The sequence below is a fragment of the Magnetovibrio sp. genome, from assembly GCF_036568125.1.
GTDB lineage: Bacteria > Pseudomonadota > Alphaproteobacteria > Rhodospirillales > Magnetovibrionaceae > Magnetovibrio.
The window spans coordinates 1-55,311 of record NZ_DATCTF010000004.1 but is presented as its reverse complement, the minus strand read 5'-3'; the positions used below and the strand labels follow the sequence as shown (position 1 = coordinate 55,311).

At 56.3% G+C, this 55,311-nt stretch carries 60 protein-coding genes and 3 tRNA genes (1 of these 63 only partly in view); 30 read left to right on the top strand and 33 right to left on the bottom strand.

What is annotated here, in order from left to right; all coding sequences use genetic code 11:
* The 5 genes from VIN96_RS00715 to tsaD form a co-directional block, all read right to left on the bottom strand.
* Positions 1-45, bottom strand: partial view of a Rieske (2Fe-2S) protein gene (locus VIN96_RS00715; protein ID WP_331893494.1) — the start only. 288 nt of this gene lie to the left of the window's left edge; only the first 45 of its 333 coding nucleotides appear in the window; it begins with the start codon at positions 43-45; the stop codon falls past the left edge of the window.
* Entirely contained in the window at positions 42-458 is a 417-nt protein-coding gene (locus tag VIN96_RS00710) for an EVE domain-containing protein (protein ID WP_331893493.1), read from the bottom strand. Before VIN96_RS00710 ends, VIN96_RS00715 begins: the two co-directional genes overlap by 4 nt.
* 128 nt (positions 459-586) lie before the next feature.
* Positions 587-865, bottom strand: coding sequence for a YciI family protein (locus VIN96_RS00705; RefSeq protein WP_331893492.1), 279 nt, complete (start codon positions 863-865; stop codon positions 587-589).
* A 10-nt stretch (positions 866-875) separates the two neighbouring features.
* Positions 876-1,874: an NAD(P)H-dependent glycerol-3-phosphate dehydrogenase gene (locus VIN96_RS00700; protein ID WP_331893491.1), complete on the bottom strand. Its 999-nt coding sequence runs from the start codon at positions 1,872-1,874 to the stop codon at positions 876-878.
* A gap of 62 nt (positions 1,875-1,936) precedes the next feature.
* Positions 1,937-3,007, bottom strand: coding sequence for a tRNA (adenosine(37)-N6)-threonylcarbamoyltransferase complex transferase subunit TsaD (gene tsaD, locus VIN96_RS00695; protein WP_331893490.1), 1,071 nt, complete (start codon positions 3,005-3,007; stop codon positions 1,937-1,939).
* 90 nt (positions 3,008-3,097) lie between these two features.
* On the opposite strand from tsaD, the gene hemC reads away from it, so the two are divergent.
* From hemC to VIN96_RS00670, 5 genes are all read left to right on the top strand, one after another.
* Positions 3,098-4,039, top strand: a complete 942-nt coding sequence (hemC, locus tag VIN96_RS00690) for a hydroxymethylbilane synthase (RefSeq protein WP_331893489.1) — start codon at positions 3,098-3,100, stop codon at positions 4,037-4,039.
* A 9-nt stretch (positions 4,040-4,048) separates the two neighbouring features.
* Positions 4,049-4,753 (top strand): uroporphyrinogen-III synthase, encoded by a 705-nt coding sequence (locus tag VIN96_RS00685; RefSeq protein WP_331893488.1) that lies wholly within the window; start codon positions 4,049-4,051, stop codon positions 4,751-4,753.
* A gap of 63 nt (positions 4,754-4,816) precedes the next feature.
* Complete coding sequence (locus tag VIN96_RS00680) at positions 4,817-6,112, top strand: COG4223 family protein (RefSeq protein ID WP_331893487.1); 1,296 nt, start codon at positions 4,817-4,819, stop codon at positions 6,110-6,112.
* A 10-nt stretch (positions 6,113-6,122) separates the two neighbouring features.
* Complete coding sequence (locus tag VIN96_RS00675; protein ID WP_331893486.1) at positions 6,123-7,481, top strand: heme biosynthesis protein HemY; 1,359 nt, start codon at positions 6,123-6,125, stop codon at positions 7,479-7,481.
* 89 nt (positions 7,482-7,570) lie between these two features.
* A tRNA-Thr gene (locus tag VIN96_RS00670) sits at positions 7,571-7,646 on the top strand.
* 125 nt (positions 7,647-7,771) lie between these two features.
* On the opposite strand, the gene VIN96_RS00665 is transcribed toward VIN96_RS00670, so the two are convergent.
* A complete protein-coding gene (locus VIN96_RS00665; RefSeq protein ID WP_331893485.1) occupies positions 7,772-7,960 on the bottom strand; it encodes a Flp family type IVb pilin in 189 nt (62 codons plus the stop codon).
* Between the two features lie 114 nt (positions 7,961-8,074).
* Here VIN96_RS00665 and rarD point away from each other — a divergent pair, with 114 nt between their 5' ends.
* Together rarD and VIN96_RS00655 are read left to right on the top strand one after the other, a co-directional pair.
* Complete coding sequence (rarD, locus tag VIN96_RS00660) at positions 8,075-9,013, top strand: EamA family transporter RarD (protein ID WP_331893484.1); 939 nt, start codon at positions 8,075-8,077, stop codon at positions 9,011-9,013.
* Positions 9,014-10,096: 1,083 nt separating this feature from the next.
* Positions 10,097-10,771: a J domain-containing protein gene (locus tag VIN96_RS00655; RefSeq protein WP_331893483.1), complete on the top strand. Its 675-nt coding sequence runs from the start codon at positions 10,097-10,099 to the stop codon at positions 10,769-10,771.
* Between the two features lie 62 nt (positions 10,772-10,833).
* Here the strand turns inward: VIN96_RS00655 and VIN96_RS00650 are convergent, their stop codons facing one another.
* The 3 genes from VIN96_RS00650 to VIN96_RS00640 form a co-directional block, all read right to left on the bottom strand.
* Positions 10,834-11,556, bottom strand: coding sequence for a Bax inhibitor-1/YccA family protein (locus VIN96_RS00650; RefSeq protein ID WP_331893718.1), 723 nt, complete (start codon positions 11,554-11,556; stop codon positions 10,834-10,836).
* Positions 11,557-11,682: 126 nt separating this feature from the next.
* A complete protein-coding gene (locus tag VIN96_RS00645) occupies positions 11,683-14,217 on the bottom strand; it encodes an ABC transporter permease (RefSeq protein WP_331893482.1) in 2,535 nt (844 codons plus the stop codon).
* Between the two features lie 4 nt (positions 14,218-14,221).
* Positions 14,222-14,926, bottom strand: coding sequence for an ABC transporter ATP-binding protein (locus VIN96_RS00640; RefSeq protein WP_331893481.1), 705 nt, complete (start codon positions 14,924-14,926; stop codon positions 14,222-14,224).
* Between the two features lie 92 nt (positions 14,927-15,018).
* On the opposite strand from VIN96_RS00640, the gene VIN96_RS00635 reads away from it, so the two are divergent.
* Genes VIN96_RS00635 through thpR form a run of 3 tightly spaced genes read left to right on the top strand, consistent with a single transcriptional unit; the run spans position 15,019 to position 17,264 of the window.
* Positions 15,019-15,648, top strand: coding sequence for an arylesterase (locus tag VIN96_RS00635; protein ID WP_331893480.1), 630 nt, complete (start codon positions 15,019-15,021; stop codon positions 15,646-15,648).
* A gap of 8 nt (positions 15,649-15,656) precedes the next feature.
* Positions 15,657-16,712, top strand: a complete 1,056-nt coding sequence (locus VIN96_RS00630) for an NADP(H)-dependent aldo-keto reductase (RefSeq protein ID WP_331893479.1) — start codon at positions 15,657-15,659, stop codon at positions 16,710-16,712.
* A gap of 15 nt (positions 16,713-16,727) precedes the next feature.
* Positions 16,728-17,264 (top strand): RNA 2',3'-cyclic phosphodiesterase, encoded by a 537-nt coding sequence (gene thpR, locus VIN96_RS00625; protein WP_331893478.1) that lies wholly within the window; start codon positions 16,728-16,730, stop codon positions 17,262-17,264.
* 3 nt (positions 17,265-17,267) lie between these two features.
* Here thpR and VIN96_RS00620 read toward each other — a convergent pair whose 3' ends face one another.
* The 4 genes from VIN96_RS00620 to VIN96_RS00605 form a co-directional block, all read right to left on the bottom strand.
* Positions 17,268-17,933, bottom strand: a complete 666-nt coding sequence (locus VIN96_RS00620; protein ID WP_331893477.1) for an HAD family hydrolase — start codon at positions 17,931-17,933, stop codon at positions 17,268-17,270.
* Positions 17,934-17,935: 2 nt separating this feature from the next.
* Positions 17,936-18,796, bottom strand: a complete 861-nt coding sequence (locus tag VIN96_RS00615) for a fructosamine kinase family protein (RefSeq protein ID WP_331893476.1) — start codon at positions 18,794-18,796, stop codon at positions 17,936-17,938.
* 14 nt (positions 18,797-18,810) lie between these two features.
* Positions 18,811-19,278 (bottom strand): low molecular weight protein-tyrosine-phosphatase, encoded by a 468-nt coding sequence (locus tag VIN96_RS00610; RefSeq protein ID WP_331893475.1) that lies wholly within the window; start codon positions 19,276-19,278, stop codon positions 18,811-18,813.
* 70 nt (positions 19,279-19,348) lie between these two features.
* Positions 19,349-20,185, bottom strand: a complete 837-nt coding sequence (locus VIN96_RS00605) for a glucosaminidase domain-containing protein (RefSeq protein WP_331893474.1) — start codon at positions 20,183-20,185, stop codon at positions 19,349-19,351.
* Positions 20,186-20,244: 59 nt separating this feature from the next.
* Here VIN96_RS00605 and VIN96_RS00600 point away from each other — a divergent pair, with 59 nt between their 5' ends.
* Both VIN96_RS00600 and VIN96_RS00595 read left to right on the top strand, forming a co-directional pair.
* Complete coding sequence (locus VIN96_RS00600) at positions 20,245-20,829, top strand: uracil-DNA glycosylase family protein (RefSeq protein ID WP_331893473.1); 585 nt, start codon at positions 20,245-20,247, stop codon at positions 20,827-20,829.
* 213 nt (positions 20,830-21,042) lie between these two features.
* Complete coding sequence (locus VIN96_RS00595; RefSeq protein WP_331893472.1) at positions 21,043-22,404, top strand: ATP-binding protein; 1,362 nt, start codon at positions 21,043-21,045, stop codon at positions 22,402-22,404.
* Between the two features lie 214 nt (positions 22,405-22,618).
* Here the strand turns inward: VIN96_RS00595 and VIN96_RS00590 are convergent, their stop codons facing one another.
* The 6 genes from VIN96_RS00590 to VIN96_RS00565 all read right to left on the bottom strand — a co-directional run bounded on the left by VIN96_RS00590 (position 22,619) and on the right by VIN96_RS00565 (position 27,779).
* Positions 22,619-23,830, bottom strand: coding sequence for an argininosuccinate synthase (locus VIN96_RS00590; RefSeq protein WP_414675578.1), 1,212 nt, complete (start codon positions 23,828-23,830; stop codon positions 22,619-22,621).
* 108 nt (positions 23,831-23,938) lie between these two features.
* Positions 23,939-24,628: a DsbA family protein gene (locus VIN96_RS00585; protein ID WP_331893471.1), complete on the bottom strand. Its 690-nt coding sequence runs from the start codon at positions 24,626-24,628 to the stop codon at positions 23,939-23,941.
* 111 nt (positions 24,629-24,739) lie between these two features.
* A complete protein-coding gene (locus VIN96_RS00580) occupies positions 24,740-25,303 on the bottom strand; it encodes a carboxymuconolactone decarboxylase family protein (protein WP_331893470.1) in 564 nt (187 codons plus the stop codon).
* 119 nt (positions 25,304-25,422) lie between these two features.
* Positions 25,423-26,004, bottom strand: coding sequence for a TetR/AcrR family transcriptional regulator (locus VIN96_RS00575; protein WP_331893469.1), 582 nt, complete (start codon positions 26,002-26,004; stop codon positions 25,423-25,425).
* Between the two features lie 74 nt (positions 26,005-26,078).
* Entirely contained in the window at positions 26,079-27,209 is a 1,131-nt protein-coding gene (rlmN, locus tag VIN96_RS00570) for a 23S rRNA (adenine(2503)-C(2))-methyltransferase RlmN (RefSeq protein WP_414675577.1), read from the bottom strand.
* A 63-nt stretch (positions 27,210-27,272) separates the two neighbouring features.
* Entirely contained in the window at positions 27,273-27,779 is a 507-nt protein-coding gene (locus tag VIN96_RS00565; protein WP_331893467.1) for an invasion associated locus B family protein, read from the bottom strand.
* Positions 27,780-27,852: 73 nt separating this feature from the next.
* Here VIN96_RS00565 and VIN96_RS00560 point away from each other — a divergent pair, with 73 nt between their 5' ends.
* On the top strand, positions 27,853-28,863 hold the full coding sequence (locus tag VIN96_RS00560) for an asparaginase (protein ID WP_331893466.1): 1,011 nt from the start codon (positions 27,853-27,855) through the stop codon (positions 28,861-28,863).
* 9 nt (positions 28,864-28,872) lie between these two features.
* Here the strand turns inward: VIN96_RS00560 and VIN96_RS00555 are convergent, their stop codons facing one another.
* A complete protein-coding gene (locus VIN96_RS00555) occupies positions 28,873-29,460 on the bottom strand; it encodes an RNA methyltransferase (protein WP_331893465.1) in 588 nt (195 codons plus the stop codon).
* Between the two features lie 87 nt (positions 29,461-29,547).
* Positions 29,548-30,450, bottom strand: coding sequence for a DMT family transporter (locus VIN96_RS00550; protein WP_331893464.1), 903 nt, complete (start codon positions 30,448-30,450; stop codon positions 29,548-29,550).
* 165 nt (positions 30,451-30,615) lie between these two features.
* Between VIN96_RS00550 and VIN96_RS00545 the strand changes: the two genes are divergently transcribed.
* Positions 30,616-30,894: a hypothetical protein gene (locus VIN96_RS00545; protein WP_331893463.1), complete on the top strand. Its 279-nt coding sequence runs from the start codon at positions 30,616-30,618 to the stop codon at positions 30,892-30,894.
* A gap of 116 nt (positions 30,895-31,010) precedes the next feature.
* On the top strand, positions 31,011-31,955 hold the full coding sequence (locus VIN96_RS00540) for a DMT family transporter (RefSeq protein ID WP_331893462.1): 945 nt from the start codon (positions 31,011-31,013) through the stop codon (positions 31,953-31,955).
* 8 nt (positions 31,956-31,963) lie between these two features.
* On the opposite strand, the gene VIN96_RS00535 is transcribed toward VIN96_RS00540, so the two are convergent.
* The 3 genes from VIN96_RS00535 to VIN96_RS00525 form a co-directional block, all read right to left on the bottom strand.
* Positions 31,964-32,890 carry a flagellar motor protein MotB gene (locus VIN96_RS00535; protein WP_331893461.1) on the bottom strand — a complete coding sequence of 309 codons (927 nt, stop codon included), beginning with the start codon at positions 32,888-32,890 and terminating at the stop codon, positions 31,964-31,966.
* The gene (locus VIN96_RS00530; protein ID WP_331893460.1) at positions 32,890-33,678 is read right to left on the bottom strand and encodes a MotA/TolQ/ExbB proton channel family protein; all 789 of its coding nucleotides are present in this window, start codon (positions 33,676-33,678) and stop codon (positions 32,890-32,892) included. Before VIN96_RS00530 ends, VIN96_RS00535 begins: the two co-directional genes overlap by 1 nt.
* Before the next feature lie 169 nt (positions 33,679-33,847).
* Positions 33,848-34,135, bottom strand: a complete 288-nt coding sequence (locus tag VIN96_RS00525) for a 4a-hydroxytetrahydrobiopterin dehydratase (protein ID WP_331893459.1) — start codon at positions 34,133-34,135, stop codon at positions 33,848-33,850.
* A 79-nt stretch (positions 34,136-34,214) separates the two neighbouring features.
* Between VIN96_RS00525 and VIN96_RS00520 the strand changes: the two genes are divergently transcribed.
* Both VIN96_RS00520 and VIN96_RS00515 read left to right on the top strand, forming a co-directional pair.
* Entirely contained in the window at positions 34,215-34,628 is a 414-nt protein-coding gene (locus tag VIN96_RS00520) for a metallopeptidase family protein (protein ID WP_331893458.1), read from the top strand.
* Positions 34,629-34,663: 35 nt separating this feature from the next.
* On the top strand, positions 34,664-37,141 hold the full coding sequence (locus VIN96_RS00515; protein WP_331893457.1) for a Lon protease family protein: 2,478 nt from the start codon (positions 34,664-34,666) through the stop codon (positions 37,139-37,141).
* On the opposite strand, the gene VIN96_RS00510 is transcribed toward VIN96_RS00515, so the two are convergent.
* Positions 37,142-37,561, bottom strand: coding sequence for a hypothetical protein (locus tag VIN96_RS00510; RefSeq protein WP_331893456.1), 420 nt, complete (start codon positions 37,559-37,561; stop codon positions 37,142-37,144). It abuts the gene before it with no gap.
* 251 nt (positions 37,562-37,812) lie between these two features.
* On the opposite strand from VIN96_RS00510, the gene VIN96_RS00505 reads away from it, so the two are divergent.
* Positions 37,813-39,060, top strand: coding sequence for a methyl-accepting chemotaxis protein (locus tag VIN96_RS00505; protein ID WP_331893455.1), 1,248 nt, complete (start codon positions 37,813-37,815; stop codon positions 39,058-39,060).
* Positions 39,061-39,204: 144 nt separating this feature from the next.
* Here the strand turns inward: VIN96_RS00505 and VIN96_RS00500 are convergent, their stop codons facing one another.
* A complete protein-coding gene (locus VIN96_RS00500) occupies positions 39,205-39,375 on the bottom strand; it encodes a hypothetical protein (RefSeq protein ID WP_331893725.1) in 171 nt (56 codons plus the stop codon).
* On the opposite strand from VIN96_RS00500, the gene VIN96_RS00495 reads away from it, so the two are divergent.
* On the top strand, positions 39,319-40,608 hold the full coding sequence (locus tag VIN96_RS00495) for a diguanylate cyclase (RefSeq protein WP_331893716.1): 1,290 nt from the start codon (positions 39,319-39,321) through the stop codon (positions 40,606-40,608). The two genes, VIN96_RS00500 and VIN96_RS00495, sit on opposite strands and share 57 nt — an antisense overlap.
* Positions 40,609-40,685: 77 nt before the next feature.
* On the opposite strand, the gene VIN96_RS00490 is transcribed toward VIN96_RS00495, so the two are convergent.
* Complete coding sequence (locus VIN96_RS00490; RefSeq protein ID WP_331893454.1) at positions 40,686-41,777, bottom strand: class I SAM-dependent methyltransferase; 1,092 nt, start codon at positions 41,775-41,777, stop codon at positions 40,686-40,688.
* Between the two features lie 215 nt (positions 41,778-41,992).
* Between VIN96_RS00490 and VIN96_RS00485 the strand changes: the two genes are divergently transcribed.
* A complete protein-coding gene (locus tag VIN96_RS00485; protein WP_331893452.1) occupies positions 41,993-42,610 on the top strand; it encodes a TetR/AcrR family transcriptional regulator in 618 nt (205 codons plus the stop codon).
* A 53-nt stretch (positions 42,611-42,663) separates the two neighbouring features.
* Here VIN96_RS00485 and VIN96_RS00480 read toward each other — a convergent pair whose 3' ends face one another.
* From VIN96_RS00480 to VIN96_RS00465, 4 genes are all read right to left on the bottom strand, one after another.
* Positions 42,664-43,884, bottom strand: a complete 1,221-nt coding sequence (locus VIN96_RS00480; RefSeq protein WP_331893451.1) for a glycine betaine/L-proline ABC transporter ATP-binding protein — start codon at positions 43,882-43,884, stop codon at positions 42,664-42,666.
* The gene (locus tag VIN96_RS00475) at positions 43,877-44,776 is read right to left on the bottom strand and encodes a proline/glycine betaine ABC transporter permease (RefSeq protein ID WP_331893450.1); all 900 of its coding nucleotides are present in this window, start codon (positions 44,774-44,776) and stop codon (positions 43,877-43,879) included. Before VIN96_RS00475 ends, VIN96_RS00480 begins: the two co-directional genes overlap by 8 nt.
* Before the next feature lie 68 nt (positions 44,777-44,844).
* Positions 44,845-45,846, bottom strand: coding sequence for an ABC transporter substrate-binding protein (locus VIN96_RS00470; RefSeq protein WP_331893449.1), 1,002 nt, complete (start codon positions 45,844-45,846; stop codon positions 44,845-44,847).
* Positions 45,847-46,243: 397 nt separating this feature from the next.
* Positions 46,244-46,319: transfer RNA gene (locus VIN96_RS00465), tRNA-Ala, on the bottom strand.
* Positions 46,320-46,499: 180 nt separating this feature from the next.
* Here VIN96_RS00465 and VIN96_RS00460 point away from each other — a divergent pair.
* The 9 genes from VIN96_RS00460 to lepA all read left to right on the top strand — a co-directional run bounded on the left by VIN96_RS00460 (position 46,500) and on the right by lepA (position 53,775).
* Positions 46,500-46,799 carry a YggT family protein gene (locus tag VIN96_RS00460; protein ID WP_331893448.1) on the top strand — a complete coding sequence of 100 codons (300 nt, stop codon included), beginning with the start codon at positions 46,500-46,502 and terminating at the stop codon, positions 46,797-46,799.
* Entirely contained in the window at positions 46,792-47,133 is a 342-nt protein-coding gene (locus tag VIN96_RS00455) for a DUF167 family protein (RefSeq protein WP_331893447.1), read from the top strand. Before VIN96_RS00460 ends, VIN96_RS00455 begins: the two co-directional genes overlap by 8 nt.
* A gap of 14 nt (positions 47,134-47,147) precedes the next feature.
* Entirely contained in the window at positions 47,148-48,047 is a 900-nt protein-coding gene (gene folD / locus VIN96_RS00450; RefSeq protein WP_331893446.1) for a bifunctional methylenetetrahydrofolate dehydrogenase/methenyltetrahydrofolate cyclohydrolase FolD, read from the top strand.
* A 14-nt stretch (positions 48,048-48,061) separates the two neighbouring features.
* Positions 48,062-48,544 carry a GNAT family N-acetyltransferase gene (locus VIN96_RS00445; protein WP_331893445.1) on the top strand — a complete coding sequence of 161 codons (483 nt, stop codon included), beginning with the start codon at positions 48,062-48,064 and terminating at the stop codon, positions 48,542-48,544.
* The gene (locus VIN96_RS00440) at positions 48,545-49,231 is read left to right on the top strand and encodes an NnrU family protein (protein WP_331893444.1); all 687 of its coding nucleotides are present in this window, start codon (positions 48,545-48,547) and stop codon (positions 49,229-49,231) included.
* A gap of 227 nt (positions 49,232-49,458) precedes the next feature.
* Positions 49,459-50,457: an FkbM family methyltransferase gene (locus VIN96_RS00435; RefSeq protein ID WP_331893443.1), complete on the top strand. Its 999-nt coding sequence runs from the start codon at positions 49,459-49,461 to the stop codon at positions 50,455-50,457.
* A 114-nt stretch (positions 50,458-50,571) separates the two neighbouring features.
* Complete coding sequence (locus VIN96_RS00430) at positions 50,572-50,868, top strand: metalloregulator ArsR/SmtB family transcription factor (protein ID WP_331893441.1); 297 nt, start codon at positions 50,572-50,574, stop codon at positions 50,866-50,868.
* On the top strand, positions 50,861-51,928 hold the full coding sequence (locus VIN96_RS00425) for an SO_0444 family Cu/Zn efflux transporter (protein ID WP_331893439.1): 1,068 nt from the start codon (positions 50,861-50,863) through the stop codon (positions 51,926-51,928). The genes VIN96_RS00430 and VIN96_RS00425 overlap by 8 nt, the downstream gene beginning before the upstream one ends.
* 44 nt (positions 51,929-51,972) lie before the next feature.
* Entirely contained in the window at positions 51,973-53,775 is a 1,803-nt protein-coding gene (lepA, locus tag VIN96_RS00420) for a translation elongation factor 4 (protein WP_331893437.1), read from the top strand.
* 29 nt (positions 53,776-53,804) lie between these two features.
* On the opposite strand, the gene VIN96_RS00415 is transcribed toward lepA, so the two are convergent.
* Together VIN96_RS00415 and VIN96_RS00410 are read right to left on the bottom strand one after the other, a co-directional pair.
* On the bottom strand, positions 53,805-54,263 hold the full coding sequence (locus tag VIN96_RS00415) for a hypothetical protein (protein ID WP_331893435.1): 459 nt from the start codon (positions 54,261-54,263) through the stop codon (positions 53,805-53,807).
* A 220-nt stretch (positions 54,264-54,483) separates the two neighbouring features.
* Positions 54,484-55,002, bottom strand: a complete 519-nt coding sequence (locus VIN96_RS00410) for a hypothetical protein (RefSeq protein WP_331893433.1) — start codon at positions 55,000-55,002, stop codon at positions 54,484-54,486.
* Positions 55,003-55,145: 143 nt separating this feature from the next.
* Here VIN96_RS00410 and VIN96_RS00405 point away from each other — a divergent pair.
* Positions 55,146-55,235 (top strand) — tRNA-Ser (locus VIN96_RS00405).
* The last annotated feature ends 76 nt before the right edge of the window (positions 55,236-55,311 follow it).

Below are 55,311 nucleotides of genomic sequence, written 5' to 3'. Positions count from 1 at the left end.
GCCATCGTCAATGTCATCCAACTGGCAAAGTGGTTCAGTGGTCATGGTTTGAGTCCTTTTGCCATAAAGAGGATTTCATCCCACTCGTCTTCTGTCACAGGCATCACCGAAAGACGAGATTGTTTCAGCAAAGCCATTTGTTGCAGTTTCGGATTGGATTTTATATCCGCTAGCGATACGGCTTGGGTGACGGGGGCAACGGCCTTGAGGTCGACACACACGAATTTACCGGATGCATCGGTGGGGTCGGGGTAGGATTCCGCGACAACTTCCAAAGTGCCGACAATTTCCTTTCCGACAACGGAATGATAGAAAAAAACCTTATCACCCAGAGCCATAGATTTCATGTAGCGGGCGGCTTGATGGTTGCGCACACCGTTCCAGGGTTCAATACCCGCAGCGACATGGTCAGACCAAGACCAGCTGCCGGGTTCGGACTTTACGAGCCAATACGCCACGATTAAAACTCCTTAAAATGTCGATACGAATGTGGGCTCATCACAAAAGCGCTAGTATAAAGGAGCTGGATTGCGCGAAGATTTAAATGCAAATACGCAACAATCGACAAAAAGAACGAACATCGTGCCTAGGGCAACACCTTCTTCCAAGGACGAATGATCACGCTCTCAAATAGTTTGGCCTGAGCATAAGGGTCATTAGATGCAAAATCTTGAGCCTGTTCAAGATGGTCAAAATCAACCACAATCAGGCTTCCGTTCATGGTTTCCCCAACACTATCCAGTGTCGGTCCGGCGAAGACCAATTTGTCCCCCAAGGATTTCAAGTGCTCGACGTGTGCCGGACGGTTATCCATACGGACATCCAAATAATCTTCTTTGTCGGTGCAAAAAATGGCGAACAACATGGCATGGTCCTTATTCGATATTTAAGGGGCGGCTCAAAAGGCCTGTGATGATGGCGTCAAGGTCGACCCCATGGTTGAGAACGCCGTCAACGGCGAGGCAAATGGGCATATCGACCTGTTTGCGCCGCGCCAATTCGGTGACAGCAGCGGCGGTGAAGACACCTTCGGTGACGGCTTTGCGTTCGGAAAGAATATCCGCCAGGGCGCGGCCTTGGCCCAATTGAACGCCGAGGGAGAAATTGCGCGATTGCATGGCGTTACAGGTCAAAGTCAGATCACCCAAGCCAGACAGGCCCATCAACGTATGTTCTTGGGCGCCATAGACCTTGCCCAGACGGGCGATTTCCGCCAAGCCACGGGTGACCAACGCGGCACGGGCATTGTCGCCGAGGCCGCGCCCCTCGACAATGCCGCACGCGATGGCCATGACATTTTTGACGGCCCCACCCAATTGCGCGCCGATCACGTCGTTAGAATAATATGTGCGAAAACAACGGCTCGACAGGCTGGCGCACAAGTGTTGACCCAGAGTTTCGTCTGCGCACGCCAAAGTTAGGGCCGTGGGCATATCACGGGCCACTTCGATGGCGAAGGTCGGGCCGGACAACACTGCGATCGGTGCGGCGTCACCCAAAACGTCACCGACAATTTCACTCATTAACTTAAATGTGTTTTGTTCTATGCCTTTGGCGCAGATGATGGCGGGCGTGCCCGGGCGCCAATGTGGCTTAGCAGATTCGCACACGTGGCGGAGGAATTGTGCCGGCGCGACCAGCAAAACGGCGTCCGCGGCCACAGCATCGGCAATGTCGGTGGTGGCGCGAATGCCCTCATCCAGGGAAACTCCCGGTAGAAAGGCGGCGTTTTCGTGTGACGCGTTAATAGAGTCGGCGACCTCAGTCTCGTGGGCCTGCAAAATCACGTTGGGTCCCGGAGGGCCAGCGCGGCGCACGGCGGTTGCCAGGGCTGTCCCCCAAGCGCCCGCACCAATAATGCCGATGGTTTCCAAAATAAAGTTACTCCATTGAACAAATTTGATTTGACGTCTGAAAAAGGGTTTAAAAAAGAGTTTCAGGCTTTGATACCCGCACCGGCAGCCTTAGGCGCATGGGGATCGAGTGGCCAGCGGGGCCGTGGAGCAAATTCTAGATTATCTTGTTGATCTAATCTGAGTCTCTCGATGCCCACCCAAGCGATCATGGCACCGTTGTCGGTGCAAAGATTCAGCGGAGGAGCGGCAAGTGTCATGGATTGATCCGCCGCGATTTTTTCCAATGTGTGGCGCAGCGAACTGTTCGCTGCAACGCCTCCGGCAACAACCAAAGTGTTGGCGTTGGGGCACTGATCGCGAAACAAACGAATGGCACGCGTGGTGCGTTCACCGATGACATCGGCGACCGCATTTTGAAAACTGGCGGCCATATCGTTGACGTCTTGAACCTGTAGTGGACCCGGCGGTAATGCATCGATAGACCGTTTGACCGCAGCTTTGAGGCCGGAAAACGAAAAATGACATCCGGGCTTGCCGCGCATCGGTCGGGGCAGATCGAAACGGCTGGCATCGCCGAGACGCGCGGCAGCTTCGATGGGGGGGCCGCCCGGATAGCCGAGGCCAAGCATTTTGGCGGTTTTGTCAAACGCTTCGCCCACGGCGTCGTCAATGGTGGTGCCCAGACGGGTATAGTCGCCGACGCCACGCACGATCAAAAGCTGACTGTGGCCACCAGAAACCAACAGCAGCAGATAAGGAAAGGCGACGTTGTTAGTCAGCCGCGCGGTGAGCGCGTGACCCTCGAGATGATTCACGGCTACAAACGGAATGTCTTGCGCGGCGGCGATGGCCTTGGCGGTCATCACACCAACGATCACTCCGCCGATCAGGCCCGGACCACCTGTTGCAGCAACGGCATCAAGCTGATCGAAGCGCAGACCAGCTTGATCCATGGCCTGTTTTACCACGTGGTCGGCGAATTCCAGGTGTGCGCGCGCCGCGACTTCGGGCACAATGCCGCCGAACGGACGATGAGCCTCGATTTGTGACAAAACCACATCGGATAGGATTTCACCCCCGCCATCAGCATTGCTGCGAATGACCGCCGCAGCGGTTTCGTCACAACTGGTTTCGATACCCAAAACGATCATGTATAAAGCCCTTGTTTCGCACACGGCGGACTTTACTCTAAGGCGGGTATAAGAAACCACACTTAACACACCTAGGTACGGATAGAGTTTATGAACGACACCCCTTTGCGCATTGGCACCCGCGGCAGCCCCTTGGCCTTGGCGCAAGCTTACGAGACACGCGACAAGTTGATGGCGGCTTTTCCAGAACTGAGCGGAGAAGGCCAGATCGAAATCGTCGTCATCAAAACCACCGGCGATGCAGTGCTCGATCGTGCTCTGCAAGATATCGGCGGAAAGGGTCTGTTCACCAAGGAAATCGACGAGGCAATGTTGGCGCGCGACATCGACATCGCCGTGCATTCAATGAAGGATGTGCCGACCTATTTGCCGGATGGTATCCACCTGCCGTGCATGCTGGAACGTGAAGATGTGCGCGATGTGTTCATTTCCAACAAGGCCAAATCGGTATGGGATCTGCCCCAAGGCGCGGTGGTCGGCTCAGCCTCGTTGCGCCGCCAGTCGCAAATCCTCGCACGGCGACCCGATCTTAAAGTCGTGACCTTTCGCGGCAACGTGCAGACGCGCATGAAAAAACTCGACGCTGGCGAGGTTGATGGGACGCTTCTGGCCGCTGCGGGGCTGCGGCGCTTGGGCATGGAAGAGGTCATCACCGATCTGATGGACGCCGAAGATTTCATTCCCGCCGTGGGCCAAGGCGCCATCGGCATCACATGCATGGAAGACGACGAACGCGCCAACCGGGTTTTGGCCGCGCTCAATCATGATGAAACCGTGGTGCGGGTGACGGCTGAACGTGCGTTTCTCGCCGTTCTCGACGGTTCGTGCCGCACGCCCATCGCCGCATATTCGCGCCTTGAAGGGGAAACGCTGCACTTTCACGGTCTGGTGGCAAAGCCCGACGGATCGGAAGTTCATCACATCACGCGCACCAGCGCAGCCGATTTGGCCGCAGCCGAAACCATGGGTCGGGATGCGGGCCAAGAACTCAAAGACAAGATCGGTCCCGATTTTCTCGCCACCGCAGGTTAAGGCTTAATAATGCGTATCCTCGTCACCCGCCCTGCTGAGGATAGCAAACCGCTGATCGACGCCTTGACGCAGTTGGGACACGAGGGTGTTTCCATGCCGTTGCTCGACATCGCGCTGATCGATGGGCCTGAATTGGACCTGCATGGAACGCAGGCGTTGCTGTTCACGTCGGCTAACGGCGCGCGGGCGTTTGCCGCGCGATCGGGTGATCGCGACCTGCCGGCCCTATGTGTCGGCGACGCCACCGCGCGCGAAGCCTTGGCGCTTGGATTCGAAACAGTCAAAAGCGCCGCTGGCGACGTCGAAGCCTTGGCCGTGCTGGTGGTCAAAGAATTGAACCCGGCAGCGGGTACATTGCTGCATCCGGCAGGCTCGAAGGTCGCGGGGGACTTGGCGGTCATGGTTCAAGCGGCGGGTTTTACGTATCGTCGTGAAGTGCTGTATGAAGCGATCAAGGCCGAACACCTGCCAGACGATGTGTTGAATGAGTTAAAAACCGGCACCGTCGATGCAGTGGTGCTGTATTCGCCGCGCACCGGATCCGCGTTCGCTCAGCTGATTGACAAGGCAGGCGCGCGGGCGCATCTCAAAACTGTGGACGCTTATTGCTTGAGCGCTGCGGTGGCGGAACAAATCAAGGATCTTGCGTGGCGCGATATACTCATCGCTGCGCATCCCGATCAGGCTTCTCTTTTGGCTTTGCTCGACACGTGATAGGAATGTCGAGACACACGCGCGCATTATCTTCATGCACTGAACTGGGGACGTGACCAGACGATGACGGACAACGTAGACAAAAACCAAGAGGCCTCATTGCAAGAGGCCTCATTGATAGAGGCCGAAGCCAAGCAGACTGATACGCAGTCCCAGCCCGCGTCTTCGTTTGAGCCCAAGTCCGATCATCGTTCGTCCGGTGGCGGTTTCGTATGGCTGCTTGCCGCTTTGTTGGTGATTGGCGGCGGCGGGTACGCGGTGTGGCCGTATGCTGCACCCACGGTCGAGCCGGTATTGAAAAACGTCCGCGCCATGTTCGGCCTGCAGCCGCGCCCGACGCAACCGTCCTTGCCCGGCGTGACGCCGACGGAAACGACTGCACCGGTCATCGCTTCGCAACCACAACCCGAATCCGTGCAAGCAGAGACGTCCACGACACTCCCTATCGAAGCGCCAGCCATCGCGGCGCCTGTCGTGGAAGCACCAGTTGATGAAACGCCCAGCGTTGAAGCCCCTGTCATTGAGGCACCGGAATCCGTGCTGCCCGTGACGGCAATGGCCCGCGACGACTCCCCCGAGCCCGCAACTCCGCAGACGGATATCGCACCGATGGTGCAAAGCCTCACGGAACGGTTGGATATTCTCGAAACCCAAGTGCTGACAGCGGCATCCGCTAACCGGTCAACAAGTCAAGACGACACGGCCATACCGGCAAACGGTCAATTGGTGCGGGTTCTGTCGGAGCTGCGCGCTGATCTGGCGACATTGAAAACACGGGTTGCGGCATTGGAAAATGCACCGCGCGGCCAAATCGATCCCAGCGCATCTGCTCAGGCGTTGGTTTTGTCGGTGACTCAACTCGCCACCCAAGCACAAAGCGACCAGCCGTTCGCGGCGGCGTTGGACGCGTTGGAACGCATCGCCGGCGCCGAACCTGTGATCGCCACCGCCGTGGAGCGGCTGCGCGCATTTGCCGCCAGCGGTGTGCCGACCCAGGCCCGCATCGCTTCTGACTTCAAAACCGTCGCGGTCGAGGTGATGAAAGTACACGGCCAAACCCAGCGTACCGGGTGGTTGGACGAGGTAGTGGGCGCGGCTTCAAGCTTGGTCACCGTGCGTCAGACCGATCCTGAACGCATCGAGGATCCTGTTGAACGTGCCCTCGCTGTGGCCGAACGGGCGCTCAACGACAACGATCTCAAAACCGCCTTGGCCGCCATGGACAGCTTGCAAGGCTCAGCTGGTGCTGTCGCCAGTCGCTGGCGCGAAACGGCGCGCGCGCGGGTTGAAATTCGTGACGCGCTCGAAGCTTTGCACAACCGTGCCCTGGCCGCCTTGGCGGTCACAGGCGGATCATGAGGAGCGGTCGATGCTGCGTTTGATTCTCTTTTTGATCGCCGTTGGCACGCTGGCTTGGGGTGTAATCTGGGTTGGCGACAATCCCGGTCAGGTCAGCCTCAATTGGCACGGCTGGCAGGTGGAAACATCCGCCGGCGTATTGGCCGGAGGAGTGGCGCTGTTTACCATCACGGTGGCCCTGACCTATCGCTTTTGGCTGTTTCTCACACGTGCACCAGGGCAAATCACGGCAAGTTATCGCGAACGCCGTTCCCGCAAAGGCTACAAAGCGCTGACCAAGGGCATGGTCGCGGTCGCGGCGGGCGATGCAGAAGAATCACGCCGCCAAGTGCAAAAAGCCGACGGTTTGTTGGGTGAGCCGCCGCTGACCCTATTGCTGAAAGCACAATCGGCGCAGTTGAACGGCGATGAGTTGGCGGCGGAACGTTTTTTCACCGCGATGCTGGATGATCCGGAGATGGAATTTCTCGGCTTGCGCGGGCTGCTCAATCAAGCGGTCAAGCGCGGCGACGACGTCACGGCTTTGGAGCTTGCACGCCGTGCTCAAGCATTGAAGCCGAAAAGCGAATGGCTGGCTGAAGCTTTGTTCGACCTGGAAGCGCGTGCGGGCACATGGCTGGCAGCGAGCGATGCGCTTAACCATATGACCAAGCTGGCGTCGGCGAGCAAAGGTGAGAACCGCCATCGTCAAGCGGTGGTCGCCTTTGGCGAAAGCCTCGATGCAGAAAAAACCGGCGATCCGGTCAAAGCGTTGAAGTATGCGGAAAAGGCCGTGTCTTTGGACAGTGCGTTTACCGCAGCAGCAGTGCGGTTGGCTGACATGTATTTGAGCCGGGGCAACACCCGCAAGGCCCAAGGCGTGGTGGAAAAAGCCTGGGGCCTGACACCTCATCCGGACTTGGTGGCGTTGTATTTCCGGGCCCGCAAGGTTGCCAACGGCCTGAGCAAAGTCTCGGCGTTGGAAAAACTGTTGTCGTTCAAACCCGGCGCGGTCGAAGGCCACATCGCCATAGCCGAAGCGGCTTTGGAAGCCAAACTGTGGGGACAGGCGCGCACTCATCTGGGCGCGGCGATGGAAGCGGGACGTTTGACCCGCAAGGTCTTCACACTGATGGCCGAACTGGAAGATCAAGATCGCAGCGACAAGGATCAGGTGCGCCACTGGCTGGCGCGTGCGGCCACCGCCGCCGCCGATCCGCTGTGGGTGTGCACGAACTGCGGCCATGTGACGCAGGAATGGTCGACGCACTGCCCGAAATGCCGAACTTTCGACCCGATGGTTTGGGACACTCCGCCGGGCCTTGCGGCGCTTCCCGCACAACAGACGCACTTGGCGCTGCTGAGCGCCGATACGCCGAGTCAAGACTAGCGCTCACGCAGAGGAAACGCGTTGACGTGCGCGTCCGGGCGGATTAAAAGAGCGCGTCTCGAGATCAATTGGTTTCGGAATCGGTTTGAGCCGATGTAGCTCAGTTGGTAGAGCAACGCATTCGTAATGCGTAGGTCCGCAGTTCAAGTCTGCGCATCGGCACCATTATTTCGCAGGACACTCTGCGCCGAATGGGCTCTCCGGTCGTGATGACCGGGGAGCCCGATTTGGTTTCGCACCAGCCATCAAATTTGAAAAGGTTTTTGGTCTTTGTGGGCGGTCCAGGTGGCTTAGGTGCCACTATCAACCGCATTGGAGATGCTGTTGAACATGTTGCCCATGTTGTCGGCGAACAGGTTCAATGCACCGATGATGGCTACGCAAATGAGGGTAGCGATTAGCGCGTATTCAATAGCCGTTGCGCCGTGCTCCGCGCGTAAAAAGTTGGCGGGCATATAATGTCGGGGGGACAACCTCATTGTGGGGCTCCGATTATTGATAGAACGACTTGGGCCTCAGTTTAATGGAAAGTTGTGCTGGTTGATAGGTACTGAGATCGGTTACGCTCGGCGCGGCATATACGAAAAGGCGAAATGATGCAGGACCTCCCCAACGCCACGCAAATTCGCGACAGTGCGCAATCCGCCAGCTTAGCTCAAGGCGTCTCCCTGGCTTTGGGCGCCACCGCTATGTGGGGCATGTTTCCATTGGTGTTTAAGACCGTCGCGCATATCCCGGCGCTGGAGGTGCTCGCCCATCGTTCCGCATGGTCGCTGGTTTTCGTGACCTTATTGATGGTGGCCGTGGGGCGGCGAGGGGAAATCTTTTCGAAATCATTTTATGCCCCGCGAACGCTACGCACGATGGCGCTTTCAGGGCTGGCGGTGGCGACCAACTGGGGCATTTTCATTTGGGCGGTGGCCCATGATTTGGTGCTTCAATCGAGCCTCGGATATTACATCAGTCCCTTGATGAGCGTCGCCCTTGGCGTGGTGTTTTTGGGCGAGCGCTTACACATCGCGGCCTGGGCGGCCATTGCCTTGGCCGTGGTCGGCGTGTCGGTGTTGGTTATCAACCTCGGCCAAGTGCCATGGGTGTCTATCGGATTGGCGGTGTCTTGGTCGATTTATGGCCTTGTGCGCAAGACTGCGCCGGTGGGGTCGTTACCGGGACTGTATCTGGAAACCTTGCTGTTGTTGCCGGTGGCGCTGAGTTACATCGCCTGGTTGCCTCTGCACGACGGCGCGACGACGTTCGGCGGCAGCGTTGCGGACAGTGCGCTGTTGGCGGGAACTGGACTGGTCACGGCGTTGCCGTTGCTGCTGTTTGCGCGTGCGACGCGAATCTTGCGTCTTTCGACCATTGGATTGCTGATGTACATCGTACCCACGGCGCAGTTTCTGTTGGCGGTGTTTGTCTTCGATGAGCCGTTCACCACCGCTCACTTGATCGCGTTTGCGTTCATCTGGCTCGGTTTGGCCGTGTATGGCTGGGGATCATCAAGATCGCGTCCCGTCGTTGCGGCGGAGTGATCCATATCGCCTACGTAGCGTTTTTCAAATCCGAGGATGGGGCTTCGATTGCATGTGCAACGATGTCCGTTTCAGGTTGAAAAAATGGGGCGATTTTAGTCGATACGGTCGGCGAATATTATGGTTACCAGAAAATTAATAAGCAAAAAGAAATGATTATAGGCGCAGCTTTGATCGCAGTCGCATACAACCCGAGTTGACGGTGGGCTTTAGCGAGCGGATATAGCGGGCTTAAGGCGCTCGTTTTTCGCCTTGCCGTATAATTGGCCCGGTTAGACCAACAAATCGGGTCAGATAAACATATAACGTATTGAATAATTGGTATTTTTTATTCATTTATAATTCGTAATGAAAATGCGTGGCTCGACTGTGGTACGAATAGACTCTCAGAGACCAATCGCGATCTAAACTAAACAGCTGGGTTCGTCGTCGTATCGGCCCAGCATCTGGTCTGATGTTAAATCCTCTGCAGCATGGTTAACAAATCATAAACGTCTGACCGATCCTCAAAAGTAAAATCAAGGGCATCTTCAGTCATATCGAGCCGCGATTTTGAGCCGCAATTGTGTGGCTGAGGACACCGTTCGGCAGCGGTGATCGATGCTCGTCGTCAGGACGGGAGTACAATTCTCAAAGACCAAGCAGGTACAAACAACATATGAAGTTAAGCACTTGGTTTAGGCCATGATTTGGCTTGATAATTGACAGGGTTTATCAAAAATCTGTCGCGTTTAGAGTCGTTTCTGCGCAGATATAACGTCGCACGCACCAGTTCGGGTAATATTGCTAACAAATATTTAAGGGAATATGTTTTGTTATATATCATGATGTTACATATTTTTTCTTGTATGTTACCTTATTTTCAAGTCTCGAGGAGCAGGTAAATAGACACTAATCATGCTCCAGTTTGGTGAAAAAACAACATTCGCAGTTGACCTGAGGCCGGAAAATCCTAAACTGATCGGATAACCGGTGCCGACAGGTGCGATATTCGAGAATGTTTTGGCCTTTGAACAACACGGCATCATAGGGGCATTGTCGTCGGTGTCATTGCTCTCACCTTCAGGTGAGCGAAAGATGAGCATGAGCGAAAAACTCTCCAACAAACACTCCTACACGGTGCCCTGTTCCAGTCGCTTTCGCGACGAGATCTTGGCGCTGGCCGCATCGAAGCACTGTAATGTCGCCGATCTGGCCCGATCTGTGGTTTTGGTGGTGCCGCGAAATGAGATCGATGCTTACAAAGATCCCGGTGAGCCCGCACGTGATGACCGCGAAACGGTGGTGCTGAAATCTGGCCGCTCTGAAGGCAAGCCGTGGCGGCGCAAACCGCGTCTGCAAGTGCGCATGGCTCCCGGTTTTGCTATCGAAACCATACGTAAGGCCCTAGCCCTAGCCTTGGCCATCGAACGCGGACATATGAGTGTCGGCGTGGAATCTGAGGCCGCTAAATCCGAAGCGGAAATGGAACAAGAAGCCCAACATATTTTGTTGCGCAACACACACGATGAGCTGGAACGGTTGCGCAACGTCGTCCAGGCGCTGCATTTCGAGCCGTTGCCGGACGGAGTGCACACCCGCGAACAAGCGCTGTATGTATTGGGGTTTCCGCCCGGCTCGGTCGCCGACCTCAACGCCGTGCGCATGCGCTTTCGTCGCTTGGCTACGGTTTATCATCCAGACGGCAAGGATGGCTGCCATCAGCGTATGAGCCAGATTAACGCGGCGATGGAACTGCTGCGCCGCGGCGTACGTTAAGCCCAAAACAAAACCGCCCAGGATGACCCGGGCGGTTTGTTTGTCGGCTTGTGAGGCTTGCGTTAGCGGCGGTCGCCGAACAGACGCAACAGCATCAAGAACAGGTTGATAAAGTCCAAATACAGCGTCAGCGCGCCCATGATGGCTTTCTTGGTTGCCACGCCGTGGCTGTCCATCTCGTCGTAGATGGATTTGATCTTTTGCGTGTCGTAGGCGGTCAAACCGACGAAGATCAACACACCCGCGGCGGAAATCACGAATTCCAACGCGCTCGACTGCAAGAAGATGTTCACCACCATGGCAATGATCAAGCCGATCAGGCCCATCATCAGGAACGAGCCGAAGCCGGACAGGTCACGTTTGGTGGTGTAGCCATAAAGGCTCATACCGGCAAAGGTGCCTGCGGTGATGAAGAACACCCGCGCGATCGAGGTGCCGGTGTACATCATAAATATCGAAGCCATGGACAAGCCCATGACAACCGCGAAAGCCCAAAACAGCATTTGCGCGGTCGTGGTGCTAAGCTTGTTGATGCCGAACGACAATACCATCACAAAAGCCAGCGGGGCCAGCATCACCACCCACGACAGCGGGGTGCCGAAAATGGTGTTGAGCATGGTTTCGGAACTGGCGGTGAGCATCGCCACGACGCCGGTCAGCGCTAAGCCGGAGGCCATGTAGTTGTAGACCTTGAGCATATGGGCGCGCAGGCCCTGGTCGATGCTGATCGAATCGGCACGCGATCCGGTGCGTAATACGGTCTGGTTTTGCGGGTCGAAGGCCATCTGGCGTTCACTCCATATGTTCAGGTTGGACATAAAAACGTTCAGTGTGGCTAATATGTCAGGTAATTGAGGCGAATCAAGGGCAACCCAAGGTTTTGTATAGAAAATATTTGTCGGGCGTCACGCTCATTCATTGCGCAGATGGCCACTGGCTTTTTCGCCCAGCGCCCGCCAGGTGCCGAAAAAGCCGGCCATCATCGTCAGGGTGATTGCCGCCACAACGGTGACGATGGCATCGAAGGGCAATAAGACCCACGACATACCCATGATAAATTGAATCACCGCCCACGATATCAATGTGCCGACAACCGCGCCGACAAGACCGGTAAACAAGCCCAACAGACCGTATTCAAGTAAAAACGCCCCCATCACCTGACGACGGGTCGCTCCCAACACCTTGAACACCACCGAATCGAACACGCGCCGCGCGCGTGCCGCAGCGATGGTGCCGCCCAAAACGATGATACCGGCCAACACCGTCACAGACGCCGTTCCGCTGATCGCCGCGCCGATGCCGGCGATGATGTTGTTGGCCGCTTCAAGAGCGTCGCGCACGCGAATGGTGGAAATGTTGGCGAACTTCTCAGCTACCACTCGCTCAATTTCTGTTTCGGCCTCGGGCGGAGCTTTGATGGCGGCGATATGGGTTTGCGGCGCGCCTTCAAGGGTGCCGGGGGCGAAAATGATGGCGAAGTCGAAACGCAGCGTGCGCCAGTCGATTTTGCGCAAAGAGGTGATTTCGGCGGTTATTTCCCGACCCAAGATATTCAGGGTTAAGCTGTCGCCGATGCCAACGCCAAAACCGCGGGCGACCGTGGCGTCGAACGAAATTTGCGGCGGTCCGGAATAATCTTCCGGCCACCATGCGCCTCCGACGAACTCGGTACCCTCAGAAGGTTTGGCCGCATAAGAAAGCGCCCGGTCACCGCGCACGGCCCAGCGTACACCGGGGTCGATCTCGGCTTCGTCAACCGGCACTCCGGCGATTTTGACGATGCGGCCGCGCAACGAAGGTCGCCGCATCAAATCGTGCGCCCCCGTAACGGAACTGACGGCGGCATCAAACGCAGCGACTTGATCGGGTTGAATGTCGATAAAGAAAAAGGCCGGGGCTTGGTCGGGAATGGTGTCTTTGACCTGCTTAGCGATATTGCCCTGGATCAACGCCACCGCCACCAACACCGATAAGCCGACGCCGAGCGCTTGCACCACACCGGGTGTCGATGCGCCTGGACGGTGTAGATTGGTCAGTGCCAAGCGGACCACGGCGCTTTTGGGGCGCGGCGCGTGTTTGGCCAGTTTCATCACCGCCAACGCGCCAAGGTGCAACAAAAACACCGTGCCGATGCTCACAGCGACGAACCAATAAGCGAAATTGCGTTCCTCGGCCCAAAAAATAACCAGGGCGGCCAACAAAAACACCCCAACCAGCACCGCAATTGCATACTGAAGTTTGGGCAAGGTCGTTACCGGCATGACGTTGGTGCGAAACAAATTGGCGGCAGGCGTTTCTTGCGCTTGGGCCAGGGGCCACAACGCGAAAGTCAGCGACACCAACACGCCGAATGCGGCAGCCTTGAACAGAGCAAAAGGATATAGCGCGACATGGGGCGTAAACGGCAATTGATCCTTGACCAGTTCAATACCAATGAACGGCAACAGCGCACCGATGCTGAGCCCGATGACAATACCGACGAGGCTCAATGCCAAGACCTGCAGCAAATAGATTTGAAACACCAACTTGGCCGGTGCGCCTAAGCATTTGAAGGTGGCGATGGTCGAGGTTTTGGTTTCGAGATAACTGCGCACCGCGCCCAACACGCCGATCCCGCCGACCAGCAATGCGGTCAGGCCGGCGAAGGTCAGAAACAGGGTCAAACGATCGATAAAGCGTTGCAGCCCAGGCGCGGCGTTGCCAGGGCCGTGGATGCGCCAACCGGCGTGGGGAAAATCGCTCTTGAGTTGGTCGATAAAAATTTCAGGCTCAACGCCGGCGTAGAGCGCCAAGCGTTCATGATAGCGGATTTGGCTGCCCAGCTGGACCAACCCAGTGTCGGGCAACGCAGCGGTGGAAACCATTAAACGCGGACCAAAATTGATGATAGAGGCGACGCGATCAGGCTCTTTGTTGATCACGGCGCGCAATTGAAAGCTCGCTTTGCCGACCCGAACCGTGTCGCCGATAGCCAGACCTAATTTTGGCAAAAGGCCGACATCCACCGCTGCGCCCCAGACGTCGCCTTGTTTGGCGAGAATAGTTTGCAACTCACCGGGCGGGTCCAAAACGACCGCACCGCTAAGTGGATAAAAGCCGTCCACGCCCTTGAGCTCGACCAGCGTTCGGTTGGCGTCGGTTTGGGCCATGGCTTTCATTTCGACCGTGGACGACAATTTTGCGGCGTTGGTTTTTAGATAATCGCGTTGTTCGGTGGTAATGGGTTGGTGTTGGGTGCGCAGATCCACGTCGCCGCCCAGCAGGTTGCGGGCATCGGCCATCAAGCCGGATTTCACGGACTCGGACAAGCTGCCCACGGCGGCGATGGCCGCAACGCCTAGGGCTAAGCACATGAGAAAGACGCGAAAGCCCTTCAGGCCGACGCGCATTTCACGCGCCGCGATGCGCCAAGCAAGCATGAAGTCGGCGGAACTCAACAGTGGCATTGCGTCAGCTCACCGTTTCATCGGCGACGATGTGCCCGTCGGCCATGGTCAAGGTGCGGCTGCAGCGCTTGGCCAGTTCCGGCGCATGGGTGATCAACAGCAGCGTGGTGCCTTTGCGGTGGTGCAGGTCGAACAGCAACTCCATCACCGTTTCACCGGTTTTACCGTCGAGGTTTCCGGTTGGCTCGTCGGCAAGCAAGATGGTCGGTTCGGTGACGAACGCGCGCGCCAACGCGACGCGCTGCTGTTCGCCGCCCGAAAGTTGGCCGGGATAATGTTCCAGACGGTGATCCAAACCGACGGCGGCAAGTTGTTCGCGCGCTGCTTCGAAGGCATGGGTTCGACCGGCGAATTCCAATGGCAAGGCGACGTTTTCCAACGCCGTCATGGTCGGCACCAGATGGAAATTCTGAAACACGATGCCGGTATGTTCACGGCGAAACAGCGCCAGTTTGTCTTCGTTGAAATGGGTGATGTCGTTGCCCGCTACGCGCACGGTGCCCTCGGTGGGCCGTTCCAGACCAGCCACCACCATCAGCATGGAGGTTTTGCCCGAACCGCTCGGGCCCACCAAACCGATGGTCTCGCCGCGCTTGATGTCGACATTAATGCCGCGCAGGATGTTGACCTCGCCGGCATCGCTGCTAAGTCTCAAGTGAATGTTGTCGAGTTGGATGGCAGAAGAAGACGTTGATTGAGCATCGAGCATAAAGGGCACCTGGAATGCAGTTTTTGAAGAACCGTTCACGGCGCCCCCAAAAGGCCGTAGGCGCGAGGGCGTTCTCCACGAAATATGGACTGATGTCGCGCATTGTCAACGCGGTGCTGGTGATTGCCGCGCTCTCGTTGGGCGTGACCAAGGCACAGGCGGACGAGACGAAAATCATCTTGGCGTTGGGCGACAGTCTCACGGCGGGTTACGGCTTGCCCCAGCCGGATGCATTTCCGGTACAGCTGCAGGCGGCTCTCGCCCAGGCGGGAGAAAACGCCACGGTGGTCAACGCCGGGGTGTCCGGCGATACGTCCGCCGGCGGGCGGTCGCGTCTGCAATGGTTGCTGTCGAACCGCGTCGATGCGGTGATTGTCGAGTTGGGCGCGAACGACGGCCTGCGCGGGTTGGATCCGGCCGAAACGCGATCCAATCTCGATTGGATCATGGCAACCTTGAAGGAGCGTCAAATTCCGACATTGATTTCGGGTATGTTGGCCCCACCCAATCTGGGTGAGGATTACGGGGCCGAATTCAACGCCATCTATCCGGAACTGGCGCAGACTTACGGCGCGCTTTATGACGCGTTTTTTCTAGAAGGCGTCGCGGCGGATCCGGCACTCAATCAGGCGGATGGCATTCACCCCAACGCCGAAGGCGTCACGCTGATCGTCAAGCGTCTCACGCCTTTGGTACAAGAGCTTCTCAAGCAAACAAAATAGGATGTCCGATGATTTACAATGAACTTGGCCGCACCGGCATGCAGGTAAGCCGCATTTGCCTCGGCACCATGACCTGGGGTCGGCAAAACAGCCAAGAGCAGGCTTTCGAGCAGATGGACTACGCCCGCGATCAGGGTGTCAATTTCTTCGACACCGCCGAACTTTACGCGACGCCACCCAGCGCTGAAACGTATGGTGCGACGGAAACCATCATCGGCAATTGGTTCAAAGCGCGCGGCGGGCGCGACAAGGTGATCTTGGCCAGCAAAGTCGCGTGCAAAAACGTCAACGGGCAAAACCCTCCGGTCGATTACATGCGTGAAGGCGACATGAAGTTGGACCGCGCCAACATCACCGCAGCGGTGGATGCCAGCCTGAAACGGTTGCAGACCGATTACATCGATCTTTATCAAGTGCATTGGCCGGAACGCCGCACGAATTTCTTTGGCCGACTGGGCTATGAACACGACGAACACGACCCCTCGACGCCCATTGAAGAAACCCTGGATGCCTTGGCCGAGATCGTTAAAGCGGGCAAGGTGCGGGCTATCGGGCTGTCCAACGAAACCCCATGGGGGGTGATGAAGTACCTGGCGCTGGCTGAACAAAAAGGCCTGCCGCGCATCGCCAGCGTGCAAAACCCCTATTCATTGCTGAACCGAACCTATGAGATCGGCACGGCGGAAGTATCCGCGCGCGAGGATTGCGGCCTTCTAGCCTACTCACCAATGGCGTTCGGGGTACTAAGCGGTAAGTATCTGGGTGGCGCGCGACCGGAAGGCGCGCGCTTGACGCTGTTTCCCTATTTCGACCGTTACGTACGTGGATTGACCGAGCAAGCGACGGCGCAATACGTCCAGCTGGCGCGCGACTATGACTTGGATCCGGGGCAGATGGCGTTGGCGTTCGTCAATCGCCAGCCGTTTTTGACCGCCAATATTATTGGCGCAACGACGATGGAACAGCTCAAAAGCAACATCGCCTCGCTCGAGTTGGCGCTCAGCGCTGAAGTGCTGGAAGGCATCGAAGCGATTCACCACGATACGCCCAACCCTTCACCGTAAACTTGGAAAGCAGACATGGTCCGCTTGTTTGTCGGCATAGCATTGCCGGAAAGTCATCGCCACAAGTTGGCGTCAATTCAAAACGGCATCAAGGATGCGCGTTGGGTGGATACGCACAACCTGCATATGACCTTGCGTTTTATTGGCGACGTCGATGAAAGCGTGGCCGAAGACATCGCCGCCGCGCTTGATGCCGTGCGCGCCGAACCGTTTGCATTAACCCTAAAAAACATCGGCACCTTCGGCCGCCCGCCGCACAGCCTGTGGATCGGCGCCGAAGACAGCCCGCTTGGCGCACTGGCGCATTTGCAAAGCGTTGTGGAAAGCATTGTGGTGCGCACCGGGCAAGATCCGGAGGGCCGAAAGTTCAGCCCGCACGTGACATTGGCGAGATTTAAAAAAACGATCGGGGTGGGGCGTTTGGGGGCTTACGTCGAAGCGCATGCCGGGCTTGCCTTACCCGCGTTTGACGTCACCGGCTTCACGTTGTTTGAAAGTCATCTCAGTCATCTCGGTGCACAGTATGCACCTTACGCCGAGTACGACCTTTAGAGATTAGAGATCGAGCAGCGACGGAAGCGCCTTCATATCGTCGAATACAACTTGCGCGCCCGCCGCTTTCAGGGCTGCCGCGCTATGGGGTTCGGCGTGACTTGCGCCAACAAAGCCTAAAACCGTCATGCCCGCCGCAACGCCGCCCCGCACGCCGGGGGCGGCGTCTTCGATGACCACGCAGTGCTCGGCCGCAACGCCCATGTCATAGGCGGCGAGTTCAAACAGGTCCGGCGCGGGCTTGCCATGGGTGACCTGGCTGGCGCTGAACAGGTGTGCGTCGAAATGGTCGATCAGTCCGGTGATGGTCAACGAGTGACGGATTTTTTCCGGCGTGCCGCTGGACGCGACGCAAAAGGCGGTTTGACTGTGGCTGAGGCGCGTGAGCACCTCGGCCACACCGCTGACCGCTTGCAGGTCGCGTTCGAACGCGATGCGATCGCGGGCGCGCAGTTGCTCGATAAAATCTTCGGGTAATGCCAAGCCCCAATCGCGGCGCACCATGTCGCCCACCGACTTGATCGACATGCCGGTAAACGCGTCGCGACATTCTTGGGCCTCGGTCGGCCGGCCGAGATCGCTGAGAAAAGCGGCCAGTTCGCGCGAGGCGATCATTTCGCTGTCCACCAAAACGCCATCGCAGTCGAAAATCACCAATTGGGGCGTCATGCTCAGTATCCAAACTTTCTCAACGTGCGGTCGACGGACGCGACGTACGAACCACCGAACAGCCGCACATGGACCAACAGGGGGTAAAGGTTATAGATGTCGCGCCGTTCTTCGAAAAATCCCGGACGGATGGGGCTAAGTTCGTGGTAGCGGCTGAAGAACGCATCGCCGAAGGTGGCAAACAAGGTTGTGAAAGCCAGCTCGATTTCCGGGTCGGCGTAATAGATGGCGGGATCGATAAAGCCGCTGATGCGCTCATGTGCGCTCAACACATTGCCGGTCCACATGTCGCCGTGGATCAGCGACGGCCGCTTAGGCTCAGAAATCCAGCGCTCCAGAACTTCGCAAAAGCTGCTTAGGCGGTTCATCACCTCGACGGGCAAGCGCCCGACGCGGGCGGCTTCGCGGCCCATATACATCAGCCGCTGATCGCGAAAAAAGTCGCACCAATGGGGCGTCCACGGATTGGGCTGGTGGAGGCCGCCGATGACGGTATCGCATGCGAATCCGTATCCGTTTTCACAGGTATTGGCGTGCAGCGCGCTCACGTGACGGGCGGCGTCGCGCTGTACCACGGTGCCCAAGCCACCGCCAACTTCGAGCATCGTCATCAGCAGCAATTGGTCGTCGGCATGGATAACTTGGGGTACCGGCAATTGGCTGTGGGTGCTCAAATACTCAAGCATAAAACCTTCGAGGGTCAAGCCGCTCGATCCGGCGGGGCCAACTTTGGCGACTAGGTCGCGGCCCGACGCCAGGGTGACGCGATAGACCTCGCCGACGCAGCCGCCGGAAAGTTCGCTCAAGCGCGTTGGCCGTTCGCCGGTTAACGTTTCAATGCGTGCGTTGAGCTGGTCTTGCATCGCCGGGCTCCGTTTTACAGGTGCTTGGCGCGAATATCGGCGAGCAATCCGTGGGCGGCTTGTTCGATCATGTCGTAGACGCTGTCGAAGCCGCCTTCGTAATAGGGGTCTGGGACCTCCGTGCAGCCCACGGCGGGGGCGAAGTTCAAAAACATGCTGAGCCGCTCACGCCGGTCCGCGGGGCAGATGTTCAGAAGGTTTTGGTGGTTGGAGCGGTCCATCGCCAAAACGTAGTCGAACTCAGCAAAATCCTGGGCGCGTGCCTGACGGCCGCGCAGGCCGCTGATGTCTATACCGCGACGTTTTGCTTCGGCCTGGGCACGGCCGTCGGGGGGCTCGCCGATGTGGTAGGCATGGGTGCCGGCACTGTCGATGCGGATGTGTCCACCGAGGCCTTCGCGCTCGACCAGATCGCGAAACACCCCTTCGGCAGTGGGGGACCGACAAATGTTACCGAGGCATACGAACAGTACGCTGACCATGAAAAACTCCGCTTGGATGGCTCACTTTAAGTGACCGGATTATCGGGATGCGGTGCGGCGCTGGCAACCCTTATTGGCGCGTGGGCGTGATGGCGAGCAGATGGTCGAACTCATCGAGACGGTTGGCGGCGATGGTGTCCATAATCATGTCAATGTAGTCGTTGCCGAGTTCCGAATAAGCTCTCAGGTGCGCCGCCAGAACCGGGCCGGAAAGCGGTTGACCTAAGGCGCGAACGGCGGCACGGCGTTCGCGCAACGCCCGGTAGGCGCGATGTGCGTTCAAGGTCCGCATATAAGAGCGAACGGACCCTTGCAAGGAAGTGAAGCTTTTGACCTTAAAGCCAGTGGCGCGTTTGGGGGTTATGCCGGGGGTGTCGGGGTCATAGGTGCGCTCACCGAATAACGCGTTGCCTTCGCGGGCGAACCGAGACGTGCCCCAGGCGGACTCGATCGCGGCCTGGGCTAAAACCAAGGACGGCGGCAAAACATCGATGCGGCGCAGCAGGTTTTCTTTGCGCACGCTGCCGGGCTGAAGTCCGTACACAAGCGCCAAGGCGTTGAGTTGCGCTGACGAGCTGGACCGCTTGACGATCTCGCGCTGGGCCAGAATGCGTTCATTTTCCGCCGCGACCAAGGGCAAGATCTTGGCGAGAAATAACACTTTTCGGTCTTCGAACGCATCGCTTTCGTATGGTGCAACTGTGATGTCGTCGGCGCTGAAATCGATGGCGCGCTGTTGTCGCGCTCGTTCCAGTGCGGCCCGGGCGGTCGCAATTTGGATATCCAGGTCTGGCGCGCGGTGGGCGGTGCGCCACCAGAACACGGAACCGACCAGCACGCCGAGCAAAACGACGACTACGGCAATACCTAGCCATGGTATCCGGCGTGGATTAGACAGCTGTATCATGGCGGGGTGTTTTTCCAGTCTGGACCTTGTTGCGCGCTGCGGGTCATGATGAACCCATCATGGTCGATCTGGAATCACTAATTGACGAAATCAAGGCTTGTCGGGTGTGCGCCGATCATTTGCCGCTGGGGCCGCGGCCGGTGGTGCACATGGCCGAGGATGCGAAAATTCTCATCATCGGGCAAGCGCCAGGCACCAAGGTGCATGAAACCGGAATCCCGTGGAATGATGCATCGGGAGACCGTTTGCGCGCATGGATGGGGGTCGATCGCGAAACGTTTTACGACCCTCACCGTTTTGCCATCATGCCGATGGGGTTTTGTTATCCAGGCCGCGCCGCCAACGGTGGAGATTGTCCGCCACGACCCGAATGCGCGCCGTTGTGGCATGCGCAGCTACGCGGCGCACTGACACAAATCAGACTGACATTGCTGATCGGCGGATATGCGCAAAAATTTTATCTCGGTCCAGCGTGCGCTCCGACAATGACCGAAACGGTGCGGCGGGGATTGTCTTTCGGTGCCGACATATTGCCATTGCCCCATCCCAGCTGGCGCAACACCGCATGGGTCCGTAAAAATCCTTGGTTTGAGGCCCAAATTATACCTGAACTGCGTCGTCGTGTGATTGGATTAATCACATAAAATCCCGGCATCAAACACAACAAAAGGTCGTTTGTGCAAAGGGAATGAGATTGCCGAATTAAATAAAATCAGATAGATTACCTTAACTTGAGTGGGGCGCGATTAATAAGATAATCATAATCTTATTCACTCTTGGGGGTATAAGTGCTTGATACTGATTTAAAAAATCGCCTAATCCTTGACAATCCCTGGTGGACGACCGGATCTGTTGAGGTGGCGGTTCAGCGCGCGGCACGTCGCGCGTTCGTTCATCCGTTCTTGGAGCGGTTGCGCAACGGTGGCGGTGTGGCGGCAGTTTTGTCCGGCCCCGGACGCGCGGGCAAATCGATTTTGATCAAGCAAGTCATCCAGCTTTTGATGGGCGCAGGCGTCGACCCCAAGTTTCTGGTTTATTTGCGCCTCGACAATCCGGCATTTGCCAACCTCAATTTAATCGAATTGGTCGACCAAGCGTTTATGACATCGGGTGTCGGCGCGGGTGGTTCGGGCGCATATGTGTTTTTGGACGACATTCACAACGTGCCGGAATGGGAAGAGCGCCTGGATGAATTGGCGCGCGCGCGACCATCGTGCCGTATCGCGGCCGTGACCGCGTTGGTGCCCGAAGCCGACACCGACGTCATGGGTGCGGCAGCGGGCGGCAAACACAAAGGCCCAGGGCCGTTTTCACACACCATTTTGCCGCCGGTGCTGTTCGCTGAGTATTTGCATATCAAACGCATACGCGAAAAATTGTTCGACCCCTACGGTCGGCTAACAGACCTGGATGCTTTGAACGCTGCATTTGTCGATTACGTTAATTTTGGCGGTTTTCCTGAGGTTTCCTTTCTAACCGGCGGGCAAGTCGGCAATCCGGTGGATGTCACGTCAAAAATCCTGCACCGCGATTTGGCAGGATTGTGTGGCATCGCCGATCAACGCGAAGTGGCCAAGCTGATGACCCGACTGGCGTTGGAAACGGGCATCGAAACGAGCATCGAAAACCTCTCCAAGGACATGAGCGTGGCCAAAAATACGCTGCGTAAGTACCTGGAGTTCCTGGAATCTTCATATTTGATCAAACGGATCTGGCGGGTTGATGGCGAAGCCAAGCGGTTTCAACGTCAAACGCGCTTTAAGGTCTATTTGACGTCCCCGGCGTTGCGCGCAGGTTTGGCCGGTCCGGTGGCGATGGACGACGAAGCGATGGCACGTCTGGCGGAAACGGCGGTGATTTCACAATTCATGCATTCCCCGACATTTCAGCGACTCTATTACGCTTTTTGGAAAAAAGGCCGTAAACACAAGCATGTTTCGTTGGTCGAAATGCCGGCCAAAGGCACCAAACCGGTCAAGTGCATCGAGCTTGATTGGTCGAACAAAGCCATTGCCCGTCCCCACGATGTGTTGGGCGATATGCTCGACTTCCTGGACGAAAACCGGCCCGCCACGCCGTCCAAGGCCTTGACCCGCAATATGTCCGGCAAGCGCTTCATCGGCGAACATGAGATCGGATTCATGCCGGTCGCAGTGTGGTGTTTCGCCGTTGGCCAAGTTCTGTTGGAAGGCCCCGGCGCGCTCAAAAAGCCGGCCTGATGTTCAGATCCATCAAAGGCATTGCGTGTAAAAATTCATTCAAAATAAGCAATTAGTGATTTCAATAAATTCGAACATCTTATTTACGCGCAATTCATAAATAGAATTATCATAAATTATCTAAATTTTTTACGTGATATTGATGTAGCACGAACCTTTCACCAGGTCGTAAAAAAAGGGCCCGAAGGCCCTTTTTTGCATTGGCATAGACACCTTACATTTTCACGCGTGCGCCAAGCCGTAAACGCAAGGCGTTGAGGCGAATGAAGCCCTCGGCATCGTGCTGGTCGTAAACGGAGTCTTCTTCGAACGTGACCACAGCTTCATCGTAAAGCGAATAAGGTGATTTACGTCCGGTGATGATGACGTTGCCTTTGTAGAGCTTCAAGCGAACGGTGCCGGTGACGCGCTCGTTGGCTTTGTCGATGGCGGCTTGCAGCATTTCGCGTTCCGGTGCGAACCAGAAGCCGTTGTAGACCAATTCCGCATAGCGCGGCATCAGTTCGTCCTTTTGGTGCGCGGCACCGCGGTCCAACGTCAGGCTCTCCATGGCGCGACGGGCGTGGAACAGCACCGTGCCGCCGGGGGTTTCGTAAACGCCGCGCGATTTCATGCCGACGAAACGATTTTCAACGATATCGATCGCACCGACGCCGTTTGCGCCGCCCAGGTCGTTGAGCTTGGCGAGCAGGGTCGCCGGGCTGAGCTTATCGCCGTTGATAGCAACGGGGTCGCCCTTTTCGAAATCGATGGTGATTTCGGTCGGATGATCGGGCGCCGCCATCGGGGTAACCATGCGTGTCAAAATCAGGTCGTAATCGGGCTCCTGCCACGGATCTTCGAGGATTTTGCCTTCCGAGGAGATGTGCAACAGGTTGGCATCCTGGGAGAACGGCGATTCGCCGCGTTTGTCCTTGGGAACCGGAATTTGGTGTTTTTCGGCATATTCGATCAACGAGGTACGCGAAGACAGGTCCCACTCGCGCCACGGTGCGATGATTTTGATATCGGGGTTGCAGGCATAATAGCCGAGCTCGAAACGCACCTGGTCGTTGCCTTTACCGGTCGCGCCATGGCTGACGGCGTCGGCGCCGACTTCACGGGCGATCTCGATCTGGCGTTTGGCGATCAGCGGACGGGCGATTGAGGTGCCAAGCAGATAGGTGCCTTCGTAAAGCGCATTGGCACGAAACATCGGGAACACATAATCGCGCACGAACTCTTCGCGCAAATCTTCGATGAAGATGTCCTTGATGCCCATCATTTCGGCTTTTTGGCGCGCCGGTTCCAGCTCTTCGCCTTGGCCGAGGTCGGCGGTGAAGGTCACCACTTCGCAGTTATACGTTTCTTGCAGCCAGCGCAGAATGATGGATGTGTCCAATCCGCCGCTGTAGGCCAGAACCACTTTCTTGATATCGCCCGCCATGATGAATGTCCCTAGACGTTTCGAGTATGGGGCCAATGCAGCCCCGCAACGCGGGCACTATAAGCAAATCCAGCGCGTGGGCAAGGGGGCCGCGATGGAGAAGTGGCTTTAGCTGGCGAGCCACGCTTCAAAGTCGCTTTGCATGGCGCTGTACGGGCGATAGCCCAATGCCAAGAAAGCATATTGACCGTCTTCGGCACACAAAACCGAGGGAAAGCCTTGCACGCCGAACGCTTGGGTGCGATGGAAGTCCCTGCCAACCTGGGAGCGCATCGCGGCGGAGTGAAAGTGGCTTTCGAATTGCGTGCGGTCCACGCCGACCTCTACAGCGAGCTCAGCGAGCACAAGCGGATCGGTGATGTCACGATTGTCCGCATAAAAAGCACGCTGCAACGCTTCGTACATCGCCAAGGTGGCGTCGGGGCTTAATTCCCGAACACTCACCACGGCACGGCAACTGGGTTCCGTGTCGTAGACAAAATTGTGGTCTGTAAAACGGGCAAAATCGAACGGCTGTCCGGTTTTGGCTTGGACCTCTTGCCAATGATGACGGATATACCCGCGCATCGCGTCATCCCACGGCTCGACCGTTCCCGGACGCAGCCCGCCCATCACGACATGAAACCGCGCTTGACCTTGGGCAAGCATCGCCAGTTGTTTGAGTTCCGGGGCAAACCCCCAACACCACGAACACATCGGATCGCCGAAAAACAGAACGTGCTTGCCGGGCCCGGGGTCCACGTGTTGCGCATCGGCAGGGTTATCGTGATCGCCGTGAATATTGCAGGTGTCAGTCATGGGCGCTCTCCGCTGGACTTGGAATATAAAGAACCTTCCCCTGCCATGCATCACTTGTGGAGGGGGGCTGGCAAGCGCGGCACGGGAAGGAAAGGAAGGCAGAGGCGGCGATCAGGCCGCCTGTGGACTGGGGGACCACTCGGCTGCGGCGAACGGCTCGTCCAGCGGCGTATGTGCGATATGGTTCATATAGTTGCTGATGGTTTTGGTCGCCACGGCGAGCAGAACTTCCAAAATTTGTGCCCGGCTATAGCCCGCGGTGAGAAAATCGTTGATGTCGTCGCGGTTCAAATGGCCGCGCTTTTCAACCACTTTGATGGCAAAGCTGGAAAGTGCCGCAAGCTTCGGGTCAAGAATAGGGCGTCCGTCGCGTACCGCATCGATGGTTGCGTTGTCGAGACCGACCATCGTTGCGGCCATGGTATGTGCAGAAACACAATAGGTACAGCCGTTGGTGCGGCTGATGGTCAGAAACAGCAACTGCTGTTCGGCGGGGCTAAAATCGGTTTCAGCCAACAAGCCATACGTGTGTGCATACCCTTGGGTTGCGGCGGGTGATTCCGCCATGATGTTGATGAGGTTGGGCACGAAGCCGAAACGCTCGGCGTAAGCATCCATAACGCCATGGGAACCTTTGGGAGCGGTGTCACGGGTGTGAAGGATGAAGGATGACATATCGACTCTCCGTATTGAGGCAGGGCAGGATATAAAACGGTCGTTCAAAAACAAGTCGAGGTTAAACCGCTCACCAAGAGAGAGTCAATTGTTTTTGAACGATAAGTTAATAATGGATCTCAGTCCAAGGTGCGCAGCGCCTGAGAAACAATGTCGCGCAGCACATCAGGCGCTGGGTTGGCGCGGGCCATGACATTGATGCCTTGGGCGATGGCGACGAAAAAACGGGCCATTTCACGGGCGGACTGTGCCGAAGTGATTTCACCACGGTGCTGGCCGCGTTCGATGACGGCGGTCAACAAGTCTTCAAAGGCTGTAAGGGTGTCGTGAATCCAGGCACTCATGGCATCGTTACAGCCATAAAGTCCGGCTGCGGTATTGGTCAGCAAGCAACCCTTGTGTTCGACATCGGATTGGGCGCGCTCAACTAGGGCGTAGAAGAAATCGACGATTTGTTGACGCGGTGATGTGTCCGCAGATGGTTGGGATAAAATTTTCGTGGGCGACGCGGCGCGATAGCGTTCCATAACAGCGGCGAACAATTGAGCCTTGTCGCCGAACGCGTTGTACAGACTGCCGCGGTTGAGGCCGGTGGCGTCGACCAAATCCTGCACGGAGGCGTCGTCGAAACCCTTTTTCCAAAACACTTGCATGGCTTTGTCGAGCACGGTGTCGGTATCGAACTGTTGCGGGCGCGCCATGAGTTATTGCCAATCTGAGTATTGGAACAGGCGTTCAAGATATGTGAAAAGCAATGCGATAGAAACCGCAAATCTTAAGCGCTGAGCGGTTCCGCTGCGTCATGCTCCGCTTTGCGCTTGGCTGCCAAGGCTTTGAGCTTTTGATTTTCGCTATCCGATTTCAACTGCCCACATGCCGCCATGATATCGCGGCCGCGCGGTTGGCGGATCGGGGCTGAGAAACCCAAATCATTGAGAATGCGTGAAAATTTGTGAACCGCGTTGTTGGACGAGGTTTCATAATTGGTGCCGGGCCAAGGGTTGAACGGAATCAGATTGAACTTGGCGGGGATCTTGTACTGGCGCATCAGTTTGGCCAGCAGGCGGGCATCTTCGGGACTGTCGTTGACGTCCTTAATCATCACGTATTCCATGGTGATACGCCGGGCGTTGCGTGCGCCGGGGTAGGCCGCACAGGCTTTGAGCAGCTGGTCGAGCGGATATTTTTTATTGATCGGCACCAAAATATCGCGCAATTCGTCGCGGGCGGCGTGCAGGCTGACGGCCAGATCGACTTCGATCTCGTCACCACATCGTGCAATCAACGGAACCACACCAGCGGTCGAAAGCGTGATGCGACGGCGCGAAATGGCGGTACCCTCGCCATCCTTAATGATGGTCAGGGCTTTTTTTACATTATCGAAGTTCATCAACGGCTCGCCCATGCCCATCATCACGATGTTGGTGAGCAAGCGCCCATCGACGCCCGAGGGCCATTCGTTCAAGCTGTCGCGTGCGGCCATCAACTGGCCGACGATTTCAGCAGGGGTGAGGTTGCGAACGATGCGCTGGGTGCCGGTGTTGCAGAAGTCGCAATTGAGCGAACAACCGACCTGGCTGGAGATGCACAGCGCACCGCGGCCTTCGTCGGGAATGAACACGGATTCGATTTCGTTACCGTCTTCAAGTCGAAACAGCCATTTTTGCGATCCATCGACACTGACCAAGTGACGCGCCACTTCCAGCCGGCCGATGTAAAAGTGCTCTTCCATCTTGGCGTGCAAGCTCTTGGAAAGGCTGGTCATGTCGGAGATATTCTTCACGCCTTGGTGATACAGCCAATGCCATATCTGTTTGGCACGAAAGGCTTTTTCACCGATGCTCGCCATGGCGTCGGTAAGCTCTTCGCGGGTCAGGCCGATCAGGTTGGTGCGCGTTTGGGTCATGATGGCCCTCATATAAGAGCTTTTGCAGTGAATCGCAAAGATTCTAAAGCGGCGCCAATGCGCTTATTTGACGCCGCACGCCTTGTTGATGGCGTTCCATGCGGCGGTGAACCCTTTTAAGGAATACGTATCGGTGGTTTCCGTGCCGCGCGACGAAACGCCCTTGACCACCAATGTGCCGCCCGCGCGCATGGCGGCGACCAAGGCTTTGTCCGCAGCGGCGTCCAGCGCCCAGGCATGGCCGCCTTGGGTGAACAGTTTAAACGTGGTTTTGCCGTCGATGGTGGCGGTCGGTTCGGAGCCGGACTTGAAGGTGTAACCGGCTTGGAAACCGACCTCGCCGATGCGCTTTTCCTTGGGGCGGTGGGAAATGATCGTCAACGCGGTGCCGCGTTGGGTGTATTTGCCTTCCGATTTTTGCGGTTCCGCAGACATCACGCAAACGGGATTGCCGTTTTCCAATTCCTTGATGGCCTGCCAGTCGCCGCTTTCCAACAACGTTTCGCCATGCGCACCATGGGCGGAAAGAGCTAGAAGGAATACCGTATTGATAAAAAGCCGTTTGCTCATCATGGTGTCAGTTTACTCATCAGATTGGTTCGGGCAACCCCCACCCGGAAGCCTTTAAACGGAACGCATCGCAATGACCACGTCGAATCCCGTCTTCATCGAAGTTACCCGCGCCGGCTTTGTCGAAAGCCGCCATCGCGGCGCCTGTGCCGTGGTCGATGCCGACGGCCAAATGGTCCATGCATGGGGCGATGTGGAGGCTCTGGTATACCCACGCTCGGCACTCAAACCGATCCAAGCCTTGCCTTTGATCGAAACCGGCGCGGCGGATCATTACGGCCTGGGGGATGAAGAAATTGCCCTGGCGTGCGCTTCGCACAACAGCGAACCGTTCCACGTCGAACGTGTGACGGCATGGCTGGAGCGTGTCGGCTTGACGGTCGACGATTTGGAATGCGGGGTGTGCGAAGCCATTTCGTTGGACGTCACCAAGGCGATGAGCAGTGCGCATGAACCGTTCACCCGCGCGCACAACAATTGCTCTGGTAAACATACGGGATTTCTGTCCACGGCCTTGTTCATGGGTGAAGCGACCAAAGGCTACATCGGGGCCCATCACCCGGTGCAACAACGCGTCACCAAGACCGTTGAAGAGATGACCGGTGTCAGTCTCAGCTCGGCGCCGTGCGGATCGGATGGCTGCGGCATTCCGGTGTTTGCGTTTCCGTTGCATGCGTTGGCGCGGGGTATGGCGCGCATGATGTCCAAGGATTTGGCCGCGTCGCGCAAGGCGGCGGCAAATCGCGTCATGGCGGCGATGGTGGCATGCCCGCAGTGTGTTGCGGGCACCAAGCGTTTCGACACCCGGGTGATGACGGCGTGCAAAGGCGAGGTTCTTGTCAAGGGTGGCGCGGAAGGGGTGCACATCGCGATGATCCCTGCCAAAGGTCTAGGCATCGCGTTGAAAGTCGATGACGGCACCATTCGCGCGTCCGAACAGGCCATGGGCTGCATTTTGGATGGCCTGGGTCTGTTGCCTGAAGCGGCACGCTCTGAGCTTGCCGATTTGATTGAGATGCCGGTGCGCAGCACCCTTGGCGAACGGGTCGGGGAAATCCGTAAAGGTCCCGGACTTATGTTCTAGTGCTTCGTTTTATGCGCTGAATCCTTCGGGATCGAAGCCCTTGCCCAAGGGCGGATCTTGACGGAATTTTTCCAGTCGGCGCAACACCGGACCGCCGTGCTGGTGCTCGTCGAGCGGTTTGACCGGCCCACCAGCGCGCACCGGTCGCTCGGCAAACCGACCCATGGATAGGCTGCGGTCATATAAGACCACCGCGGCCGCGACCGAAACGTTGATGCAAAAGCTGGTGGGGATCTTCAGCACGAATTCGCATTTTTCGACCATTTCCGGTGACAGGGAGCCGCGTTCCGGTCCCAGCACGTAAGCGCATTGGCTGGGATGACGAAAGCTCGGCAAATCGATGGCATCGTCGGTCAGTTCGACCCCGACCAAGCGGCAGCCGTCCGGCAGCAGCATCTCATCGACCGAGGGAAAGCCATAAAATGGCAGATGTTCAAGGGCGTTGGAGGTGTCCGCCAGAGCACCCTTATGCTGCTTGTATTTTGCCTGCACGGTATACACGAAGCTGGCGCCGAAGGCGTGCGCGGTGCGAAAAATCGCCCCGGCGTTCATGGATTTACTGATGCGTTCAACGCCGACGCCGAAATAGCCTCGCATAGTGCGCTCCCGTTTTTCTGTGAACGTAGAATTGCGGTTGGCTGCGCAAAATGGCGGAAAGGTGCGGGTGATGCAACCCTTTGGCGGTCAGTTTTGTTTTAACCAATTGAAATGTTTAGATTTTGCCAAAACCAAAATGTTGCCAAACAGCACCATGGCCGCGCCAGCCAAGGCGGTGGGGGTGAATACATAACCTTCCAGCCACACGGACAGGCTCAACGCCACGACCGGAAACAACACCGTGGCATACGCCGCTTGACCCGCGCCGATACGTCCCAGCAAGGTGAGATAGGTGCCGAACGCGATGATCGAGCCGAACACCGAAAGATAAAAAAGTGAAGCAACGTACTGGACCGTTCCATCCCAGTTGAACGCCATGCCGTTCGCCCAGGCGTACACCGCCGTGAACGCCGCGCCGTAAGCCATGCCGTAGGCGTTGACTTGGAGGACAGGCAAACCACGCTTTTGGTTGCGTGCCGACGCCATATTGCCGAGGCTCGCCAGCACGGTTGCGATGACGCACAGATAAAGACCATATGCGCCCTCGTCCCTGAAACTGAGGTTTGAGACTTCCGGCCAGAACACCAACGCCAAACCGCAGATGCCGCACAGTGCGCCCAATAACATTTGCATCGTCACCGGGGTGCGAAAAAACACCCGCCCCAGCACAATATTCCAGCCGACGATGGTGGAAAATACCACCGCGATCAGTCCGGTGGTGACCATACCGGTAGCGACGTAAAAGACCGCATAGTTGGCTGAAAACAAAAACAGCCCCTGCACCGCCATCCACAAGTGATCGCGGGCGCTGTAACGCATGTCTTTACCTTTGATGAGGCACCAGCCGATCAACAATACGGCGGCCAGCGCAAACCGATAAACGACTGAAACTTGCGGTTCGACCACACCCAACTGCAATTTGATGACATACCAAGTGGAGCCCCAAATCAGCACCGTAATGGCATAAAGCGATAGGGTATTGTTGGGCATGACCTGATCCTAGGCGCGAAATACTTCGAGGGTGTGCAGTATGAGCACTTTATTTGACTTTGGTGAAGGCTCAGTTTAGGCCTTACGGCTGATGCGGGTGTACGTATTCGGAACGAAGACTCGAATCCACGCCGTTTGAGGCACAAGCAAACAATGGGAACGACGATGCTGAACACCATTCTCGACAAGCTGCCACCTGGACCGACGATGTTTTTCGGCGCGATTTATGTGGTCATGCCGATTTTGCCCGAACCTCATCTGGTGCAAAAAGCCGTAATGTTGTCGCAAGGCTTGACGTTGGCTCCCATCGATTGGCTGGACATCGTGATGCATTCCAGCGGCGGCCTGTTGGCGCTGGCAGTTTATCGCCGCAGTCGTCAGCGTGCCGCCGAGGCCGCTTCCGCCAGCTCCAACCCAATGCCTTCCGACGACGAACAAGCGTAAGCCGCGATTGTCATTGCAATGCGAAAGGCGCAACCCTGATCCGCACTTTACGTTGTGGTGTGGCGCATCAAATCCCCATATGGTGCAAAGCTTCACCCTGATATTTAGGACGCATCATGTCGCCCAAGGCGCTTCACGCCCGATTTCTGGCCCTGTCACCCGCCGCAAGCGGGGCGCTGTGGATGACCTTGGCTGCCTGTCTGCTGGCCACGCTGAGCTTGCTGGTGCGCAGCATTTCCGGCGATTTGCACCCTTTTGAGATTGCCTTTTTTCGCAACGTCGCGCAGTTGGTGTTGATGCTGCCGTGGGTATGGATGGCAGGTATTGCGGTGATCCGTACCACTCGCACCTGGGCCCACGTGCGCCGTTCGGCGTTCGGCATCGGCGCTATGCTGACGTGGTTTTCCGTGCTCACGATGATGCCCATCGCCGAAGCCACGGCGATCAGCTTTTCCGCGCCGTTGTTCACCACGGCCGGCGCGGCACTGTTTTTGCGCGAACAGGTAGGGGTGCGCCGCTGGTTGGCGACGGTGGTTGGGTTTGCGGGCGTGTTGCTGATCATCCGCCCGGGTTTTCACGAAGTCGGGCAGCCGCAACTGCTGGCCTTGTTGGCGGCGGCGTTGATCGCGGGCGCGATGTTGTCAAACAAATCGTTGGCGAAAACCGAACCGCCCAACGCCATGGTGGTGTGGATGGGCGTGTATATGAGCATCTTTTCGCTGCCACCCGCATTGACGGTGTGGACGTGGCCCGAAGCAGACGTGTGGATTTGGTTGGTGGTGCTGGGGTTTGTCGCCACGGCGGCGCACTTGGCCATCAACCGGGCGTTCGGCGCGGCTGATGCATCGTTCATCGCGCCGTTCGGCTTCGTGCAAATTCCGTTCGTTGCGGCAATCGGTTTCATCGCTTACGCCGAAGTTCCCGACCTGTGGACCTGGGCCGGTTCGGCCGTGATCGTGGCGTCCGGCATCTACATTGCGCGCCGCGAAGCCAAGCATCGTCAGGCAGTGGCGGTACAGCCCGCGTTGGGCGTGGCGACGCTCGGCGTCGAAAAAGTCTAGTCGTCCGCTCAGTTCCCGGGAACAGGCTCCACATCTTGAACGAATGAGTCGATGGGTGCGTCTACCTGTACTTCGGCTGGTTCATCGATGGGTTCGTTCATGGGGGCGTCGCCGTTGGATGCCGAGTCGCTAAGAGATCGGATGGTGATTTCGACGCGGCGGTTTTTGGAGCGATTTTCCGGGCTGTCGTTGGGCACCAGTGGCCGCGAATCGGCAAAGCCTTGCACGGTGATGCGGCTCGGGTCGATCGAGGTGTACTTCAAAATGTACTGCGCCACGGAAATGGCCCGGCTGGCGGACAAGTCCCAGTTGGATCGGTATTGATCGGTCGAGATGGGCAGGTCGTCGGTGTGACCGGAAATGATGATCTGCCCTTCGGAATCCTGTAGGACCGTGAGAAATTTTGTCAAAATGGGCAGGAAATCATCTCGAAATTCGCCGCTGCCGGACGGGAACGAGACTTTGTCTGGAAAGCGTACCACGGTGACGTTGCCAGCGCGAATGATGTCCATGACGTCGGATGCAATCTCACTGGCCATCACGGTTTGCAGATCGTTGAAGGTGCGTTTGGCTTTTTCGGCAGCCTTGTCGGGCACGGCTTGAACTGGTTCTTCCGTGCCCTCGACCACGTCTTCTTCGTCGGGGGCGACGTGTTCGGTAACCTCCATCTCGGGGATGGGGATCGGCACCACGTGTTTGGTGGCGCCGGCCGCAGGGCTGCCGTCCAACTCGATGATGCCGGATTTTTTATCCATGGATTGAAGGCCGAAGGCGTCGCTCATGGCGCCAGCGATCTTTTTGAACTTATCGACTTCCATGACCGAAAAGGACAGCAACAACACAAAAAAGGTTAGCAGCAAGCTCATCAGATCGGCAAATGTGACGATCCACGTCGGGGCGCCCGCTTCGCATTTCTTGGGAGGCGGGGGAGGCATTATTCTTCGCCCTCGTCCACGTCGTCATCATCGTCCGAACGATTGCGCTGATTTTCGGGTAGGAAGCCTTCGAGAATGTCGGCCAAGATCATCGGGCTTTGACGGGCGTGAATTTGCGTGATGGATTCGAGGATCAGTTCTTTGGTGAGGCGCTCTTCCTCGGTTTTGCTTTCCAACTTGTCGGCAATGGGCAATGCGATCAGGTTGGCGATCACGGCACCGTAGAGCGTGGTCAGCAGCGCCACGGCCATGGCCGGGCCGATGGATTGTGGGTCGTCCATGTTGGCGAGCATCTGCACCAAACCAACCAAGGTTCCGATCATGCCGAACGCCGGGGCGGAATCACCGATCGCCTTGAAAATATGCGCACCTTCGTCGTGGCGATGGATGGAAAGTTCCATATCGCGGATCAGGGCGTTGCGCACCACTTCGAGGGGGTGACCATCGACGCACAATTTAATGCCGCGTTTGAAGAATGGATTGTTAATGTCGGCGCCTTCCAACGCCAGCAGACCGTTTTTGCGCGCCATTTCCGCGAGTTCCAGGGATACCTCGATCAGACCGCGAGGGTCTTCGCGAACGTTTTTCAATGCCGAGGAAGCCCCGGTCTTAAATGCGGAAAAAACATTTTGCAGGGGGAATTTGACAAACGTAGCAGCCAGGGTGCCGCCGACCACAATCAAGAATCCCGGCAAATTGAGAAACAAATCAAGGCCGGAGCCGACCAAAATAGCGCCGACAACCACGCCGATGCCAACCACCAAGCCAATCAGTGTGGCAAAATCCATCTTCTATCCTTAAGCCCTCAATCGCGCGTGGGCTCCGCGCTATCGATATTCATCGTACACAAAGTATCTATAATACTTTTGCGCCTGACAGTGAACTATCGTTCAACAAGCGCACAAGCGCAAGTCCGCCAAGCGCTTAATAGACGGGCTTTATAATATTGGAAGTGGTTTAGAGGATTCCGTCAATGGCCTGGGCCAGGCCGAAATCCTTTATGGTCAAGCCACCGGCATCGTGGGTGCTGAGGCGGACATCGACATGATTATAGACGTTGGTCCAATTGGGATGATGGTTCATCTTTTCTGCCACGAACGCGACCCGGGTCATAAACGAAAATGCGGCGGGAAAATCGCGAAAGGTGAAGCTTTTTTCGATGGCGGCGCGGTCTTGGCTCAGTCGCCAACCATCGAGTTCACCGAGCTGTGCGTCGATGGCTTTTGGATCGAGGAGGGCGCTCATCAGGGGGCTCCTTTATTGTTATACAAAAGACACTTGGCGTCCCTTGGCGGGGAGATCAAGGCCGGGTAGTGTGTACGTCATGGACATGAACTTTACGATACCACCGTCACTCGACGATTTTGAAACAATCGCCCGAAAGGCCTATGATGTCTTGCCGCGCGAGCTGGCGCAATTTTCTGACGGCGTGGTGATCCGTATTGACGATTTTCCAGATGCCGAAATCGAACGCGAAATGGATCTGGAAAGCCCGTTCGATCTGCTGGGCCTGTATCAAGGCGTCGCGTTGGGCGACAAAAGTCTCGCCGATACGCCGCAAGGCGTGGACATGATCTTTCTTTACCGTCGTCCGATCTTGGATTACTGGTGTGAGAGTGGCGAGGATTTGCAACATCTTATCCGCCATGTTCTGATACACGAAATTGGCCATCATTTTGGTCTCAGCGACGCGGACATGGAGCGCATCGAGTCCGCCGCCGAGGCTGAAACGGCTTAAGAGGACGTGTCTTAAAAGTCTGAGGAGCATTTTCAGTGAGCAACGTCGTCAAACCCTTGAAGCCGGAAGTTCTTTACACCGCGTGCCCAAAATCGCAACTGAACTTCAAGACGACCAAAGACCTCAAGCCTCAAGACAATGTGATCGGTCAAGCGCGTGCGGTGGAATCGATCCGTTTCGCCATCGGTATGTGCCATGACGGCTATAATCTGTTTGCGTTCGGTCCCGAAGGGACCGGCAAATCCAGCACGGTTTTACGGTTTTTGCAGCGCGAGGCCAAAACCCAGAAAACCCAGTCCGATTGGTGCTACGTCAACAATTTTGAAGATCCGCACAAACCGCGTGCCGTGGAATTACCGCCGGGCAAGGCCTGCCCCTTGCGCGATGACATGGAGCGTCTGGTCGAAGAACTGCAAGGCGCGCTGCCTGCCGCGTTCGAAAGCGAAGATTACGGCCAGCGCAAAGAAGCGCTGGAAGAAGAGCTGAAGACCCGCCATGAAGGTGCGTTTTCCAAGCTGCAGAAACGCGCCGAAGACAATGGTATTGCTTTGGTGCGCACACCGATGGGTCTGGGGCTGGCCCCGGTCCAAGATGGCGAGGTGTTGACCCCGCAAGCGTTTGAAAAATTATCCGAGGAAGAACAGAAATCGCGCCAAGCCGCGCTGACCGAACTGCAAGCGCAGCTCGAAGACATATTGGCGCAAATCCCCAAATGGGAAAAAGAGCATCGCGAAAAATTGCGCGAACTCAATCGCGATGTCACCCAGCGCGCGGTCGGCCATTTGATCGAAGAACTGGAAAAACGTTGGCACGACCACGCCAATGTCATGACGTATTTGGAGGCCGTACGCCAAGACGTGATCGATCATGCCGCCGATTTTCTGCCATCCGCCGATCAAAGCCAGCAACTCGTTACCATCCCCGGTCAGCGTTCCGCATCCGGGGGGGCGGGGTCGTTCCGCCGCTATCAGGTCAATGTCATCGTCGACAACTCGGCCTGCGAAGACGACCCTGAAGTGGGCGCGCCGGTGGTCGAAGAAGAGCACCCCACGCAGCCCAACTTGGTGGGGCGGGTCGAGCATCTCAGCCAGATGGGCACCTTGGTCACGGACTTCAATTTGATCAAGGCCGGCGCTTTGCACCGCGCCAACGGCGGCTATCTGGTGTTGGATGCGCGCCGCGTCCTGATGCAGCCGTTTGCCTGGGAAACCCTGAAACGGGCGTTGCGCGGCCGACATATTCGCATTGAAAGTCCGGCGGAATCATTGGGTTGGGCAACCACCGTTTCGTTGGAACCCGAACCCATCCCTTTAAACGTCAAGGTGGTGATGCTGGGCGAGCCGATGATCTATTATTTGCTCAGCATGTACGACCCGGACTTTAAGGAACTGTTCAAGGTCGCCGCCGATTTCGCCAACACCATGGACCGCGACGAAAGCGGCGTGAAGGAATACGCCGCTCTGCTCGCCAGTCAAGTTGAGCGCGAAGGATTGCGTCATCTTGATCAAGGGGCGGTGGCGCGAATCATCGAACAGGGTGCGCGCATCGCCGGGGACACCGAAAAATTGACCACCCATATGGCATCGGTGGTGGATTTGGTGCGCGAAGCCGATTATTGGGCGGGAGTCGAAAACAAAAAAATCATTTCCGCCCGCCACGTTCAAGAAGCCATTGATGCGAAGATCTATCGTTCCGACCGCTATCGCGAACGACTTCAGGAAGAAATCCAACGCGGCACCTTCGTGATCGAAACCAACGGAGCGAAAGTCGGCCAAATCAACGGCCTATCGGTTTTACAGCTCGACACCTTCGCGTTTGGCCGTCCGTCGCGCATCACCGTCAATGTCAGCCTGGGCAAGGGCGAATTGGTGGACATTGAACGCCAAGTCGAATTGGGCGGTCCGCTGCATTCCAAGGGCGTGATGATTTTGGAAAGCTTTCTCAACGCCCGCTTCGGTCAAGACGGGCCGTTGGCGCTCAGTGCGCGCATCGTGTTCGAGCAATCGTACGGCGGCATCGATGGCGACAGCGCGTCGTCGACGGAACTATACGCACTGATGTCGGCCATTGCAGGCATACCGATCAAGCAATCGATCGCGGTAACGGGTTCGGTCGACCAGCAAGGCCGAGTTCAGGCGATCGGCGGCGTGAACGACAAAATCGAAGGCTTTTTCGATATTTGCGCTGCACGCGGCTTGACTGGCGAACAAGGTGTGATCATCCCAGCGACCAACGTCAAACATCTGATGTTGCGTCACGATGTGGTCGAGGCGGTAAAAGCGGGACAATTCAACATTTGGGCTGTGGACACAATCGATCAGGGTATCGAAATCCTGACCGGCGTGCCGGCGGGAGAGCTGGCTGAAAACGGTACGTATCCTATCGGCAGTGTAAACCGTGCGGTGGCGCGGGTGTTGCGTCAATTCGGTGCCAAGGTGCGGGCATTTTCAGCCGGTGCACCACAAGCACCTACAAACGCCATCATCAAGGTCGAGCAGCGACGCGACGCCTGATCAGCCTTTCGATGCAGACGCTGCTGCCGTCAGGCTTTTTAGAAAATCGAACAGATCAGGATTGGCATCGAGGATTTGCGCCAATCGCACAAGATCGGAAATGCTCTGGTGAAGCTCGGCCGATGTTGGTGAGGAGACCGGCTGTTCGACGGCGTTGGCGATGATGGATTGCGTTGCAACCGAGGCCGCTGGCGGTTCGACGATTTGCGCCTGGGTTGCTTGATCCGTGGCGGTGACGGATGCGGTGTTGCTCGGTTGCGTCAATGTCGGGTCAACGGTGGCCGGTTGCGGGCTCGCGATAGGGGCTTCATCACCCATGAGAGTGTTCTCCTTCGTGTTGGCGGCGGGCGGAACGGTGTCGATTTTTTCGGCGGCCTTTAGCAGCAGCTCCGCCATCAACAGCGCGTGCGCCCAGTTCATATGCTTACCTTCTCGTCTGAGGTTGCATAGGGGATGACGGCCCAGGGCGTATGTTGTGACGTTAAAAGATCGGGGAGGAAATTGTGAGGGATCAGACCGCAATGAAAATGCGCTTTCTTAGATTGCCTCTAGGTTTGCTTAGGGAGTAAACCGAAATATAAGCCGTGCTGAGGCTAAAGGTAGGATTGTGAAATTTTTTGACGCACTCGGTGTTAAAATGAGCGACGAAATCCGGGGGGAATAATGTTTCCATGAGCGCACGCAATGAATTTACCAGACTGGGTCTGATGATGGTCGGGCTTGGGGTGATGGTGGGTCTGATCTTCCCGCCTTTCATGCTTATCTTAGGCGTGCCGCAAGAGATCGCCTTGCGTCCAGTGGTGTTCGCGGCGACCATCGCTTGCGGCATCGCGCTCGGCGCATTCAACATCGTCTTGGCACGCCTGCAAATTGGCCGACGGCTGACGGCGATGAAAGACGCCATCCAGGACTTGGCCGATGAACGCGCGGTCGATGAAATACCGTGCTCTGAAAACGACGATGTTTTTGGCGACATTGCGCGCGCTATAGCGGTGCTTCGCGATCACGCCGATAAAAAGCGAGAATTGGAGCGTCGTCAGGTTGAAGAAGCTCAGCGTATAAACGAGGAAAAAGCCGAAGAGCGAGAAGCGCTCGCCTACGACTTTGAGGCGGGCGTCAAGGGGGCCATGTCGGGTGCGCAAAAAGATACGGCATCCCTACAAAAGGCCGCCCGCGCCATGGGCGAAAGCGCCGAGCAGAGCTTAAGCAAGGCTCAATCCGCCATCGAACTGTCCGATGCCGCCACCCAAGGTGTCGATGCGGTGGCGCAGGCTGCGGAAAGCATGGCCAAGACGGTACGCGACCTAAGTTCACGTATGCGTCGTTCCAGCGAGATGTCTCAACACGCCGTTGAGCGGGTCAGCCAAGCTGATGCCTTGGTGGCTGAATTGGGCGAGGCGACCGCACGGATCGAAAGTGTTGCTGGTTTGATTATCGATATCGCAGACCAAACCAACATGCTTGCGCTCAATGCCACCATCGAGGCTGCCCGCGCGGGCAGTGCTGGCAAAGGTTTCGCGGTGGTTGCCGGTGAGGTCAAGAACCTTGCCAATCAAACCGCCAAGGCGACCGATGAAATCACTGCGCACATCGACAACATTCGCGGCGCAGGCATGCGCGCGCGTGACGCGATGGTCGCAGTCAGCTCCGCGATCGATGAAATCAACTCGATTGCCGGAGATGTGACGCGGGCAGCTGAGGAGCAAAACGAAACGATTTCAGATATTTCGGTGAATGCGCGCGAAACATCGGATGCCACGGGCCAATCGCTCGCGTATATCCGCGATGTTGGAAAGGCAATTGAAGAGACCGGCCTTGCTGCGCACGAAATGCTCGCGACGGTTGACGATCTGGCCCGTCAAATGGGCGTCCTGACCGAGAAAGCCGACAATTTCGTGGAAAATGTTCGCAAAGGTTAACGCTTTGCGGGAAAACCCGCGCAAGTGATGAACGATTGAATATTGCAGTGCCGAGGAATCGGCTATAGTCGAAATCGGTTTTTTCATTCATGCGCGCATGCTCGGCGCGTTCTAGCTCGGGAAAGGTTATCTGTGCGTATAGGGTCAATCCTTTTGCTCGTGCTTTCCTTTATGGTGGCGTTTAAAGCTGCGCATGCCCAATCCACCGATTTCAGTCCGGAAGAAAAAGCTTATTTGGCGACGAAAAGCCAAATCAAAATGTGCGTTGATCCTGCTTGGATGCCCTACGAAAGCATTGATGAGCATGGACAGCATGTCGGTCTGGCTGCTGATTTTATGGCGCTCGTTTCAAAGAAAATCGGCATTCCGATTGAATTGGTCGCGACCAAAACGTGGAACGAGTCGTTGGATTTCTCCAAATCGCGCAAGTGCGACATCTTGTCGTTGCTCAACAAAACGCCCGAGCGTCAGGAGTTTTTGAATTTCACAGAGTCCTATCTGGATGCCACCGTGGTTTTGGTAGCGCACGAAGACGTTGTGTATCTCAATGGCTTCAAGGCCTTGAGCGGTCAAACGTTGGGCGTTGTCAAAGGTTATGTCTACGAATCCCACATTCGCACCAATTATCCCAATGTGCGTCTGGTCTATGTGGACAATCTTGACGAGGCCTTAAGGCGGGTGTCGAACGGCGAGTTGTTTGCCACGGTGGATTCTCTGCTGATTGTCACCCATCACATGCAGGCGCTGGGCTTGAGCAATTTGAAGATCGCCGGTCAAACCGAGTTCGTTCACAAGTTGCGTGTCGGTGTTCGCAACGATGATCCGCAATTGCTGTTCGTGTTACAAAAAGCCCTCGACGCGGTGAGCCCGGTGGAGCGCAACGAAATCTTTCAGCGCTGGTTCACGGTACGGTTTGAACACGGCACCAATTGGCGCATGTTGTGGAGTGTTCTCGGTGGCGCAGGGGTGTTGTTTGTTTTCCTGCTCTATCGATACATGCTGCAAAGACGATTCAATAAACAACTAAAAGCGAAAAACATCGAACTTGAATATCTGTCGCAAACCGATCCTTTGACCGGGGTGTACAACCGCCTGAAAACGGATGCTTTGCTGGATCAGGAGTTTGAACGCTCAAGGCGGTATGGCCGTGATTTGTCAGTGGTGATGTTCGACTTGGATAATTTCAAACAGGTCAACGACATGCATGGCCATCAAACCGGCGATCGAGTGCTGGTCGCCGCCAGTGCGTTGGTTCAAGCGAGTATTCGCAAGCACGATGTGCTCGGCCGATGGGGCGGAGAGGAGTTCTTGATCCTTTGTCCGGAAACCGATCTGAAAGGCGCCGAAAGCTTGGCGGAAAATTTGCGTCAGCAGTTGGAACAACTGCATCTTAGCGAGGTCGGGACCATCACCGCCAGCTTTGGCGTCGCCCAGTTGGGCCGCACCGAAGACATCAAGCGTTTGATCGGATATGCGGACAGTGCGCTCTATGACGCTAAGCAAAAGGGCCGTAACCGGGTTTGTGTCCATAAGCCGCTGGTGTCATGACGGGGATCTCCCCCCCCCCTCAAGCCGCGCCTTAAAGCTACGCCGCTTGAAGGGGGTAATCAGTCCGCAGATCGGTTTTACACCAGGCAGACATAGTAGTTGTTTTGGATGTCGTGATCCAATTCATGCACTGCGACTGTACGGAAGCCGGCATCTTTGAACATGCTTTCCGCCAGTTCACGCCCCCACATAGCGCCAAGTCCAGCACCGCCTTGGGCCAAGGAAACGGTCATGCAATGCATGGTCGACATGGTGTAGAGCAAGGGACCGATTGGATGCTCGACGTTGCCCTCGACCTGACTTGAGCCCTTGATGTCTTGGGCAAGATACACCCCGTCCTTTTTTAAGGTCCTGTGAATGCCCCTGAGCACCCGCGCCGGATCGGCCTGGTCATGAATGGCGTCGAAGGTCAGTACCAGATCGAAGCGCTCGACTTCAGCGTCGTGATCGAAAGAGCTCAAATCGCGGGCGAGAAAGCGTGCGTTGGTCAACCCTTGGGCATCTGCTTCGTATTGCGCATAGCGAACGGCTTCGGTGCTGAGATCAATGCCGAGGAATGAGCTGTTGGCAAAACGCTTGGCCAATAGATTGATCGCTCGCCCGCGACCGCACCCAACATCAAGAACCTCGATACCGTTTTCTAAGCGCTCAACTAAGCCCGGCGCCAGGGGCAAAATGTCATCGATGAGTGCGGGCAACACGGTTTGACCACTGTCTTCGGCCATCACTTCGTGAAAGCGTGGATATCGTGCGTAGGGTACGCCACCGCCATTGGCGAAACAGCCGAGCAACTCGTCTTCAACTTGTCCCAACAACGGGATGTACTGAGCATAGGTCGCCAGATTGCCGGGCGTACTGGCGCGCGTCAGGCATGCAGCGTGCTCAGCAGGCAGATGATAGGTGCGTGTTTGGGCGTCAAACGCAACAAACCGTCCAGTGACCATGGCGCCCAACCATTCACGCACATAGCGTTCCTGCAGGCCTGCCGTCGTTGCAATGGTGTCGCTGGTGGCCGGGCCGGTTTCGGCCATGGCGTCGAACAGTCCGGCACGGTGTCCGATGGACGTCATCAAACACATTGCCCCGCTGTTCAGCGTAGCGACAAAACGGGTTTCAAAGTCGTTCGCATCCTGTGCGGAGGCAATGGATATGGTGTGGTCGAGGCACATAACGATCTCCTTATTTATACTGACCAGTTGGTATAAATAAGGATAGTCATTTAATGCGTCAATAGTCCTTATCGCGTAACGATATGGCGAAATGTAAATATCTAGCGTATTGAATTATAACAATTGCTGCGCAACATTCGGCCACAGACGTTGCGGCCAAGTTTGTTATGTACTAATTAGTGTAGTATGAAAGATCGATCAGACGGAGAGTGCCCATGGCCCGCAACGGCAACCAAACACGTGAAAACATCATGAACGCCGCCCAGGCGCTGATTTTACAGCAAGGGTTTTCCGCTACATCGGTCGACAGCGTCATCGAAGGCGCAGGCATCACCAAAGGCACGTTTTTTTATCACTTTAAAGCAAAATCAGAATTGGCCTCCGCATTGGTCGCGCGTTACGCACGACTGGACGCGGAGCATCTGGATGGCGACCTGGCACGGGCCGAAGGATTGTCGCGCGACCCGTTGCAGCAAATTTTGATTTTGGTCGGACTATTCAGGGAAGAAATGGCGGGTTTGACGGAACCGTTTCCCGGCTGCCTATACGCGTCTTTTTGCTACGAAGCGGGATTGTTTGACGATGAAACCCTTGGCCATATAACTGGCGCATTCGCGTACTGGCGTGAACGTCTCGAACCCAAATTTACGGCGATTATAGACGCACATCCGCCACGATATCCGGTCAGTGCCGATGAACTCACGGATATGCTTCTGGGTATATTCGAAGGCGCGTTCATCTTGTCGCAAACATGGAAAGACCCGGCGATCATCATGCAGCAACTTGGCCACTATCGCAATTACATCGAATTGCTGTTTAGCGCGAACGCGTAGGAACGCTGCGGACGAAAAATCATAGGCTTGCAGATCAACTTAGCCAGGCAGGATCAGGCCGCAGTGGAACTGTTCCCATCTGGAGAAGTTTCATTGCTATTGGCCAGCACGTCGATCATGTCATTTTTCGACAACGTGCCTTGGTATTCCCCGTCCTCGCTGACAATCGGTACGGGGTAATCCGAAGTTAGCGTGGCGGGAAGGGCGTCTTGCAATACGGTGTCGGGTTGAAGCGAAGGCCCCTCTTGAGCCATATCGTGGAGCGAGGGGTTCGTACCCGGCAGCCCACAAGCCTCTTCCAGTGCTTCTTGCGTGACCACGCCTTTGTACTCGTCGCCATGAAAGACATAGGCGTAATCGTCATCCCAGCCGCGCATCTTCTTGAGCGCTTCGTCGATGTTTGCGGTGGTCAAGCGGTTGACGGGAGGCTGCATCACCACATCGACGGATAAAACGCGGGCGCGGTTGACGTCGCGCACGAACGCTTCCACGTAATCGTCTGCAGGTTCCAGGAGTATCTCTTCCGGACGGCCAACTTGCGACAGCACGCCATCTTTCAAGATCGCGATACGGTCGCCCAGGCGCAACGCTTCGTCCAGATCGTGGGTGATAAAAATGATGGTTTTGCGCAGTTTATCCTGCAACTCGATCAGCTGATCCTGCATACCCGAACGGATCAAAGGGTCAAGCGCCGAAAACGCTTCGTCCATCAGAAGGATTTCAGGATCGGTGCACAAGGCGCGCGCCAAGCCGACGCGCTGCTGCTGGCCCCCTGATAATTGGGCGGGATATTGGTCTTCATAACCTTCTAGGCCGACGGTCGACAGCCATTCGCGCGCCTTGTCGTTGCGTTCGGCCTTGGAAACGTTTTGGATGGCTAAACCGAACGCAACGTTTTCCAAAACGGTGCGATGGGGCAACAGCCCGAAGCGCTGAAAAACCATCGACATCTTGTGACGGCGGAAATTTTCCAACTCTTTTTGCGACAGGCTCATCACATCGATGCCATCGACGAAGATCGACCCTTCTGTCGGATCGATGAGGCGGTTGAAGTGACGGATCAGCGTCGATTTACCTGAACCTGAAAGCCCCATGATGACGAAGATCGAGCCCTTTTCGATATCAAGGTTGATATTTTTCAAGCCGACAGTGTGGCCCGTCTCAGCCAAGATGTCGTCTTTCGACCGGCCTTCACGCACCATCGGCATGACGTCTTTGGGATTGGCGCCAAAAACCTTATAGAGATTTTCAATGCGAACGATTGGGTCACTCACCGTGCATACCTCCGAGGTGTCTTTGGGTGCGCTTGGCATAGGCTTGGGATACGCGATCGAACATGATGGCGATGACGACAATCGCCAGACCGTTGAGCAATCCCATGGTGAAGTATTGATTGGTGATGGATTTCAAGACCGGTTGACCCAAGCCTTTAACGCCGATCATCGAGGCGATAACGACCATCGCCAGCGCCATCATAATGGTCTGGTTGACACCGGCCATGATGTTGGGCATCGCCAGCGGAAGCTGGACGTTGAACAGCCGTTGGGTTTCGTTGGCGCCAAAAGCGGTCGCGGCCTCAAGGACTTCTCGGTCGACCAAGCGGATGCCGAGATTGGTCAGGCGAATGATGGGGGGGATGGCGTAAATCACCACGGCAATAATGCCGGGTACTTTGCCGATACCCAACAGCATCACCACGGGGACCAGGTACACGAAGGCCGGCATCGTTTGCATGACGTCCAAGATCGGCGTGACGACGGCTTGCATGCGATCGGACCGCGCCATGGCGATGCCGATGGGAATGCCGACCGAAATCGACAGAATTGTAGCCACCGTGATGATGGACAGCGTGCGCATGGTGTTGTCCCACATGCCGAAGTACCCGATCAGCAAAAAAGCCACCAAAACCCCGCCGGCATGTTTGTAGGACCGGGTCGCACCAAAGGTCAGGGCGACCAAAACACCCAGGACCACGAACCATGGCGTGGCGAGCAACAGTTTCTCGAACGACACCAAGATCGTTAACAGAGGATCGAATAACGATTCGATGACGTCGCCGTACGATCTGGAAAATTCTCGATATGCGCCGTCCATCGTCTTGCGTATAGCGACCAGGTCCGCGCGATCCATTTCCGGAAATTTAGAAAACCAAGTTTGTTCTGCCACGACATCGACCTTTTCCAAGAAAAGAAAAAAGCCCCCAACTCGCCTGAGCGAAATCGGGGGCTCGTCATTTACATGTTGGAAACGGCTGCTTTGACTTTAGCGGCGACGGCTTTGGAAACCCACGGTGTCCACTGGGCAGGGTGGTTCTTCAAAAAATACACAGCCGACGTTTCGCCATCGGCCTGATTGTCTTCCACCCACACCAACAGTTCGTTCATGGCTGCGTTGGTAAACGCACGCTTGGTAAGAAACGCGTAGGCTTCGGGTGATTTTTCCGCAAAGCTCTCCGTCGTGACGGTGTTGACGGGCGACGATGGATACATGCTTGGTTTCGGATCAGCGCACTCAGCCTGACTGATGCAATCTTGCCAATGCTTGAGGTCGACGCCGACCCCAAAATCGACTTTCACCATTTTGTACTTGCCCAAGATCGCGGTCGGTGCCCAGTAATAACCAAACCACGGCTGTTGGCGCTCGTAGGCTTTGGCAATGGACCCATCGAGCCCAGCTGCCGAACCCGGATCGACCAATTCAAAGCCGGCGTCCGCCAGCTTGAGCGCCTTAAACAGATGCCCGCTGGTGATTTGGCAGTTCCAACCCGCAGGGCAACCGATGAATGCCGATTTATCGGGGTCTTCGGGATGCTTGAACATCTTGGCGTTTTTCTTGATCCCTGCGATGGTCGCAAGCGAGGGGTCTTTCTTGACCAGATACTCGGGAACCCAAAAGCCTTCTTCGCCACCGTCGGACAAGGACGCACCGGCCACGCGTAAACGCTTCTCAGCCACGCCTTTGTTCAAGGCGTCGGCAAAGGAATTGCTCCACAGTTCCGGAGCAATATCGGGCTCACCTTTTTCGATCATCGATGTTCCGGTCGGCATGGTGTCGCCGGGCACCAATTCAGCGTCGCAGCCGAACCCGTGATGCAAAATCAGTTTATCGACATTTGCCATGAGGCTGGCGGAAGGCCAATTCATGTCGGAAATGGTGACCTTGCCGCACGCTGCACTCGCCTGGCTGGTCATCAGCACGCCCGCTAAGAGCATGGCGCCAGATAAAAGATGTTTCATAGCAAACTCTCCAGTGTGATGTGTAAATGTGCAATGCGCACTCGAACCCAAAGATTAGGTTCAATAAAACCCAGGAAACGGTGCATCAGCGTTGTTCATAAAACAAAAACGCAGATCACAAAGCATTCAACAATGAAGGAATGCAGCCTGGGGTCACACGGGAACTTGACGCGAAATGTATCTGATTTATTTGTCACTCATACGTCAAACTCCGCACGCGTTGATGAAATACTTGCACAGTTGTTGTGGTACTTCAACCGGCCCACCGAATTTAATCTGGTGGGGCGTGTGGGCAAGTTCTTGCGGGGCCTGAAGCGGCATCGCTTTAACTTGCGGATCGAGTTTTGTACGCAAAAGCAAACGCCGCCGTCAGGACCAGACGGCGGCGTTTTTTAATTGGTGGAGCCGATCGGGATCGAACCGACGACCTCGTCATTGCGAACGACGCGCTCTCCCAACTGAGCTACGGCCCCTTATGGTACGGCCCGCCAGCAAAGTGGCAGCGTACGTGAGCGATATATGCTTTGTGGGCTGGGTTCTGTCAAGCCTCGATCCGGGCGAGATTTATCGCCGCGAATTGTGTGCAACGCTTGCGCAGCCGCGCCGGTGGGCCTAAGTTTGGTGCGTTTCGACAATCAACTTGGTGGCCGTTCATGGACGTTGTGCTCATTCCCTTCGCTCAAGTGTTTAACGTGGTACTCGATCTCTATGTGTGGATCGTGGTCGCGGGCGTGGTGCTCAGCTGGTTGACGGCGTTCGGCGTGGTCAACACCCACAACAAGGCCGTCTACATGGTCGGCGATTTCATCTACCGCGTGACCGAGCCGGTGTTGCGGCCGATCCGCAAGGTCTTGCCCGATTTCGGCGCAGTGGATCTGTCTCCGATCGTGCTGATCCTCGCCATCATGTTCCTGCAAAGTTTCGTCAACCGATTGATCATGAGCCTTGTCTGACGGAGGATCGCCTCTTTTCTGTGACATCACCCCCCAAGGGTTGCGTCTGCGTATCCGTCTGACGCCGTCCGGGCGGCGCGATGGAATCGACGGCGTGATGGAGGACGCGGACGGCCAGCGCATGTTGAAGGCCAGCGTCACCACAGTGCCCGAAGGCGGCAAGGCCAATCAGGCCCTGATCAAGATGTTGGCCAAGGAGTGGAAGGTGGCGAAATCCGCCATCACCGTCGTTCAAGGTCAAACCAGCCGCAACAAGGTTTTGATGATTTCAGGCGAGGCGGCTGCCATGCACAACATCATCGCCGCTTGGGCGCAAGATAAAGGCCTCGCCTAAAGGAGAATTCGTACATGACTCAAGCAAAACTGATTGACGGTAAGGCTTTTGCGGAAAACTTGCGGGGGCGTGTCGCCGCCAAAGTTGCGAAACTGCAAGATGCGCACGGCGTAACTCCCGGTTTGGCGGTGGTGCTGGTGGGCGAAGATCCGGCGTCGCAGGTTTACGTGCGCAACAAAGGCAAACAGACGGTGGAATGCGGCATGCATTCGTTCGAGCACAAGCTCGACGCTTCGACGTCTGAAGCAGATCTCCTGGCGGTGGTCGAAAAGCTCAATGCGGATGATGCTGTGCACGGTATTTTGGTGCAGTTGCCGCTTCCCGATCATATCGACGAAGCCAAGGTCATCAACGCCATCACGCCCGACAAGGACGTCGATGGTTTTCACGTCATCAATTCCGGGCGTTTGATGACCGGCCAGGAAGCAATGGTGCCGTGCACGCCGCTGGGCTGTCTGATGTTGATCAAAGACACCTTGGGCGAGGACCTCAGCGGAAAGCGCGCCATCGTGGTGGGTCGTTCCAACATTGTCGGCAAGCCGATGGCGCAGCTGTTGCTGGACGCCAACTGCACCGTGACGATTGCGCATTCGCGCACTCAGGACCTGCCCGGTGAATGCCGACGCGCGGACATTCTGGTCGCCGCCGTGGGGCGTCCGGAAATGATCAAGGGCGATTGGATCAAACCCGGCGCATGCGTCATCGATGTCGGCATCAACCGTATCCCCGCCCCGGAAAAGGGCGAGGGTAAGACTCGCTTGGTCGGCGACGTGGATTTCGCCGGCGCCGAACAGGTCGCCGGTTCGATCACCCCGGTGCCCGGCGGGGTCGGGCCGATGACCATTGCGGTGCTGCTCGCCAATACCGTCACGGCATGCTGCCGCAGCCTTGGCGTCGCCGAGCCCGAGGCCTAAAGCGGAGTCCGGGTATGGAAGTCTTGAGTTTCATCCCGGTCTTTTCCAAGGGCATCGCCGATCTGATTGTGCCGATACAGCGCGATGAGTACGGCATCGACATCGCCTACGACGATCAGCCCGATTTGAAAGACATTGCGGCATTTTACCAAAATGGCGCCGGCAATTTCTGGGTCGCCGTGGATGGAACCCAGGTGGTCGGCACCGTCGCGCTTAAAGACATCGGCGCTCAACAAGCGGCATTGCGCAAAATGTTCGTGGCTACCAGCCATCGCGGATCTGACAAAGGCGTCGCCAAAGAGCTCCTGAACACGCTGATCGGGCACGCTCGCATGGTCGGCTTTCGCACGATATTCCTTGGCACCACCGCACAATTTCTCGCCGCGCACCGCTTTTACGAAAAAAATGGTTTCGAGTTGATCGATGTGGCAGAACTGCCCGAAAGCTTCCCACGCATGGATGTCGATACGCGTTTTTACCGATTGAATTTAGGTTAGATGATGGCGGATCTGCTGCTGATCATTGGCGTGTTCATCGCTTTTCATCTTATTCCCGCCTTTGGTCCGGTGCGACGCATGCTGGTGAGGGCGCTGGGCATCAAGATGTACGTTGGCCTTTATTCCGCCGTTTCTGTGGGTCTACTGGTGCTGATCGGTTTAGCCTATGCCAACGCGGACACAGATATTCTCTGGCCGCAATGGCCGTGGACCCGCTGGATGCCCATTTTCACCATGCCGTTCGTGTGCCTGTTGTTGGTGAGTACCTTATCGGAACCCAATCCGTTTTCGGTCGGCGTCAAGGCGGATCGTTTCGACCCGGACCATCCAGGCATCGTATCGGTGACCCGTCATCCGCTGATCTGGGCTTTGGGATTGTGGGCGGTGGCCCACTTGGCGCCGAACGGCGACACGGCGAGTGTGTTGCTGTTTGGCTTGTTTGCCGTGCTGGCGTTCGTCGGGCTGTGGAGCCTGGATGCCAAAAAACGCCGTGACATGGGTGAAGAGAAGTGGCGACGCCTCACCGCGCCAACGTCTTCGTTCCCGATGTGGGCTGTGCTGCGTGGCCGCACGCGGCTGGATCTCAAAGGCATCGGATGGCTGCGGGTTGTCGGCGCGGTGGTGCTATATGGCACGATTTTGTTGAGCCACGAATACGTTATCGGGGTTTCTCCCCTGCCATTTTGAACAATGAACGTCGCCACTTTTGTTTTATGAAGTATCAGATCCTGACACCCATGGTTATTCACAATGAAAATTTTTCGTATAAAGTTCATTTGTTTCTTGAATATGCTACGCACTGCCTTGCATATGCGTTCTGCAAATACGCCAACGAACCCAGGAGAATACAACGTGTGGACTTGGATCAATGGTCTTCTGCCCGAACCAGCCGTTTCATTGGCCATCATTGATCTGTGCAAGCCCGGCAACACTTTTTTGATGTTGGCTCTCACCATGGACACCTTTCGGCCATTGCATCGCGTCTCGTTGGTCCAAAAGGCCAAGTATGCGCGTTTGAAGCAAATAAGGTGACGCTTGAGATGACTCGCCAGGTGATCCGCGATTACGCCTGCCCGAACGTATATCTGGTACACGCCGCAATTTTTGATGAAGCTGGCCTAACTGTTCCGTTGTATGCCGAAGGGCATGGTGGCGATAGCATCATTTTTGAGCGTAGCGGAGAAATCATCGACACGCCCAAGACCCTCACGCTCGACAAATTCTGCGCAACGTTCGATCTGGTCCCGGATGTTCTTAAGTTCGATGTTGAAGGCGTTGAGAAAAACGCCATACGCGGTGCCAAGGAAATACTAAAAAAACATCCCCCGATTATCGTCGAAATGAGTTCGGACGATAATGAACTGCTCGGGGTCTTGGATGATATCGGTTATGACCGGATTATCGATTTGAACAATTATCACGAAGTTAAAGATGGGGCGGGCTTTGATGATATGGGCCATGCCATCATCCGCAATGTGCTGTGCCTAAATACCGGCAAAATCCCCAGTCATTTGGCCTATGCTCACAGCCCCGTTCGTGAATTGGTCGCTAAGAGCGAAACGACCGAGCTGACGCTTCAACCCGATGGGCGTTGGGTTACATCGTACTTGCGCCATCCAGCCGGGCGCTACGTCGCCACATTGAAAACCAAAACCAATATGGAATTGCCGTCCCTCAACCTGATTTATCAAATTACAGCGGGGGATAAAATTCTGACCACGTTTAACGGGCCCATTTCCGTGATCACGAATCATTACCGCGATTTGCCATTCCATCTTTACGAAGATGCGGACATTCGTATCGAACTCGTCCCTAATGGGGGTGAGATTGCAAATCCCGAGAGGTTTCTCAATGAAATCATTATCGAACGCATCAACGGCATGGTCGATCAAGAACGCCCGATGCTTCTGTAAAAGCGGCTGTGCAGGTGTATGATAAAAATAGGCCTGAGTTTTAAAGGTTAGACTTTCAAGCAGAAAAAATTATGATATGTTCATGTGAACATATTTTCATATGAACATTGAGTCATGACCCAAGATCATACCACCGAATTGGCGGAAACGTTTCGCTTGCTGGGCGATGCGAATCGTCTGTCGATCGTGTTGCGCTGTTTGGATGTTCCGGTTGGTGTCGGCGTGCTGGCCGACGATTTAGGCCTCAGCCAATCATTGGTCAGCCATCATTTGAGGTTGTTGCGCGCGGCGCGGTTGGTGCGGGGTGAACGCGACGGCAAGTTCGTACGTTACATCGCCGCCGACGATCATGTGCGCGAGATGTTGAAGAACATGACAGCGCATATGGGCGAGGGGTGCATGGATGATTAATGAAGTGCAAGCTATATTTATGGCGATTTTGGATATGTATCTCGACGCCGCGCCATGGCTGATCGTCGGTATTGTTGCTGCGGGGCTGGTACATGCATTGATGCCCGATGGCCTTCTGGGTAAGTGGTTGGGCGGCAATGGCACTTGGTCGGTGGTCAAGGCTGCGCTTCTCGGTGCGCCGCTGCCGCTCTGTTCATGCGGAGTGCTGCCCGCCGCCGTGAGTTTGCGTAAAGAGGGTGCGTCCAAGGGTGCGACGGTATCGTTTCTCATCGCCACGCCGGAAACCGGTCCGGACAGCGTCGCCATCAGCTACGCCCTGTTGGGCCCGATTATGGCTGTCGCCCGGCCCATTGCCGCGATCCTAAGCGCTATCTTCAGCGGACTATTGGCCAATCTGTTCGTTGCGGGAGAAACCCAGTCGGCACCCATGAAGACCGAAGCCTCGACATGCACATCATGCTGCGGGGATCATTGCTCCGTGGAACCGCCAGTCGGTTCAGGCGGGCTCACCGCGCGCACGTGGGGCGGCGTTCGCTATGGCTTCACCGACATCCTCGACGACATCGCGCTGTGGTTGGCCATTGGTTTGGTCGTGGCGGGTGTGATGTCGGCATTGGTTGAACCTCAAGCCCTGAGCGCATACGGCCATGGCATCGGCGCAATGGTGGTGATGTTGGTGGTGGGCGTACCGATCTACGTTTGCGCCACGGCCAGCACACCCATCGCGGCGGGGCTGATTGCGGTGGGAGTGTCGCCCGGTGCGGCGTTGGTGTTCTTGCTCGCCGGGCCTGCCACCAACATCGCCACCTTGGGCGTGGTCGGCAAAGATCTCGGCGTCCGTGCCTTGGTGGGATACTTGCTCGGCATTTCCATCAGCGCCATTGCATCCGGATTGGCGCTGGACGCTGTATTGAGCGCCGCAAACATCGATATTCACGTACAAATGGCGGCGGCCAACGAAACGCTACCGCAGTGGCTGGTTGTGACATCTGGAGTGCTGTTGGCACCGTTTTTCTTGGTTTCGCTGATTGGGGATGTAAAGAAGCGTCTCAAACGCTGATTCCCCATCTTCTCAAGGCTCGCGAACGGTGGTAAAAGCCGCGCATGACAGACCTTTCTCACATTCGCAACTTTTCCATCATCGCGCACATCGACCATGGCAAGTCGACGTTGGCGGATCGCTTGATTCAGTTCTGCGGCGGCCTCACCGATCGCGAGATGCAGGAGCAGGTGCTCGATTCCATGGACATCGAGCGCGAGCGCGGCATCACCATCAAGGCCCAGGCCGTGCGGTTGATCTACAAAGCCAAAGACGGCGAGACCTATCAGATCAACCTGATGGACACGCCCGGTCACGTTGACTTTGCCTATGAAGTGTCACGCTCTTTGGCGGCGTGCGAGGGCGCATTGCTGGTGGTCGACGCCTCCCAAGGGGTTGAGGCGCAAACCTTGGCCAACGTCTATCTGGCGATCGACAACGATCTGGAAATCATTCCGGTTCTGAACAAGATCGATCTACCTGCCGCCGAGCCCGAGCGTGTGCGCGAACAGATCGAAGACGTGATCGGCCTGGATGCATCTGACGCGGTGCTGGCCTCGGCCAAATCCGGCATCGGCATCGAAGAAACGCTGGAAGCCATCGTCACCCGTTTGCCGGCACCGGTCGGTGATCGCGACGCCCCGTTGAAGGCGTTGTTGGTGGACAGCTGGTACGACCCGTATCTGGGCGTGATGATTTTGGTGCGCGTGGTCGATGGTGTGATCAAGAAAGGCCAAAAAATTCGCATGATGGCAGCGGGTTCCGCCCATCAGGTCGATCAAGTCGGCATCTTCACGCCGAAGATCACCAAGCTCAACGAATTGGGACCCGGTGAGATGGGGTATTTCACCGCGTCGATCAAGACGGTCGCGGACACCAACGTTGGCGACACCATCACCGATGACAGAAACCCCGCCGCCGAACCGCTGCCGGGGTTCCAACCCAGCGTGCCTGTGGTGTTTTGCTCGCTGTTTCCCGTCGATGCGGCGGATTATGACGATCTGCGCGATTCCATGGGCAAGCTGCGTCTGAACGACGCCAGTTTCGAATACGAACCCGAAACCTCGGCAGCTTTGGGCCAAGGCTTTCGTTGCGGTTTCCTCGGCCTGCTGCACCTGGAAATCATTCAAGAGCGTCTGGAGCGCGAGTTCGATCTCGACCTCATCACCACCGCGCCCAGCGTGGCCTACAAGTTGAAAATGATCGACGGTCGGGTTTTGGATTTGCACAACCCTGCCGATATGCCCGATCCGACTCAGATCAAGGCCATCGAAGAGCCATGGATCAAAGCCACCATCTTGGTGCCCGACGAATACTTAGGCGCGATCTTGGGTTTGTGCACCGAACGGCGCGGCGAGCAGGTTGAGCTGACCTATATCGGCAATCGCGCCATGGCGGTGTACCGTCTGCCGCTCAACGAAGTGGTGTTCGATTTTTATGACCGGCTCAAATCCATCTCGCGCGGTTATGCATCGTTCGACTATGAAATCGACGGTTACGCCGAAAACGATTTGGTGAAAATTCAGATTCTGGTCAATGCCGAGCCGGTGGACGCATTGGCCTTCATCGCTCACCGCAGCCAGTCCGAGAACCGCGGCCGTCAGGTGTGCGAACGCCTTAAAGATCTCATCCCGCGTCAGCTGTTCAAAATTCCCATCCAGGCGGCCATCGGCGGCAAGGTTATTGCCCGTGAAACCATCGCTGCAATGCGCAAAGACGTGACCGCCAAGTGCTACGGCGGCGACATTTCGCGTAAACGTAAGCTGTTGGATAAGCAAAAGAAGGGCAAAAAGAAGATGCGCCAGTTCGGTAAGGTGGAAATCCCCCAAAGCGCCTTTATCAATGCCCTTAAAATGAGCGACGACTGAGCGCTGTCAGCGTCTCACATCTGATCTGATCAGAAAGAAGAGACCTTGATTGGCCCCGTGGCCAGTGCGCTTTTGATAAGGGGTAACGCGTTCTCGTAGCTGAGCGGGCGTGACATGGTTTCGACTGCGCCGGCCGCCTTTGCAGCGAGACGCTCTTTATCTGCGTCCGGATTGATCAGCGCCAAAACGGAAAGCTCAGCTTCACTGATCGGTCGTGCCAAGTTTAGCATCACGGTGGCGGGATCCATGAGTTTGCTGTGCATGTCTAGGATCAATAGCTGAAACGGCCAGCGGGCGAACATGGGGGCGATTTCGCGGATATCCGTGGTGACGCGCACATTTTGATAGCTTTCCCCGCGCAGCAGGCTTTCAAGCGCCAAAGCTTCAACCGGATATTCGATTGCCACCAGGATGCGTGGATCGTTGTGATGGGTTTTTAAATGGTGCGCGCTCCGATGTAGCGGAGAAGTCGTGTTTTCCCAGTTCATGACACGTCTCGATCCATTTCGTTAAAGGGGGCCTCTTGGCATTTGAGGCCTACCCGCCCGATGCAGATCGTGTGCCAGGGCAACGGCTGAAATGACAAACATTAACCAATTGATTTAATTAGATTCTATACAGCCATCAATGCGGCGCGCCGAAGCAGCATGCAATAATATGCATTTTCGAAATGCAAAATGCACCGGATGGGTACCGCACATATAGAAATCAGTCTGATTGTTGGGACGGTTTTGTAGGCCCGAGCAGGAAGTCGTGCTCCGACGCCAGTTCGTCTTCAACAAGGTCTTCGGCATAATGGTCTTCGGCAGGGATGATATCGGCAGGATTGCTGGGGTAGCGATCATCTTGAAGGCCGTCATAGCCTTCCTTTTGCGCCGCCAAGGCCAGCTCGTCGTATAGGTACAAAGACTCTTCGTGGTCCTTGTTTTGTTGAGCGGTGGCGTCATCGGCATCCTGCGGTCGAAAACTGATGGCCAAAGCCAGACCGGGCGCGCCGAACAGAAGCCATCCCGGAAAAATCAACAGGTGTTGGGCAAAGGGCCATAGCGCACTCTTGTGCAACAACAAAAAACTGTGCGGTGCAACGGTTCGCCACACCACGCGCGTAGACATCACGACATCGGTGTTATGCGTGCCGAGGATGGTGCGTGCTGCCAATTCCGCGCCGGTGACGAGAAACGCCAGCGCCAAAAGAACGATGCCGAACAGGAACACGATTCGCTTCATACGGATATCTTAAGAGCGCCGGATTGGGCGGTCATTGACAAAGCGCACAGTGTGATAAAAAAAACATATAAAAAAGCGCAATGTTTTGCGCGAGTAGCGCTTGTATTTTGCAGCGCCCTTCGCTAGGTTGCGCCGGACCTTATGGAGAGGTGGCCGAGTGGCTGAAGGCGCACGCTTGGAAAGCGTGTATGCGGGAAACCGTATCGAGGGTTCGAATCCCTCTCTCTCCGCCATAATGCTGAAAGGCCCCGGGTGGCTGGGGCTTTTCTTTATCTAAAAACGGGCTGCCCCTTACCAGGGGTGCAGCCC

Excerpts from the sequence above, each read along its gene's own strand:
- VIN96_RS00605 (WP_331893474.1), bottom strand. The coding sequence starts at position 20,185 with ATGATACAGCTGTCTAATCCACGCCGGATACCATGGCTAGGTATTGCC.
- VIN96_RS00620 (WP_331893477.1), bottom strand. The coding sequence starts at position 17,933 with ATGACGCCCCAATTGGTGATTTTCGACTGCGATGGCGTTTTGGTGGAC.
- VIN96_RS00575 (WP_331893469.1), bottom strand. The coding sequence starts at position 26,004 with ATGGCGCGCCCGCAACAGTTCGATACCGACACCGTGCTCGACAAAGCC.
- VIN96_RS00565 (WP_331893467.1), bottom strand. The coding sequence starts at position 27,779 with ATGAGCAAACGGCTTTTTATCAATACGGTATTCCTTCTAGCTCTTTCC.
- VIN96_RS00585 (WP_331893471.1), bottom strand. The coding sequence starts at position 24,628 with ATGACTGACACCTGCAATATTCACGGCGATCACGATAACCCTGCCGAT.
- VIN96_RS00630 (WP_331893479.1), top strand. The coding sequence starts at position 15,657 with ATGATTTACAATGAACTTGGCCGCACCGGCATGCAGGTAAGCCGCATT.
- VIN96_RS00505 (WP_331893455.1), top strand. The coding sequence starts at position 37,813 with ATGAGCGCACGCAATGAATTTACCAGACTGGGTCTGATGATGGTCGGG.
- VIN96_RS00540 (WP_331893462.1), top strand. The coding sequence starts at position 31,011 with ATGTCGCCCAAGGCGCTTCACGCCCGATTTCTGGCCCTGTCACCCGCC.
- VIN96_RS00440 (WP_331893444.1), top strand. The coding sequence starts at position 48,545 with ATGATGGCGGATCTGCTGCTGATCATTGGCGTGTTCATCGCTTTTCAT.
- VIN96_RS00415 (WP_331893435.1), bottom strand. The coding sequence starts at position 54,263 with ATGAACTGGGAAAACACGACTTCTCCGCTACATCGGAGCGCGCACCAT.
- VIN96_RS00590 (WP_414675578.1), bottom strand. The coding sequence starts at position 23,830 with ATGGCGGGCGATATCAAGAAAGTGGTTCTGGCCTACAGCGGCGGATTG.
- VIN96_RS00650 (WP_331893718.1), bottom strand. The coding sequence starts at position 11,556 with ATGGCCTTCGACCCGCAAAACCAGACCGTATTACGCACCGGATCGCGT.
- thpR (WP_331893478.1), top strand. The coding sequence starts at position 16,728 with ATGGTCCGCTTGTTTGTCGGCATAGCATTGCCGGAAAGTCATCGCCAC.
- VIN96_RS00680 (WP_331893487.1), top strand. The coding sequence starts at position 4,817 with ATGACGGACAACGTAGACAAAAACCAAGAGGCCTCATTGCAAGAGGCC.
- VIN96_RS00485 (WP_331893452.1), top strand. The coding sequence starts at position 41,993 with ATGGCCCGCAACGGCAACCAAACACGTGAAAACATCATGAACGCCGCC.
- rarD (WP_331893484.1), top strand. The coding sequence starts at position 8,075 with ATGATGCAGGACCTCCCCAACGCCACGCAAATTCGCGACAGTGCGCAA.
- VIN96_RS00425 (WP_331893439.1), top strand. The coding sequence starts at position 50,861 with ATGATTAATGAAGTGCAAGCTATATTTATGGCGATTTTGGATATGTAT.
- VIN96_RS00610 (WP_331893475.1), bottom strand. The coding sequence starts at position 19,278 with ATGGTCAGCGTACTGTTCGTATGCCTCGGTAACATTTGTCGGTCCCCC.
- VIN96_RS00430 (WP_331893441.1), top strand. The coding sequence starts at position 50,572 with ATGACCCAAGATCATACCACCGAATTGGCGGAAACGTTTCGCTTGCTG.
- VIN96_RS00470 (WP_331893449.1), bottom strand. The coding sequence starts at position 45,846 with ATGAAACATCTTTTATCTGGCGCCATGCTCTTAGCGGGCGTGCTGATG.
- VIN96_RS00580 (WP_331893470.1), bottom strand. The coding sequence starts at position 25,303 with ATGTCATCCTTCATCCTTCACACCCGTGACACCGCTCCCAAAGGTTCC.
- VIN96_RS00685 (WP_331893488.1), top strand. The coding sequence starts at position 4,049 with ATGCGTATCCTCGTCACCCGCCCTGCTGAGGATAGCAAACCGCTGATC.
- VIN96_RS00545 (WP_331893463.1), top strand. The coding sequence starts at position 30,616 with ATGCTGAACACCATTCTCGACAAGCTGCCACCTGGACCGACGATGTTT.
- tsaD (WP_331893490.1), bottom strand. The coding sequence starts at position 3,007 with ATGATCGTTTTGGGTATCGAAACCAGTTGTGACGAAACCGCTGCGGCG.
- VIN96_RS00460 (WP_331893448.1), top strand. The coding sequence starts at position 46,500 with ATGGACGTTGTGCTCATTCCCTTCGCTCAAGTGTTTAACGTGGTACTC.
- VIN96_RS00445 (WP_331893445.1), top strand. The coding sequence starts at position 48,062 with ATGGAAGTCTTGAGTTTCATCCCGGTCTTTTCCAAGGGCATCGCCGAT.
- VIN96_RS00635 (WP_331893480.1), top strand. The coding sequence starts at position 15,019 with ATGTCGCGCATTGTCAACGCGGTGCTGGTGATTGCCGCGCTCTCGTTG.
- VIN96_RS00645 (WP_331893482.1), bottom strand. The coding sequence starts at position 14,217 with ATGCCACTGTTGAGTTCCGCCGACTTCATGCTTGCTTGGCGCATCGCG.
- VIN96_RS00500 (WP_331893725.1), bottom strand. The coding sequence starts at position 39,375 with ATGCTGTCCATGCTCATCAATGCTTTCGTAGGGCATCCAAGCAGGATC.
- folD (WP_331893446.1), top strand. The coding sequence starts at position 47,148 with ATGACTCAAGCAAAACTGATTGACGGTAAGGCTTTTGCGGAAAACTTG.
- VIN96_RS00495 (WP_331893716.1), top strand. The coding sequence starts at position 39,319 with ATGTGCGTTGATCCTGCTTGGATGCCCTACGAAAGCATTGATGAGCAT.
- VIN96_RS00525 (WP_331893459.1), bottom strand. The coding sequence starts at position 34,135 with ATGAGCGCCCTCCTCGATCCAAAAGCCATCGACGCACAGCTCGGTGAA.
- VIN96_RS00530 (WP_331893460.1), bottom strand. The coding sequence starts at position 33,678 with ATGGATTTTGCCACACTGATTGGCTTGGTGGTTGGCATCGGCGTGGTT.
- VIN96_RS00665 (WP_331893485.1), bottom strand. The coding sequence starts at position 7,960 with ATGAGGTTGTCCCCCCGACATTATATGCCCGCCAACTTTTTACGCGCG.
- VIN96_RS00510 (WP_331893456.1), bottom strand. The coding sequence starts at position 37,561 with ATGAACTGGGCGCACGCGCTGTTGATGGCGGAGCTGCTGCTAAAGGCC.
- hemC (WP_331893489.1), top strand. The coding sequence starts at position 3,098 with ATGAACGACACCCCTTTGCGCATTGGCACCCGCGGCAGCCCCTTGGCC.
- VIN96_RS00675 (WP_331893486.1), top strand. The coding sequence starts at position 6,123 with ATGCTGCGTTTGATTCTCTTTTTGATCGCCGTTGGCACGCTGGCTTGG.
- VIN96_RS00615 (WP_331893476.1), bottom strand. The coding sequence starts at position 18,796 with ATGCAAGACCAGCTCAACGCACGCATTGAAACGTTAACCGGCGAACGG.
- VIN96_RS00410 (WP_331893433.1), bottom strand. The coding sequence starts at position 55,002 with ATGAAGCGAATCGTGTTCCTGTTCGGCATCGTTCTTTTGGCGCTGGCG.
- lepA (WP_331893437.1), top strand. The coding sequence starts at position 51,973 with ATGACAGACCTTTCTCACATTCGCAACTTTTCCATCATCGCGCACATC.
- VIN96_RS00555 (WP_331893465.1), bottom strand. The coding sequence starts at position 29,460 with ATGCGAGGCTATTTCGGCGTCGGCGTTGAACGCATCAGTAAATCCATG.
- VIN96_RS00535 (WP_331893461.1), bottom strand. The coding sequence starts at position 32,890 with ATGCCTCCCCCGCCTCCCAAGAAATGCGAAGCGGGCGCCCCGACGTGG.
- VIN96_RS00560 (WP_331893466.1), top strand. The coding sequence starts at position 27,853 with ATGACCACGTCGAATCCCGTCTTCATCGAAGTTACCCGCGCCGGCTTT.
- rlmN (WP_414675577.1), bottom strand. The coding sequence starts at position 27,209 with ATGACCCAAACGCGCACCAACCTGATCGGCCTGACCCGCGAAGAGCTT.
- VIN96_RS00490 (WP_331893454.1), bottom strand. The coding sequence starts at position 41,777 with ATGTGCCTCGACCACACCATATCCATTGCCTCCGCACAGGATGCGAAC.
- VIN96_RS00520 (WP_331893458.1), top strand. The coding sequence starts at position 34,215 with ATGGACATGAACTTTACGATACCACCGTCACTCGACGATTTTGAAACA.
- VIN96_RS00600 (WP_331893473.1), top strand. The coding sequence starts at position 20,245 with ATGGTCGATCTGGAATCACTAATTGACGAAATCAAGGCTTGTCGGGTG.
- VIN96_RS00550 (WP_331893464.1), bottom strand. The coding sequence starts at position 30,450 with ATGCCCAACAATACCCTATCGCTTTATGCCATTACGGTGCTGATTTGG.
- VIN96_RS00640 (WP_331893481.1), bottom strand. The coding sequence starts at position 14,926 with ATGCTCGATGCTCAATCAACGTCTTCTTCTGCCATCCAACTCGACAAC.
- VIN96_RS00705 (WP_331893492.1), bottom strand. The coding sequence starts at position 865 with ATGTTGTTCGCCATTTTTTGCACCGACAAAGAAGATTATTTGGATGTC.
- VIN96_RS00655 (WP_331893483.1), top strand. The coding sequence starts at position 10,097 with ATGAGCGAAAAACTCTCCAACAAACACTCCTACACGGTGCCCTGTTCC.